The organism is Mesorhizobium sp. B2-3-15 (assembly GCF_006442875.1).
Lineage (GTDB): Bacteria > Pseudomonadota > Alphaproteobacteria > Rhizobiales > Rhizobiaceae > Mesorhizobium > Mesorhizobium australicum.
Map to the genome: position 1 here is coordinate 1 of NZ_VFVO01000006.1, position 55,774 is coordinate 55,774.

Here is a 55,774-nt window from a genome sequence, read left to right on the forward strand (position 1 = left end):
TTCAAATCCTGTCCCCGCAACCAAACAAAAACGGCCCGCCTGGCTCAATGCCGGCGGGCCGTTCGCGTTCCGATCTCATATTGCTGCGGACGACTTGTTTCGGGTACCGACCTTCTGCCGCGGTTGCATTCACGCCACGACACTGCCGCGCGATCGCTTTCTCTCGGCGGCGACGAGCAGGTCCACAAACACGCGCACCTTGGCGGGCCTGAACCTTGCCGGCGGAAAGACAGCGTGGATACCGCCGTTGGGCAAGGCCCAGTCGGCAAAGACAGGAACCAGCCGCCCCTCGGCGATGTCGTCGCTGACGCTGTAGTCGGGAAACACACCCAGCCCTATGCCGGCAAGCACGCAGGCATGGGCAGCCGGGCTCTTGTCGCATGTGATGACCGGGTTGAGTTCAGTCAGCACCTTGTCGCCATCCCTGGAAAACAGCCATTGGCCGACGCCGCGAAGCTGGGCGTTTCCGACCCAGGCCAACGACCGCGCCTGCCGCGGGCTCACGTCCTGCGGCAGGCTTGCGGCGAACGCAGGGCTTGCCACCACGATCTGCCGGATCGTGCCCAAGCGCCGCGCCTGGTTGGAGGAATCAGCAAGCCAGCCGACGCGGATGCCGAGGTCGATCTGCTCGTCGACCAGATTGCTTACCGCGTCGTCGAAGATCACCTCGACGCGCATATGCGGATAAGTTCTCAGATAGGCGGCGATGACCGGTGCAACCACCTTCGTGCCGTAGTCGAGCGGCGCCGTCAGTCTCAACATTCCAGCCGGTTCGACGGCCGCGCGCGAAATCTCGCCATAGGCGGCCTCCGCTTCCCGCAGGATTATCATCGCACGATCATAGAAGAGGCGTCCCTCTTCGGTCGGCGCGACACGCCGTGTCGTTCGTCGCATGAGTGTCGCGCCCAACTCCTCCTCGAGCTTGCCGATCTGATGGCTGACCACGGCTTTGGCGACGCCAAGCCGGTCGGCCGCCGATGTGAAGGAGCCGGTCTCCATCACGGTGGTGAAGTAGACCAGTCGATTGAGGTTCAGCAGGTCAGCCACGGCGATCGCTTTGTATGAATTGGTCAGACAATCTATATTATTGGATGGTGTTTATCGCAAGATCGTTGTCTGCCACATAGGAGCAACAGATTTTGGCAATCCAGACCGCTGCACGCCGCGCCAAGGGATATCAGGCAATCATGAGCAATTCGGATGTGATTTATCTTTTCGATCCGCTCTGCGGCTGGTGCTACGGCGCCGCCCCGATGCTGGACAAATTGGCTGCCAGCGGCGTGCGCGTCGAATTGCTGCCGACTGGTCTGTTTTCGGGAGCGGGCGCGAGGCCGATGGATGAAGGTTTTGCCGCTCACGCCTGGGCGAACGACCAGCGTATCGAGCGTCTGACCGGACAAGCGTTCACGCAGCCCTATCAGCACAATGTCCTCGGCATCCGTGGCACCTTGCTGGACTCGCATGCCGCGACCCTCGCCATCAGCGCCGCCGGCCTGGAAGACCCAAGCCGCCGGTTGACCGCGCTCAAGGCAATCCAACGTGCGCGCTATGTCGACGGTCGCGATATCGTGACTGTGGAAGGCGTGGCTGCCGTGCTCGCCGGCGTTGGCATGATGGATGCCGCCGCGATCCTGAAGAGCCCGACCGAAACCTTGCTGACGGCGCACCTCGACCTGGTCAATCGGGGCAGCGCGCTGTTCCAGCGCTTGCATGCCAAGGGCGTGCCTTCGCTAGCGGCCATCCGCAACGAAGCGCCTCGGCTCATCGGTTCGAACGCGCTGTTCGGCAGCTTTGACAATCTTGTCGCCCATATCGCGGCGGCGTGATCCTCAACCGACCTCCAACAAGGACTGGAAAAGAACATGGCAAACGTCGCTCTCATCGGTGCATCCGGCGCTGTCGGCTCGCGCATACTCAAGGAACTCTCCGATCGTGGCCACACGGTCACCGGTATCGCCCGCAGCCCTGAAAAAATTGCCGCGCTGCCCGGCGTGACCCCCAGGAAGGGCGATGTCTTCGATAAGGAAGGCCTTGCCGAGTTGATCCGCGACCATGATGCGGTGATCAGCGCGGTGCATTTCGTGGATAGCGACCCCGACACGCTGATCGCCGCGGTGCGTGCCTCGGGCGTGAAGCGCTATCTCGTCGTGGGCGGCGCGGGCAGTCTCGAAGTCGCGCCCGGCAAGCGTCTGGTCGATACCGCCGAATTTCCTGCGATCTACAAGGCCGAGGCACAGAAGGGCGCCGACTTCCTGGACAAGTTGAAGACAGTCAGCGACCTCGACTGGACGTTCCTGTCGCCGTCCGCGATGTTCGTCCCAGGTGAGCGCACCGGCAAGTTCCGCGTCGGCAAGGACACGCTTCTCGCCTCGGATAAGGGTAGCAGCATCTCGTTCGAGGACTATGCCATCGCCATGGTCGACGAAATCGAGAAGCCGACGCATGTCAGGCAGCGCTTCACCGTCGGTTATTGATTGAAAGGACCGACGCGTCGCCGGCCAGGGTCGCGCGGAGCCATGCGGCGATGGCCTCGAAGTCGATCGGCTGCGTCGTATCGACGTCGAACAGCGGCCCGCGCCGCAGCGGTTCGGCGCGCTTGGCCAGCTCGATCAATTCGGGGATATAGGCAGCGCCGGGATGACCCGGGAGGCGCTGACCTAGCCGGGCGCCGTAGCGTTCGGCCAGAACTTCGCCCGGCGCGTGGCACCAGATTTCGACCGTGTGTTCGACGCCGGCGTTGCGCAGATGATCCTCGAGCACTTGCCGCGGCTGGAAGCCGAACCAGGCATCGACGATGAAGGTGCTGCCGACCGGGGCGTCGCCGATGAGCGACCAGATTGCCTGGTAGCTGGCGCGGCCCAGCGTGCGGTTGAATTCGCGGTCGCCGCCGCCGAGCACTTCGAGGAACGGGTTCTTGACCGTATCGAGCGCGAGCAGCGGCCATCCCATGCGATCTGCGATGCCGCGTGACACCGTGCTCTTGCCGCTGGCCGGGATGCCGTTGACGAGCACGGCGCGTCTGGCGCGGCCGTGCTGAACGGAAAGCGATGTCGATGTCGGTGCCGAAAGCGCCTGGAGACCGGCGCCGATCACTCCGGCGTCGTCGCTGAGCCGCGCCGGCGCCACCGGGCATTGGTACCACGGCGCCAGCGCCGGCGCGTGGCCAAGCGCTCTGTGTGCCGCCCGGCCAAGACCGCCGCCAAGCAGGACGAGGTCGGGGTCGAACACGGCAACGGTGGTATCGATGGCCGCGCGCAGTGGCCTCGCCCAGGCTTCCAATATGCCTCGCGCCTGGATGTCGCCGGCGGAATCGCGGGCAAAGAGTTGGTCGACCGAAACCTCGGGACCAAGGCCAGCCAGCGCTATGTAACGGCCGAGCGCCGTACCCGAACTGGTGGTTTCGACACAGCCGCGCCGCCCGCAAGCGCAGAGTTCGCCGTTGACATCGACGGTGATGTGCCCCAGTTGCCCCGCTGTTGCCCGGCCGCGCATGATCCGTCGGTTCTGGACGACGGCGCCGCCAATGCCGGTGCCGATGGTGAACATGGCGATGTTGTCGTGGCCTTGGCCGGCGCCAAGCGCCATCTCGGCGGCCAGCGCCATGTTGCAGTCATTGTCGACGATGACAGGCTTGCCGGTCATGCTTTCCAGCCGCTGCGCGAGCGCGACCGAAGCGAGGTTGACATAGCCGCCCGACAGGACCGCGCCGCGCCGTGCGTCGACGCGGCCGGGAACGCCGACGCCGATGGCCGCCACATCAGGCGTATCGAGAAGGCGCGCCATGACGGCGATGCGGCCAAGCACCAGCTCCGCGTCGGCCGCGCTCTTTTCGGAAAGGCGTTCGAGGATTTCACCGGTGCCCGAGATGCGGGCGGCACGCAAATTGGTGCCGCCGATATCGATTCCTATAGCCATCGACTTTTGTGGCATGACGTCCTGCACGTGCCGGCGCTCAAACGTGGATATCAGGCGGCAGCCTTCCGCCGATAGTGCCCGATCACCGCCTGGATCTCTCGCAGCCGCGGCACCGCGATGGTCTTAAGCCTTTCGCGCTGAATGTCACGATCGAGCGAGATGCAGTCCTTCCACAGCGATCGGCCGGCGATGACGCCGGAGGCGCCATTTTGCATGGCGACCTCGACCTGGCCAAGGAAAGTGGTGTGGTTGACGCCGGCCGAAAGCACGGCCCACGGCACTTCGCCGGCCATTTCAGTGATGTTGGCGCAGGCTTCCGGCGTTCCGGGATAGGGAAGCTTCAGCACCTTCGCGCCGCATTCCAGCGAAATCCTCGTACCCTCCTCGACCAGCCAGGGCGTCTTGGCCGCATAGTCCTCTGGGCTTTCCCCTTCGAGCTGATAGGTCAGGAATTCGACGACGAGCAGCAGGTCCTCTTTGCCGAAGTCGGCGATGCATTGGCGCAGGATGGCGATGTTGTGTTCGTTGGCTTCAGGCTTGTCGGCCCTGAGATACACCATGATCTTGCCGCCCGTGCCGCCGAGTTCGCGCACGCGCCGCGCATCGATGCCGGGGACCAGCCGCGACAGGCGATAGCCCTCCGGCGAAACGTCGAAACCGGACGCGTCGAGGCCGATGAGGAGTGCGGTATCCCGGTTCAGTACGCCGTCGTCGACAACTCTCGGCACCGCGCAGAGCGGGTCGAGCAGCACGCAGGACGCCGCACTTGCGAGGTAGCGCGTGATGTCGGCCTTGGTGTCGCCGAGCATGTCGTTGGTGATTCTGGCCTGGTCCTCGGGGTCCGACGCCAACAAGGTGCGCATGCCGCCGCGCTGATCGCAAGCGATGGCCACCATGGCTCCGTCCTTGCCGCATATCTGCTGGTAGCCGCGCAGTTCCGCGGTGGTCATCCTGGTCATGGTTTTCTTCTGTCCGATGTTGGCGCGCCGAGGCGCTGATCCCGTGGAAACAAATGGTCAGTTTGCCCGCCTGCCGGCAGGATGAGTTTGCCGCCTGATACATCGCCGGCTGCTGGGATAAGCAGCCCAACCGGCGTTTGGCCTGGTATGCCTCAAGTTGCGAGTTCACCGGATTTGCGCGATAAGTCGCATCGGCGTATACGTGTGTAACACGTTTCTGAAAGGAATTGCAAGCTGTCTGTTCCCTCCGCCCAGGACGCGACCGCATCGCGCACCATGCTGCACACGGTTGCCAAGTTGCACTATGTGGAGGAGATGTCGCAGGTCGATATAGCGCGGCAGCTCGGTGTCTCCACCGCGACGATTTCGCGCCTGCTGCAGCGGGCGCGGGCCGAAGGGATCGTGCGCATCGAGGTGATCGACCTGGCGACGCCGGAGGATATTACCAGGCAACTTGTCGACGGATTGAAATTGCGGGACGCCGCCGTTGTCGAAACGCCGGCAGCGGGTGCGCTGACGGCGCTTTCCGCCCCGCTTGGCGCTTTGCTCAGGCAGGCGCAACTGGTGGCCGGCTCCGTGGTCGCCATCGGCTGGGGACGCGCCGTGCGCGAGGTCATTCGAGCCGGCCTGCCGCGCATGCCGGGCGTGCTGACTGTGGCCGCGACTGGCGGCATGCAGCAGCACGCGGCGCATTTCCAGGTCAATGAATTCGTGCGGCTCGCCGCCGAAGAGTTTGGCGGGACACCGCACTTTATCCATGCGCCCTATCTGCCGTCCAGCGAGCTGCGTGACGTCTTCCTTGGAGACGCCACCATCCGCGATGCCGTCGCGCTGTGGGACAGGACCGACGTTGCGATCGTCGGCATTGGCCTGCCGCACGCCATCAACCCACCCGAGGCGAGTGCCGCCACGCCGACCGAGCAGGCGCTGGTCCATGCGGCTGGCGACGTCCTTCGCCATTATTTCGATGCGGAAGGCGCCCTGATCGCCTGGGAAGGGGAGAGCCGGATGATCGCCATGTCGCCGGCGCAGCTTCGCGCCGTGCCCCTGGTGATCGGCGTCGCAGCCTCGCCGGAGAAGGCGACGGCCATCATCGGCGCCGTTCGTTCCGGGCTCATCAACACGCTGGTGACGGATACCAAGACGGCTCAGGCCATCCTCGCGGTTCTTGCAACGCGATAGCGGCAGATATGCGGACTGATGCGGCGCTGTCGGTGCGGAGAGAAGCCGCTGCGAAATCGATTGTGTCGCCGGGGAGTCGGGACGATAGTTCGCCCGGGGCTCGGAGGAGCAGTCAGAAGGCGTCTGGAAAGCCGGCGTTACAGTCGCGGAAAAACCGAGTTGCAATTTATTTCTGCAAAGTGTTACAAATTGCCGATCCGTCGTGCAGGATGCCGGGCGCGATGGTTCCCTGACCTCGCGGAGGCGAGGAAAGTGAGCACGGGATTGTGCGGTCGGCTCGGCCGGCTGATATTTAGACTGGAGGGCGCTTGGGAGGAGCTGCCCGCGAAAGGCAAACAGGCGTTCCGGCCGTCGGCATCCTGCCTCTGAGCGGATAACGGCCATTCCAATGTCACCGAAAACGGCAGAACTGCCAACAATGAGGAGGATGTCATGAAGAAGATCGTTGCCGCGCTCGCGGCGCTTGCCGTCAGCGCAACGGTGCTGATGGCGCCCGCGCAGGCGCAGGACAAAAAATACACCATTGCGCTCATTCCGGGCCTCACGACCGATGGCTTTTACATCACCATGCGCAAGGGTGCCCAAGCGGCCGCCGACGCGCTCGGCGTGAACCTGGTCTTCCAGGGCGCTCCGGACTTCAACCCGGTCACCCAGGTGCCGGTGCTCGACGCGGTCATCGCCAAGAAGCCGGATGCGATCCTGATCGCGCCGACCGACAAGGTCCAGCTGGTCGAGCCGCTGCGCAAGGCCAACGACGCCGGCATTCCGGTCATAACAGTCGATACTTTCATCGGCAGCGGCGTCTACCAGACGGGTGCTGGCGATGCCGATTTCCCGCTGGCCTACATTGCTTCTGACAATGTTCTGGGCGGCGAGATCGCCGCGCGTGCGCTTGCCACCGCCGTCGGCGACAAGGGCAAGGTCTATGTGTCGAACGTCAAGCCCGGCATCTCGACCACCGACCAGCGCGAAGAAGGCTTCAAGAAGGAAATGGCCAAGCATACGGGCATCACCGTGCTGGAGACCCAATTCAATGACGACGACGCCAACAAGGCGGCCTCGCAGCTGCAGGCCGTCTTCGCGCGCAATCCCGATCTGGTCGGCGTGTTCGGCGCCAATCTGTTCTCCGCGCTGGGTGCGGCCAACGGCGTCAAGCAGGCCGGGCAGAGCGGCACCGTCAAGGTCGTTGCCTTCGATGCACCGACCAGCATCGTCGACAACATCAACACCGGCCTGGTGGACGTGGCGATCGCCCAGCATCCCGCCGAGATCGGCTACTTCGGCGTCGTCTCGGCCTATGCCCACCTGACCGGCCATTCCATCCCGGTCACGATCGGCACCGGCTTCACGATCATGGACAAGTCCAACATCGCCGACCCGAACATCTCGAAGTACCTCTACTCCGAGTAGGTCAAGACGAGCTTGGCTCCTCCCGGTCCGCCGGGGGGAGCTCGTGCCGGCTCCCAAAGGCGGGGCCTGTTTGAACGCAGCCGCGCCGCGGAGTATTCATGACCTCGACATCACCAGCCCAGTCGGCCGAGAAGCATGTCGCCCCCCAGGCCGATCATGGCGATCCGGCCAGGACCCTGATCGGACGCATCGCCGAAGGGCGCGCCTGGTTGTTCCTCGCCGGTCTGGTCATCTGTTTCGAGGTATGGTCGAGGTTCGCCTTCGGCGCGACGTTCGTGCTCAACCCGTTCAACCTGCAATCCATCGCAATCTTTGCCATAGCGCCGCTGCTGCTTGCGACCGGACAGACCTTCGTCATCATTTCGGGCGGCATCGATCTGTCGCTGGGGTTCATCATGGGGCTTGCCGCCGTCGTTGCCGCGCATGCCACCAATATGGCGGGCGCCGCCATTCCCTTGCCGCTGGCCATGCTGGCGGGCATCCTCGCCGCGGTGATCGTCGCCGGCTTGCCCGGCATCATCAACGGCCTGCTCATCTCGCGCCTCAGGGTGCCGCCGTTCATCGGCACGCTCGGCATGTTCGGCGTCGCGCGCGGCGTTGCCTTCCTGCTTGCCGGCGGCACGACGGTGCCGGTTCAGAATTCCTGGTTCGCGCTGCTCGGTAATGGCAAGTTCTACGGCGTGCCCTATCTGGTCATGATCGCTGCCGTGTTCGTCATCGTGATGCATTATCTGCTCAGCCAGACACGGTTCGGCCAGCACAATTATGCCATCGGCGCCAATGTGCAGGCGGCGCGGCGCGCCGGCATCGACATCAGGGGCCACATATTGCGGCTCTATGTGCTGTCGGCGATGTGCGCCGGCCTTGGCGGGGCGCTCTACGCGGCGCGCTTCACGGCCGGTGCGGCACAAGCCGGCGAGCCGCTGCTGCTCGACAGCGTCGCGGCGGTCGTCATCGGCGGCGCCAGCCTGTTCGGTGGCTCCGGCACCATCCTGGGCACGGTCGCCGGCGCGCTGGTGATCGCGGTCATCCAGTACGGGCTGGTCTTCGTCAATGTCGAGCCGTTCTGGCAGTTCATCGCCGTTGGCGTCGTCATCATCATTTCCGTGCTCATAGACCAGGCGCAGCGCCGGTTCAGTGGAGGCCGCCAGGATGAATAGCACCGACCAGAACACCCCCTTGCTCGAGGTCCGCAACCTGTCCAAGCATTTCGGCGCCGTGCGCGCGCTCAACGATTTCTCCATGGCCGTGCGGCCGGGCGAAGTGGTGGCGCTGGCCGGCGACAATGGTGCCGGCAAGACGACGCTGATCAAGGCGATCTCGGGCGTGTTCCAGCCGACAGGCGGCGAAATCCTGCTCAGGGGCCAGCCGGTGGCATTCGCGACGCCGCAAGAGGCGCGCGAAAAAGGCATCGAGACGATCTACCAGGATCTGGCTCTCGCCGACAATCTGTCGATCGGTGCCAACATTTTCCTTGGCCGCGAACCGATGCGCAAGGCGTTCGGCTTCCTGCCGGTGCTCGACCGCAAGGCCATGGCCGAGGCGGCCAGGGAGACGATGAAGCGGCTGGATTTCCACGTCAGCCGGATGAACGCCCCGGTCAGCAATTTCTCCGGCGGCCAACGCCAAGCCGTCGCCATCGGCCGCGCTGTCTACTGGGATGCGCAGATCCTCATCATGGACGAACCGACCGCGGCACTTGGCGTGCCGGAACAGCGCAAGGTGATCTCGCTCATCCACCAGCTCAAGGCGCAAGGACGCGGCGTGATCTTCATCTCGCACAATCTGCAGGATATCTTCGCGGTCTCGGACCGCATCGTCGTGCTGCGCCGCGGCGTCCAGGCCGGCGAGCGCAAGATTTCCGAGACCAACCATGACGAGGTCGTCAGGTTGATGGTTGGAGGGTAGGCCGTCCTGTCGGTGTGATCTTGTTCGAAGAGCGGATCATGGTCTGTTTCTGTTCAATTTAGGCGCAGCCGCCACCAGTGCCTTGCCGATGGCCGATCGCGGCGCGTCGATGACGGTTCGGGCATCGCCGCTCTCGGCAATCCGCCCGGCATCGAGAAGGATGACGCGGTGGGCGACCGCCCGGACGACGCCAAGATCATGCGAAATGAAGAGACAGGCGATCCGTTCCTCGCGCTGCAGGTCGAGCAGGAGATCGAGGATCTGGCCGCGCACCGAGACATCGAGCGCCGACACCGCTTCGTCAAGCACGATCAGCGACGGCTTGGTGGCGATGGCGCGGGCAATCGCCACACGCTGCCGCTGACCGCCGGAGATTTCATGGATTGCGCGGGGCGCGAGATCGGCCGCAAGGCCGACCCGCTCCAGCAAGGCGGCGATGCGGCGCGGGCGCTCCGAGCGCGGGGCGACGCCATGAATGCGCAAGGGGTCATCGAGGACGCGCGCCACCGTGGCGCGCGGGTTGAAGGCGGCCAGTGGATCCTGGAACACCATTTGCAGTCGCGCGCGACGGGCTCGAAGTGCCGAGCCGCCCAGAGCCAGGAAATCATCGCCTTCGAATTCAATGCGTCCGCCATCCGGCTCGATCAGGCGCAGCACCAACCGCGCGATGGTCGACTTGCCGCTGCCGGAAGGGCCTGCCAGCGCCAGCGTTTCGCCGGGCTCGATATGAAAGGAGACATCGCTCACCGCAGCAAGGGTCTTGCCGCCGCGACTGTAGCGTTTGGTGAGATTGGACACTGTCAGCAGGCTCATGCATTCAGCCTGCTTCGGTGCAGCAGCGGCTCGGCGTCGAGGTCGACATGGGCGTCGAGCAGCGCGCGGGTATAGGCTTGCGTCGGGGCTTCGACAATCTGCTCGGTCTTGCCAAACTCCACCAACTGGCCGTGGCGGAACACGGCGATGCGTTCGGCAAGCTCGGCGGCGAGCGCAATGTCATGGCTGATGAACAGCAGCGTCATGCCGTCCTCGGCCACAAGCCGTCGAATCAAAGCGACGATCTCGGCCTGCACGATGGTGTCGAGCGCACTGGTCGCCTCGTCGGCGACCAGCAGTTTCGGCCCGGCGGCAATCGCGGCGGCAATCGCCACGCGCTGCTTCTGGCCGCCGGAAAGCTGATGCGGGAAGGCGTGCAGGGCGGAGTCGGGGTCAGGCAAGCGGACGCGTTCGAGAAGGGTTTTGGCTTTGGCATATGCTTGGGCCCATGTGAGGCCGAGATGCGTGCGCGCGACTTCGGCGATTTGTTTGCCGACTGCCATTACCGGATCGAGGCTGGCGGACGGATCCTGGAAGACGAAGCCGATGTCGCGGCCGCCAAGGGAGGCTTGATTGTGACGGTTGAGAGATAGGCGATCCTTCCCACCCCCCTCTGTCCTGCCGGAGGGGGGTGCCTTGGCCCCCAACGTTGGCGGTGATCGCATGAACCAGTCGATACTCCCCTCAATCTTGGCGCTCGCCGGCAACAATCCCGCGATCGCCAGCGCCAGCGTGCTCTTGCCCGAACCGCTTTCACCGATAATGGCCAGCCGTTCGCCTGGCTGGATATCGAGAATAATATTCTTCAGCGCGGCGACCTCGCTGCCATCACGGCGGTAGGTCACCGTCAGATCTCGGATCGACGCCAGTACCGTCACGACAGGCCCCTCCGCACGGCCGTCGTCTCGACGATGCCTTCGCCGGCGAGATAGACGCCGAGCACCGTCAGCACCAGCGCAATGCCCGGGACGATCGAGAGGAACGGCGCGGTGCGCAAGACAGCGCGACCTTCCGCGATCATGCCACCCCAGGTGACCCGGTTGGGGTCGCCAAGACCAAGGAAAGACAGGGCTGCTTCGGTGAGGATCGCGGCGGCGACGATCACCGACGACATCGCCAAGATCGGCGGCAAGGCATTGGGCAGCACCTCGCGAAAGGCGATTTCCAGGGGATGCATGCCAATGACACGGGCACTGGCGACATAGTCGCGTTCGCGAATGGAGAGGACTTCCGCGCGGGCGACCCGCGCCGGCCCCGTCCAGGTGCCGAGCGCTATTGCGACGACGACGACGCCGAGCGAGGGCCCAACCACGCTGACAAAGGCCAGTGCCAGCAGGAAGCCCGGCACGGTCTGGAAAGCATCGGTGACGCGCATCAGCACCTCGTCGATCAGGCCGCCGGCGAAGCCGGCCAGCGTGCCGATCACCGCGCCGAAAGCGAGTGCCGCGGCCGCCGCGGCCAGACCGACGGCCAGCGAGGTACGGGCGCCATGAAACAGCTCGGCCAACACGTCCCGGCCGAGCCGGTCGGTGCCGAGCGGCAGCGACCAGTCCTGGAAAGGCGGCAGCAACGCCGCGCCAGCAATGGCTTGCGGGTCGCCGGGAAACAGCAGCGAGGCCGACAGCGCCATCGCGAAAAGCGCCGCCAGGATGATGGCACCGGCGGCCGCCTCGGGCGTGCGCAGAAAGCGGCGCAGACGGCTCATGCACCGGCCCCGCTGGCGCCGACGCGCGGGTCAAGGAACGCGTAGGCGATGTCGACGACAAGATTGATGACGATGACCAGGACGGCGCTGGTAAGAATGATGCCGAGCAGCAGCGGCGTGTCGCGCGCGGCCACCGCCTCCTGCGCCAGCCGACCAAGGCCGGGCACGGCAAAGACGCTCTCGATGACGACGCTGCCGCCGAGCATCTGCGCCGACTGCAGGCCGAGCATGGTGACCAGCGGCAGCAATGCGTTGCGGGCGACATGAGCGAGCACGATGCGGCGGCGCGACAAGCCCCTGGCGCGGGCGGCCAGCACAAAATCCTGGCGCCAGGCGTCGGCCATGCCGGCGCGCATCATGCGCAGATAGAGCGCCAGATAGATGAAACCGAGCGCGCAAACCGGCAGCACCAGATGGGTGGCGATATCCGCGGCGCGGTCGAGACCGGTCTTGTCCGAGGCCAGCGTCTCGACGCCGCCGATCGGCAGCCAGCGCAGGTCGACGGCGAAGATCACGATCAGCACCAGGCCGAGCCAGAAGCCGGGCACCGCGTAGAGAGCCAGCGACGTGACGGAGAGAAAACGGTCGCGGAAGCTGCCTGGCCGGGCGCCGGCATAGATGCCGAGCGCCGAGCCGAGGCCGAAGGAGAGCGTAGTGGCGCTGACCATCAGGATGAGCGTGGTCGGCACGCGCTCGAGGATGACGTCGCGGATCGGTCGGGAAAAAGTGACGGACTGGCCGAGATCGAGATGCAGCAGTGCCCAGAGGTAGTTGGCGAGCCGCGTCAGCTCCGACTGGTCGAGACCCCAGCGGTGGCGCAGCAGCTCGATCATGCCGGCGTCGCCGCCGGTCGAGACGATGTACGCGTCGACCGCATCGCCGGGCGCTGCTTCGAGCAAAAGGAAAGTGCCGATGACGACGATCAAAAGCACGAAGATGCTGCCGACGAGGCGACGGCGCAGGAGGACGAGGGCGCGATTCATGCGGACCTCGAATGCGCGATAAGGGACATAACGAAATGTCGAGCCCAGGCGCGCCCCTCTGTCCTGCCGGACATCTCCCCCTCAAGGAGGGGGATTGGCTGCTGCCGAAGGCTTTCCTCGCGAATTCTCATCCGCGTGAGTGTGTCATGATTCCAAATATGTGTCCGCCCAGTTCGAGACCGCCCAGCGCGGGTTGTTGGCGATGTTGCCGACCTTGTCACTGGCGACGCTGATAAAACTCCATTCGGCGACGTTGATCAGCGGCAGGTCGGCCGCGACCTGTTTCTGGAACTCCTTGTAGAGGTCGGTGCGCGCCGTGGTGTCGAGCGTTTCGGAGGCCTTGGTGATCAGGGCGTCGAGCGCGTCATTCTTGTAGCCGCCCTGATTGGAAAACGGCACGCCATCGGGAATGCCGCTCTGCACCAGGATGGTGGTCGAGATCGCCGGGTCGCCGCGGAAAACCGGCGGACCGACCGCAAGGTCGAAGGCGTGGTCGGTATAGACCGCCGTGATGTGGGCGGCCGAGTCGTTGTTGACCAGCTGCGCGTCGATGCCTATTGCCGCGAGCGCCTGGCGCAGGTAGTCGCCGAACTGTTTCGTCTCATTGAAATAGGGGGCAGGCAAGAGCCTGAGCGAGAAGCGGTTGCCGTCGGCGCCTTTCTTATAACCAGCTTCGTCGAGCAGCGCGTTGGCCTTGGCGACGTCGAAGGCATAGATCGGCACGTCGGCGGTGTAGAATTGCGGATCGTTCTTCGGCACCGGGCCGGTGGCCGTGGCGGCGTAGCCGAGGAACACTGTCTTGACGACGAAGTCCTTGTCGATGGCGTGCGCGATGGCCTGGCGCACCTTGAGGTCGGCCAATTCCTTGCGGCGATGGTTGATCTCGACCACGAGCTGGTAGGTTAGGCCCTCATAGCCCTTGGTGATGACCTTCAGGCCGGGAACCTTGGAGATGCGGTCGAGATCGGCCAGCGGCACGGCCGAGAAAGCCGCGAGTTGGATTTCCTCGGCCTCCAGCGCGGCGGCGGCCGAGGTACGGTCGGGCAGAACCTGATAGATGATCTCGTCAAGATAGGGCTCGTCCTTGCCCCAGTAGTCGGCGTTCTTCGTCAGCCGGTAGTACTGGCCGGCCTTATACTCGCCGAACTTGAACGGACCCGTACCGATCGGTGCGTTGTTGGCGGGGTTGTCCTCGATCTTGCCGACTTCGTAGATGTGCTTCGGCACCACGCTCGACAGCGCCGGCAAGGCGTTGCGGATCAGCTGGAACGGCGTCGGCTTGGCGAATTTGAACACGGCGGTCAGATCGTCTGGCGTGTCGACCGTGCTGAGATCCTTGAACACGGTGCGGCCGAGATTCTGCAGCGGCTTCCATATCTGCAGCGCCGAGAAGGCGACGTCGGCCGAGGTGAACGGCTTGCCGTCATGCCATTTGACTCCTTCGCGCAGCTTGAAGGTCGCCGAGAGACCGTCGGCGGCACCTTCCCAGCTCACCGCCAGCCGAGGCGCGAGCCCGTCCTTGCCGTCGAAGGAGGCTTCGGCCAGCGTCTCGACGATCTTGCTGGAGATGAAGAAAACGCCGTTGGAGGCGACGATCGCCGGGTTGAGATTGCGCGGCTCGGAATCGGCGGCAAGCACGAGCCGTCCGCCCTTCTTTGGCGTCTGCGCCCGGCCCAGTGCCGGCATGGCGGTGGAGGCCAGTAGCATTGCCGACCCGGTAAGTATGGTGCGTCTGGAAATAATGAAACCTGACATGATCGAACTCCGTCCTCTCCTCCACCCGACCGGCCGCGGCCTCGAACGCCGGCGCGCATCGGCATCCTTGCGGCGGGGATTATGGGCCTTGCCGAGGGTTTCGCCAGAGACGGAATTGGCGCATCCTTGCTTGGCTTTGAAATTTCCGTCCGCTGGACCAGTTTAGCACAAGTCCAGTCAATTCGGCTGACTGGTAGGACCAGATTAGCGGATACGCGCACAAATGACGCTTTGGTGACCATCCCGGCGCTGTGTTCGTATACATTCTGGCTAGACCAGAGTGAGAAAAATGGTGCAGATTTGATCGCGAGCCGGCGGATCGGGTGCGAAACAGCGCCGATCCCGGCAATTCAGGGAGAGAGTGATGAACATTGCGCCGGGCAAGAGTGCCGTGAGCAATATCCCGTTCGACCAGGCCAGGGTCGACCGGCTTATGGAGGAGGCTGGCATCGAGGTGCTGCTCGTGACCTCCAAGCACAACACGCAATATCTGCTGGGTGGCTACAAGTTCATCTTCTTTGCCGCCATGGATGCGATCGGCCACAGCCGCTATTTGCCGATCGTGGTCTACGAGAAGGGCGGGCCGGATCATGCTGCCTATATCGGCAACCGCATGGAAGGCGGCGAGCACCAGAACCACCCGTTCTGGACGCCGACGCTGCATGCCGCCTGCTGGGGCACCCTCGATGCCGCCAATCTGGCCGTCGAGCATGTCAGGAGGATCGGCAAGGGCGATGCTCGCATTGGTATCGAGCCCGGTTTCCTGCCGTCAGACGCCTATGCGCTGATCCGCAAGGCATTGCCCGATGCGAAGCTGATCGACGCGACCGACATGCTGGAACGCATGCGTGCCATCAAGACGGACGCGGAGTTGGAGAAGCTTCGCACGGCCTCCGAGCTGATCACCGATTCCATGCTGGCGACCATCGCCTGGGCGCGCGACGGCACGACCAAGGCCGAGATGATCGAGCAGATCAGGCGCGAAGAGACCAATCGCGGTGCGCATTTCGAATATTGCCTGCTCACGCTGGGCTCCAGCCACAATCGCGCCACCTCCCCGCAAGCGTGGAAGAAGGGCGAGGTGCTGTCGATCGATTCCGGCGGCAATTATCACGGTTATATTGGCGATCTCTGCAGGATGGGCATTCTGGGCGAACCCGATGCCGAGCTCGAGGATCTGCTGGCCGAGGTCGAGACGGTGCAGCAGGCGGCCTTCTCGAAGGTGAAGGCGGGCACGCTTGGCGGCGACATGATTTCTCATGCGGAGAGTGTGCTGAAGACATCCAAGGTCGCGCCCTATACGGATTTCTTCGCCCACGGCATGGGCCTGATCACGCACGAGGCGCCGTTCCTGATGACCAACCACCCAGTGACTTATGAAGGCACCTATGCGGCCAAGCCGCTGGAGAAAAACATGGTGCTGTCGGTGGAGACCACCATGCTTCACCCGACGCGCGGCTTCATCAAGCTGGAGGATACGCTGGCGGTGACCGAGAGCGGGTACGTGATGTTTGGCGATCGGGGCCGGGGATGGAATAGGGGTGGGACGGCCTAATTTTGGAGGCAGGCGCTGCCCCTCATCCGCCCTTCGGGGCGGCGCTGCCTCTAGTAGAATAGATTGATCAACTGCCTGGCGGGATCAGCCTGAAATCCGGCAGTTCGCGCAGGCCCAGTTCCGGCCCGGCCGGCGAATAGACGACGAACAGCTGCATGGGCCCGTCGCCGGTGTTGAGCGTCGAATGGAAGCGGCTCTCCGGCACGTAGATGGTGCAGCCGGGGCCGACTTTCTCCACCACCGGATTGCCCTTCTCATCCTCGACCATCTGCTCGCCATGGCCCGAGATGACGAAGATAATCTCTTCCGCGCCCGGATGGTTGTGGCGGGTATGGCCCTTGCCTGAGGGCAGGTCGACGACGCCGCCGGAAAAGCGGGTCGCGCCGTTCACTTCAGGTGCCACCGTCAAAGACAGTTTTCCCCAGTCGAAGCCGAAGGCGCTGACGTCCTTCGGGTAGACAAACACCTTGCTCCTGTCGGTCATCTCTCTCATCCCTTCTTGTTCTTTGCGGCGGCGCCGAGCGTCACCGCCTTGAAATCCACCGTCTGCCTGGCGATCGCGGCTTCCGCCGGTAGCCGTTCCATCGAGCTCGCGCCATAAAAGCCGTGCAGGCCCTTGGCGTGGGAGAGGATGTAGCGGGCGTCATCGGGCATCGAGATCGGGCCGCCATGGCAAAGCAGGATGACATCCTTGCGCACCGAGCGCGCCGCCTCGGCAATGGCGTCGATGGCAATGACGCAGTCGTCGAGCGACTTGGCCGAGGTGGCGCCGATCGAGCCGCCGGTGGTCACGCCCATATGGGCGACGACGACATCGGCGCCCGCCTTGGTCATGGCGCGTGCTTCTTCGGGGTTGAAGACATAGGGCGTGGTCAGGAGGTCGAGCTTGTGTGCCTCGGCGATCATGTCCACCTCTAGGCCGAAGCCCATGCCGGTCTCTTCGAAACTCTGCCGCATCTGGCCGTCGAACAGGCCGATGGTGGGAAAGTTCTGAACGCCGGAAAAGCCCATCGTCTTCAGTTCCGCGAGCAGCAGCGGCATGATGACGAAGGGATCGGTGCCGTTGACGCCGGCCAGTACCGGCGTCTTCTTGACCACCGGCAGCACCTCATAGGCCATCTCCTTGACGATCTCGTTGGCGTTGCCATAGGCGAGCAGGCCAGCGGCCGAGCCGCGGCCAGCCATGCGGTAGCGGCCGGAATTGTAGATGATGATGAGGTCGATGCCGCCGGCCTCCTCGGCCTTGGCCGACAGGCCGGTGCCGGCGCCGCCACCGACGATCGGCACGCCTTTGTCGATCATTCCCCGGAACTTTTTCAGTATGTCCTTGCGCGGTATGGCTGGCATGTCTGGGTCTCACTGTCTGGCGATGTCGAGAAAGGCCGCGACCGCCGCCTTGGCAAAGTCCGGATCGTTGATGTGCAGCGGCAGGCGGGTGACGCGGCGCGTCGCACCCGGCCTGATGGTGCGCTCGACGGCTTCGAACAGAGCTGCGTCGGCTTCCGGATCGAAGAAGGCGCCGCCTTCGATGTCGAGCGCGGAAACGCCTTTTTCCGGGATCAGGAAATGCACCGGGCCTTCGCAATGGGCGAGCCTTGTGCCGATCCATTCGCCGATCGCGCGGCATTCCCGCGCGGTCGTGCGCATCAGCGTGACGTTCGGATTGTGCTCGTAGAACAGCCGGCCACGATAATGCTCCGGAATGGTCGATGGCGCCCAGAAATTGACCATGTCGAGCGCGCCGACCGAGCCGACATAGGGTAGCTTGGTGCGGGCAATGGCACCGAAACGATCCTGCGTCGCCGGCAGCACGCCGCCGAACAGCAGGTCGCAGACCTCCGTCGTGGTGATGTCGATGACACCCGACAGCAGGCCGCTGTCGGCCAGCTTCTCCATGCTGCGGCCGCCGGTGCCGGTGGCATGGAAGACCATGCAATCATAAGTCGAGCGGAGGTGTTCGGCGATTGCCGTCACGCAAGGCGTGGTGACGCCGAACATGGTGAGGCCGATCGAGGCCTTGCCGTCCGCCGCAGGCGCCGGATTGACCGCCATGCCCGCTATCGCCTGGGCGGCGTTGTGCAGCACGACACGAGACAGCCGGTTGAGGCCGGCCATGTCGGTCACCGATGGCATCATGATGATGTCGGACACGTCCACATAGGGGGCGGTGTCGCCCGAGGCCAGCGTGGAGACCATGAGCTTGGGCAGACCGAGCGGCAGCGCGCGCATGCCCGCTGTGATGATCGAGGTGCCCCCGCCGCCGCCAATGCCGATGATGCCCGATATGTCGTCGCGGGACTGGACAAAGCGCGTGAAGGCCCCAGCCATTGCCGCAACCGATCTGCCGCGGTCGTCGATGCCGAGCACCGCACCGCGGCCGTCGGGATGATGGGCGGCGACCTCTTCAGCCGAGACGTCGACCGGCACGGTCGCGCCTCGCGTGCCGACATCGACACGGCAGACGACGGCACCCGTCGCGGCGATCGCATCGGCCAGGAATGCGAGTTCCTCGCCCTTGGTGTCGGCGGTGCCCACCACATGGATGCGCTTCATCCGTGCGTCCCTCTGCTGGTTGGTTCGAAGGTGGTGATGCTCATCAGATGAAAGCTTTGTGCGCCGTAGAGCGTCAACGTGGCCACTCCAGGAAAAGGGCTGCCATTGCAAATTTTTGAGACGCGCGTATCGTATTGGCATGGATGTCTCACGTCAACAACCCGCAACGGACGACAATGCCGGGGAGAGAGCCGAGCGCGGACCGCGGGCGCGGACAAAGCGGCTGATGCTGGAGACGGCCACGCGGCTGATGCAGGCGGGGGCGACGCCTTCGGTCAGCGAGGTGGCGGAGGCAGCCGAGGTCTCCCGGGCCACGGCCTACCGTTACTTCCCCAGCCAGGCAGCCCTGGTGCAGGCCGTCGTCGACGAGGGGCTGGGGCCAATCTTGACCTGGAAGTCCACCGCCGCCGATGCCGAGCGCCGCGTCGCCCAACTGTTCGATACGGCCATGCCGCGCATCGAGGCCTTCGAGGCGACATTCAAGGCTGCTTTGAAGCTGTCGCTCGATCAATGGGCGCGGCGCCAGGCGGGCACGCTGGGCGGAGAGCCGGCCTTCACGCGCGGCCATCGCGTCGAATTGCTGAAGGAGGCGCTGACGCCGCTCAAGGGCCGCTTGCCGCCGCGCGACTTCAAGCGGCTGGCGCAGGCGCTGTCGCTGATCTTCGGCGTGGAGGTGCTGATCGTGCTCAAGGATATATGGGGGCTGGACAGCCGCCGGATGATGTCGGTGGCGCAATGGGCGGCGAGTGCGCTGGTGCGCACAGCAATCGCGGAGTCGGCTTATGGTGGTGATGAGTCCGCTTCAGGAGCGGCGAAATAGCCCCAATCTGGTTCGACCAGATTTGCCTGCATACCGCTGATCCTAGCCCAAAATGCGATCATGGGGCAAGGTCAGTGTATATCATTGAGTAGGAAAATCATGGGAAAACAGGCAGATAAAGCTTTAATTCGACAGTAACGGCCCATGCCGGCTTTCAAGAAAGGGCTTGACGTCGCCGCAGGATTGGTAATACCAGATCAAGGAAGATAAGCGGATCGAAAGTGAGGGCTGCGATCCATTTCCGGACAGAGCGAGGAGGCTCCGAATTCGGAAAAGCGCGACCACGGGAGGAACTACCAGGGCCGGCTCCGTCGCTGGCTCGTACGACAAGGTAGAATGCGCACAAGGGAGGAAATCATTATGCGCAAGTTAGTGACCAGCATGCTTGCTGGTATCGGCTTAACGCTTGCCTGCGGAACGTCCGTCTACGCGCAGGAAAAGTCGCTCACCATCTTCTGGGCGGAATGGGATCCGGCCAATTACCTGCAGGAACTCGGCAACGAGTACGAGAAGGAAACCGGCGTCAAGATCACGGTGGAGACCACGCCCTGGTCCGACTTCCAGACCAAGGCCTTTACCGAGTTCAACGCCCATGGCGACGCCTATGACCTGGTCGTCGGCGACTCGCAGTGGCTCGGCGCCGGCTCGACCGGCGGCCACTACGTCGACCTGACCGACTTCTTCAAGAAGCATGATCTCGGCAACGTCATGGCACCGGCGACGGTGAAATATTATGCCGAGTATCCCGGCAACAGCGGCAAATACTGGGCGATCCCGCTTGAGGGCGACGCCGTCGGCTGGTCCTATCGCAAGGATTGGTTCGAGGATCCCAAGGAAAAGGAAGCCTTCAAAGCCAAATACGGCTACGACCTCGACGTGCCGAAGGATTTCAAGGCGCTGCGCGACATCGCCGAGTTCTTCCACCGGCCGGATCAGAAGAGATACGGCATCGCCATCTACACCGACAATTCCTACGACGCGATGGCGATGGGCTTTGAGAACGCGCTGTTCTCCTATGGCGGTGAGCTGGGCGATTACACGACCTACAAGGTCGACGGTCACATCAACTCCGACAAGGCGGTGGCCGCGCTCGATGCTTACAAGGAGCTCTACAAGTTCACGCCTCCGGGCTGGGCCAAATCGTTCTTCGTCGAGGACAACCAGGCAATCACGGAAAACCTGGCCGCGATGAGCATGAACTTCTTCGCGTTCTTCCCCTCGCTGATCAACGAAGCGTCGAACCCGAATGCCAAGAACACCGGCTTCTTCGCCAACCCTCCCGGCCCAAATGGCGACCAGTTCGCCGCACTCGGCGGGCAAGGCATCTCCGTCATCTCGTACTCGAAGAAGCAGGACGAGGCGATGAAGTTCCTCGAATGGTTCATCAAGGACGAGACCCAGAAGAAGTGGGCGGCCCTTGGCGGCTATACCTGCAGCCAGGCGGTGCTCAAGTCGCCTGAGTTCCAGAACGCCACGCCCTACAACAAGGCCTTCTACGAGACCATGTTCAAGGTGAAGGATTTCTGGGCAGTGCCGGAATACGCAGAACTGCTGCAGCAGCTCAACCAGCGCGTCTACCCCTACATGATCGGCGGCAGCGGCACCGCCAAGGAAACGCTGGACGCATTGGCTGGAGACTGGAACGCGACCTTCAAGAAATACGGCCGCGTCCAATAATCCTTCATGTCCCGCGGAGGGGGCGGTGTCGCCTCCTCCGTTTCTTTTTCTTGAACCGGGAGCAGGGTCTTGGCGACCACGATGATCACCACCCTCGACAGATCCTCGCGCGCCGCGGCACGCGGCCTAAGCGATATCTCCATCCGCAATCTCTTCATCGTCCCGACGGTTCTGTTCCTGATCGTCTTCAACATTTTTCCGCTGATCTATTCGCTCGGCTATTCCTTCACCGACTTCCGCGCGTCGACCAATGCGCCGGCGAATTTCGTCGGGCTGCAGAATTATCGCGACCTGCTCAACGACCCCTATGTCTGGTCGAACTTCGCCATCACGGCGAAATACGTGATTGTCTCGGTCGTCGGACAGCTGCTTGTCGGCTTCGGCGTGGCGATGCTGCTCAACCGGGACATTCCGCTCAAGGGTCTTATCACCACGCTGCTGCTGCTGCCGATGATGCTGTCGATGGCGGTGGTCGGGCTGTTCTGGAAACTGCTTTACGATCCGTCATGGGGGGTTATCAACTATGCGCTCGGGCTCGGCAATTTCGAGTGGCTGGCCGACCCCAAGATGGCGCTCTACGCCGTTGCGTTGACCGACATCTGGATGTGGTCGCCCTTCGTCATGCTGCTGTCGCTGGCCGGGCTGTCGGCGGTGCCGAAGCATCTCTATGAGGCCGCCGCGATCGACCGCGCCGGGCCGTTCTACACCTTCTTCCGCATCACCCTGCCGCTGGTCGCGCCGATCCTGATGATCGCCGTCATCTTCCGCACCATGGAAGCCTTCAAGACCTTCGATCTCGCCTACATCCTGACCAGCCAACCGACGGCGGAGCTGATCTCGATCCGGCTCTACAAGATGGCGTTCCAGGAATGGCAGACCGGGCGCTCCTGTGCGATGGCCTACATCGTGCTGATCATGGTGCTGGCGATCACCAACATCTACGTCAAATATCTCAACAAGGTGAAGGAGCGCTGAGATGGCCGCCGTCCGCACTTCTTCCGAAATCACCTTCAACCGCGTCGCCATAGTCGCCGTGCTGCTGGTGACGATCATCTTCCTGGCGCCGATCTACTGGATCGCCTCGACAGCGTTCAAGCCGCGCAATCTTGCCACTACGATTCCGCCGACCGTTGTCTTCCAGCCGGAGATATCGCCGTTCGTGAAGCTGTTCACCAAGCGCTCTCAATTGCGCAGTCCGCCGTCGCCGGAAGAGTACGCGGCGGCCCCATGGTGGGAGCGCGTCGTCTTCGACGGTGGCGAAAAGATCGTGCGCGACGGCAAGGGCCAGGTGCAGTGGTCGGGCTATCCGAGCCGCTTCCTGAACTCGCTGATCATCGCCATCACCTCGACGGTGCTGGCCGTCGGCATGGGCACGTTCACCGCCTATGGCTTCTCGCGCTTCAGGGTGAAGGGGGAGGCGGACCTGCTCTTTTTCATCCTGTCGACACGCATGCTGCCACCGGTGGTGGTCGCGATCCCGATGTTCCTGATGTACCGCGCGGTCGGCCTCAACGATACCCACGTCGGGCTGATCATTCTCTACACCGCCTTCAACCTGTCCTTCTCGGTGTGGCTGATGAAGGGTTTCATGGATGAAATCCCGAAGGAATATGAGGAGGCGGCACTGGTCGACGGCTACACACGCATGGAAGCCTTCTTCAAGATCGTGCTGCCGGAGGCCGCCACCGGCATCGCCGCCACCGCTGTCTTCTGCTTCATCACGGCGTGGAACGAATACGCCTTCGCGCTGATCATGACCAACCGCCGCGCCCAGACGGCGCCGCCCTTCATCCCGAGCCAGGTCGGCTCGGGCCTGCCGGACTGGACTGTGATCGCCGCCGGCACCTTCCTGTTCCTGCTGCCGGTCGCCATCTTCACCTTCCTGCTCCGCAACCATCTGTTGCGCGGCATGTCCTTCGGAGCGATCCGCAAATGAGCTTTCGCGCCATCAATCAGAAATATCTGGAACCGGGTTCGCAGATCCTCATGGTGCTCGGCATCGTGGCCCTCTGCCAGCCCTGGAACATGACCCTGCACACCTACGGCCTGACCATCATCCTGATCGGGCTGATCGGCTTCAACATCACCTCGAAGATCGCACCCGAGGAACAGGCCGGCACCGGTCATGCCGGGGACGCGCGAAATCCGGGAGCACAGCATTGACCCAGATCGAGCTTCGCGGCGTCCAGAAATTCTTTGGTGCCGTCCAGGTCATCAAGGATCTCAACCTCAAGATCGCGGACAATGAGTTCATCGTCCTGCTCGGCCAGTCCGGTTGCGGCAAGACGACGACGTTGCGCGCCATCGCCGGACTGGAAACCATCGACGAGGGCGACATCCTCATCGACGGCAAGCCGGTCCAGCATCTGAAGGCAGCCGACCGCGACATCGCCATGGTGTTCCAGTCATTCTCGCTCTACCCGCATATGAGCGTCTACGAGAACATCGCCTTTCCGTTGCGCGCCACGCGCAAGAGCAAAAGCGAGATCGACCAGGAAGTGCGCTCGGTCGCCAAGACGCTGCAGATAACGGATCTGCTGGCGAAGAAGCCGTCGGCGCTTTCGGGCGGCGACATGCAGCGCGTTGCGATCGGCCGGGCGCTGGTGCGGCGGCCGAAGGCGATGCTGATGGATGAGCCGATCGGCGCGCTCGACGCCAAATTGCGCGAGGAGATGCGGGCCGAGATCAAGCGGCTGCATATCAAGCAGGGCTCGACCACCATCTATGTCACGCACGACCAGATCGAGGCGATGAGCCTCGCCGACCGTATCGTCATCATGCATGAGGGCGTGCTGCAGCAGGTGGGAACGCCCGACGAGGTCTATTCGCGGCCGGCCAATCTGTTCGTGGCCCAATTCGTCGGCAGTCCGGTGATGAATGTCGCCGACGCGGCGGTTGCCGAAACAACGTCATCGGCCTCGGTCACCGTTGGTGGCGCGGCTTCCGGCTTCGAGTTTCCGCGGGCGCTGCTGTCGAAACTCAACGGCCACGCTAGCGGCCAACTCGCACTTGGCATCCGGCCGGAAGGCGTCCTCATTCGTCGTGACGCGGCCGATGGCTTCATGGCCGTCGAGACGCAGATCGTCGAACCGCTCGGCTCCTTCGACATCGTCGACCTCAAGGTTGGCTCGAAAATGCTGCGGGCCCGCACCAAGAGCGGCTTCGTTGCCGGACCGGGCGAGAAGGTGTTTGCCCGAATCGATCCGACCCAGGCGCATTTCTTCGACAAGGCAAGCGGCAAGTCGCTTGAGGTGAGGCTCTGATGGCCCATATCCAGCTCAAGAACATCTCCAAGACTTTCGGCAACCACACGGCCTTGACCGGGCTCGACCTCGACATCGCCGATGGCGAATTCTTTGTCCTGCTCGGCGAGACGGGCGCCGGCAAGACGACGACGCTGCGGCTGATCGCCGGCCTGGAGAAGCCGAGCGAGGGGCAGGTCTTCATCGACGGCGTCGACGTCGCCGACTGGGGTGCGGCCGAGCGCGACGTGGCGCTGGTGCTGCAGCAATATTCGCTCTACCCGCGCTACACGGTGCGCGAAAACCTCGAATTTCCGCTGAAGCCGAAGATCCGCCGGCTGCCGGATGCCGAGATCAAGGACCGCGTCGACCGCGCCGCCCGCACGCTGCGGATCGAGCATCTGCTCGATCGCAAGACCGACCGCCTGTCCGGCGGCGAGATGCAGCGCGTCTCCATCGGCCGTGCCATCGTGCGCAAGCCGCGCGTGTTCCTGATGGACGAGCCGCTGTCGGCGCTCGACGCCAAATTGCGCGAGGCGCTCCGCACCGAATTGAAGAACCTGCAGATACAGCTTGGCGCCACCTTCCTGTTCGTGACCCACGACCAGATCGAGGCGATGTCGATGGGCGACAAGGTCGGCGTGCTCAACCATGGCCGCATCATCCAGACCGGCACGCCGCACGAGATCTACAACAATCCGCGCGACACCTATGTGGCGAGCTTCGTCGGCTCGCCGCCGATGAACCTCATCGACGGCAGGCTGGTTAACGGCCGCGCGGTGATGGCGCCATTGAATTTCGAACTGCCCTTCGCGGGGGCGGCCAAGATTTTTACGGGGGCTGGGGCGAGTGCGGCGACCGACGGTCGCCCGCTCGTCTTCGGCATTCGTCCGGAGGATGTCTATCTGGAAAGCGGCGCACCGGTCGAGGCGCGTGTCCACGACGTCGAGAACCATGGCGTGGAAAAGATCCTGACGCTGCGGGTCGGCGATACAACGCTTCGCGCCACGGTGCCGGCCAGGACCGATGTCGCGATCGAGCAACCGGTGCGCTTTGCCTGGAATCCTGACAAGGTGGTGCTGTTCGACAAGGGCAGTGGTGTCAGCCTGCGGCACGCGTCATAGGGCGCGGCTATTTCGGCAGGTAGGTCTCGTAAGGCGTGTCGTTGATCAGCAGGATCACGCATTCCGTCTCCGAGAGGCAGGCGTCGTCATGCATCTCATTGGCTTTCTGGGTCCAGTAGGATCAAGGTGGCAGTTCGCCCTTGGTCGCTTCACCGCCAGTTGCCGGGACTTTCAGCAAGGTTCCGGCAGCGCCTTTGGCCCTTTCGCCCCACAGTGATCCCAAGCGTGCCGCTAGAGCTGCAGAGCTGGCTGGTGCGGGCAGCGCCCGACCAGGCTGAAAGCGCCGGTGGCCTGATGGTGGCGACCTTCCAGGTAGCGATTGCGATGGGCGCCGTCTTCGGCGGGCTGCTGGTCGACCATGCCGGTGTCGGCAGCGCGTTTGCCTATTGCGGCGCCGCGACGCTGCTGGCGGCCATCGTGGTATTCCTGCGCGGCCCAAAGGCCGAATAGTCTCTCGCAACGGCCACCGATAGGGGATGATGGGAAGCTTAGACGGCCCGCCCGTCGAACGCGAAGACCGACAAGGTGGACGGGTCGAGACCGGTGACGCAATTGATGTTGATGTAGGCGCTGCGTTCGCCGCCTTCGCTGGTGTCCTCGGCAAAAGGATGGATGCCGCAGGTTCGACAGAAGCGGTGCGCTATCTTCGTTTCGCCGAATGTGTAGCGGCCGAGGTCATCGCCCCAGGCGACGAGCGTAAGCTTGTCGTGTGGCACGGCCCATAGCAGCGCACCCTTGCGGGCGCAGATCGAGCAATTGCAGCGCACGACGCTCTCAAGTTCCCCCTCCACCTCGAACGCAACCTTGCCGCAATGGCAGCTGCCTTTGTACAGCATCAGTATCTTCCTGTCGCTGGCAGGTGCAAAGGCACGCTGGCCGGGTTATCCCTTCGGCAGTCCCCACGGCTGCTTGCCTTCAAGACGTTCCATCCTGGCGGAGTCCGACACCAACATGCAACCAATCCGCGACCGCCTCGAAATCATCCTGTCACGTCTTGCCAATCGTGTGGCCGACGAGAAGGTCTTCACGAAGCTCTATGCCGAAGCGGCGCGGGTCGCGGCTGACGCCAGCGATGCCCGCAAAAGAGTGGGCGTGACACTCGGCCCGCTCGACGGCACCATTGTCTCGATCAAGGACCTGTTCGATGTCGCCGGCGAGCCGACCACGGCCGGGTCGCTGATGCGCGAGGCCGCCGCGCCGGCACAGCGCGACGCCGCCATCGTCAGCCGGCTTCGGCAAGCCGGTGCGGTCGTCATCGGCAAGACCAACATGACCGAGTTCGCCTTCACCGCGATCGGCGACAACATGCATTACGGCACGCCAGGCAACGCCGTTGATGCCAGCCGCATTCCAGGCGGGTCGTCCTCGGGCGCCGGCGTGTCCGTGGGCGAGGGGACGAGCGACATCTCGATCGGCTCCGACACCGGCGGCTCGATCCGCATTCCGGCGGCGCTCAACGGCGTCGTCGGTTTCAAGCCGACTGCACGGCGCGTCCCGCTCTCTGGCGCCTTTCCGCTTTCGGGCACTTTGGACTCGGTCGGACCGCTTGCCCGAACCGTCTCGATATGCGCCGCCGCCGACGCGGTGATGGCCGGCGAAGCGCCGAAGGAGTTGGTGGCCATTCCACTCGCCGGGCTTCGCATCGGCATTCCGCGCGGCGTTCTTTTCGGCGACACGGAAGGCGAGGTTGGATCCGCCTTCGAGTATTGTCTTGGCAAGATCGAACAGGCTGGCGCACACATTACGGATCTGTCGATCGACGACATGATCGCGGATCTGCGCGCGGCCACCAAGCGCGGTTCGATCGCGGCGATGGAGGGCGCGGAAGTGCATGCCGACTGGCTGGCGACAGGCGCATCCGTGCCGGTCGACCCGCATGTCAGCGGGCCATTGTCGCGGGCGGCGCTGCTGCCGACGCCGGTCTATATCAGGGCGCTCCGCCGCCGTACCGCGCTGGCCGCCGCCATGGATGAGCGGCTGGCATCGGTTGACGTGCTGGCGTTGCCAGCCACACCGGTGACGGCGCCGGCCATCGCTTCCATGGCCGAGGATGCCGAGTTGCGTGACCGCACCGAAGGCCTGCTGCTGCGCAACACCCAGGTCGCCAACCAGTTCGACCTTTGTGCGATCTCGTTGCCGATGCCGGGGCCATCGCTGCCAATGGGGCTGATGCTCGTGGCGCGCAATGGCCATGACCGGCATCTGCTGCGGATCGCCGTGTCGGTGGAGAGGCTGCTGGGGCGGCAGTGAGTCGCGGATGACGGATCAGTGCGATGAACAGTGCTTGCGTTCGCCGTCCTTGGCGGTGCGCACGATGCGGGTCGCGACCAGCCAAGGCAGGCTGTATTCCTTGCCGGTGAAGGTCTGGATGCGGTGCTCGATCGAGCCCCTGAGCACGATCTTTCCGCTATAAAGCACGTCGGACTGGGCCGTTATCGCCTCGTCGGCCTGCGGCAATCCGCTGGTGTCGATCGACACGCCCTTGGTGATGGTGCCGGTGGCAAGGTCGAGCGCGCTGTTCGACGGGCAGGGCGCCTTGAAGCAGCGTAGTCCGTTGTCGCAATAGACATAGCTGCTGTCGGCCGCTGCGAATGCCGGCAAGGTGCAGATGGACGAAGTTGCGACAATCAGAACTGCAAGGCGAAGACCGGACATGGCTCGCAACGTCGCGGAGAATTGGGGGCGAAACCGCGATGCTATATCTGCGCCGGAAAGCGACGCCGGTAGTGATCGACCACTTCGGGATTGCGCAGATTGATCGGCAGTTTGCCCGCCAGCACCAGCAAGGCTTCACCAGCCGCGCCGACACCCATGCGCATCATCGATTCCTCGGTAATCCCCGCCATATGCGGGGTGACGATGACGTTGTCGAAGCCGAAATAGGGATGGTTTGGCGGCAGCGGCTGCGTCGAGAACACGTCGAGCGCGGCGCCGCCGATGCGACGCTCCCGCAAGGCCTCGATCAGCGCGTCGTCATCGACGACCGGCCCGCGCGACACGTTGATCAGCAGTGCGTTGGGTTTCATGCGGGCGATGCGTTCGCGGCTGATCAGGCCTCGCGTTTCCGGCGTCAGCGGACAGCAGAGCACGATGATGTCGCTCTGCTCGACCAGCGCGTCGATCGACAGGAAGCCGACCTTTTCCGGCGCCGGCTGCATGCTGCGTGTCGTTGCCACCACTTTGAGGTCGAAGCCGTGTGCGGCGATGTGGCCGACCGCCTGCCCGACGGCGCCGAGACCAACGATGCCGATGGTCTTGCCGGCGAGTTCGATATTGGCATTGGCATGCTCGCGTCCGGCCAGCCAGCCCTTGGCGCGCAGGTCGCGGTCGACCCGGCGGAACTGCCGCAGCAGTGCAAGCGCGGTGAACATGACATGCTCGGCCACCGAGCGGGCATTGGCCGCCGGCACGTTGGCCACGAGCACGCCGGCCGCCGCGGCCGCTTCCATCGGGATCATGTCGAGACCGGCGCCATGGCGGATCGCGGCCCTCAGCTTCCATGCACCCTCGAACAGCGCCGGCGGCAGCGGCGCCCGCACGATGACGACGTCGGCATCCTTGGCCTCCCCCGCCAATGTGCCGGGGTCGAGCGCCGAAGCGATGACCAGCTGGCCGGCGCCGGCCAGCTTGGCCGTGGCGCGCGGGTGCAGCGGATGCGTCGACAGGATCTTTGGCACGGTCTGGGTCACGGTCAGGCCTTTTCGAGTGCCGCGCCCGCGGGCGAAGCCGCCATGCCGCCCTCGATCAGGCCCTTCCAGTAGCTTTCCGCGCCCTGCAGATGGGCGCTCATGAGCGCCTGGGCGAGATTGCCGTCGCGGCGCAGCAGCGCCTCGTAGATCTGCACGTGCTCGGCATGCGAGCGCACGCTGCGTTCAGGATCGTTGAAATAGATCGGCAGGCGCTGCTCGCCCATCAGATAGTAGACGCTGCAGATGTTGTGGAAGACGCTGTTCTTGGTGGCGCGCACGATCTCGAGGTGAAACTCGCGGTCTTCCTTGGCCAGACCTTCGCCAGCGGCGATGCGGTCTTCCGAGGCTTTGAGGATTTCGCGCAGGCGCTCGAAATTCTCCTCGGTGGCGCGCGAGCAGGCAAGCTCGGCGGCCTTGATCTCATGGATCTTGCGCAACTCGACCGTTTCATAGATCTGCAAGGGATCGAGCGGCAGGCCGGCACGTGCGAACAGCGCCAGCGCCTCGACGCTGGCCTGCTTGGTGTCGATGTAGATGCCGGACTTGGCGCGGCGCTCGACGATGCGCATGGCCTCGAGGATGGCGAGCGCTTCGCGGATCTGGCCACGGCTGACGCCGAAATGCTCGGCCAGCTCGCGTTCCGACGGCGTGCGGCCGCTCTCCTTGTCCGAGTGGGAGAACAGATAGGCGGCGAGTTCCGCGAGAAGGTTCTTTTCTTTCATCGTCAATTGCGTTGCGCGTGCGCCTCCAGGAATCGCTCCGAAACGGTGAATCCCAGTCCGGGCTTTTCCGGGATCGCTATCATACCGTCCTGGGCTTCGACAGTCTCTTCGACCAGATCGTGGATCATCGGGTTGGCGCCGAGCGAATACTCGACGGTGAAACTCGAAGGCGACGCGGCGCAGACATGCAGCCCGGCGAAGAAGCAGGGCGCGCCGGCCCACAGATGCGGCGCAAAGCGCAAATTGAAGGCGCTGGCGATGGTGCCGATCTTCATCGCCTCGCTGATACCGCCACAGAAGGCAGGATCGGGCTGGAAGATGTCGGCGGCCTTGAGAACGGCGAGATCGCGGAAGGCATAGCGTGTCGCCTCGCTTTCGCCGGTGGCGATCGGAACGGCGCCGGAGGCGCGCACTTCGGCCATGCCTAGCTTATCGTCGGCGATAACAGGCTCCTCGAACCAGGCGAGATCGAGGTCGTTGACGAGATGGATGAAGCGTTTGGCTTCCGCTACCGTATAGGTGCCATGGGCGTCGACCATCAGCTCGATGTCGGGGCCGAGGGCCTGGCGCGCGGCGCGCACGCGGGCGGCGGAAACATGTGCCGCGCCGTCCATGGCGCCGACCCGCATCTTCAACGCCTTGAAGCCGCCTTTGGCGATATAGGATTTCAATTGCTCGCCGATGGAATCGGCGGAGGCCCAGCCGCCCGAGGCATAGGCCTGCATGCGATCGACCTTGCGGCCGCCGAGGAGCCGCCAGACCGGCTGGCCCAGCGACTTGCCCAGGATGTCCCAGAGCGCGATGTCGACCGCGCTGATGGCGGCGACGCTCATGCCACGCCGCGCCAGTTGTGGCATGGCGTGGCCGGCGCGGGCGGCGCTCTCATGGCGCACGCCGTTGTAGAGCATCTCCCAGATGACTCCGATGTCGGCCGGATCGCGGCCGATCAACTGCGGCCCGACCTCGTGATTCAGCATGTGAACGAGTGCGCCGTAGCTGCCGGCACTGCCGGCCGCGTTCTTGCCTTCGCCCCAGCCGACCAGCCCGTCATCGGTTTCGACGCGCAGGATGGCGGCGTCGAAGGTCGTCACCTGGCCGAAGTCGCTGCGATGCTGCTTCGCGGCTTCGATCGGCACGCGGACCCACCAGGCCTGGACTGTCTTGATGCGCATATTTTTCCCCAGCCCTGCCGCCGGTCGGGGCGGAAGGACAAATTTCCCAGCGGCAGTCGACTATTTGATCAGCGGCAGCAGTGTTTCGGCGGTGATGCGCATCTGGTCGGTGTAGAATTTCTCGGTCAGCACGCTGGAGCCATGGTCCTGGATGAACTTCAGCTGCTCGGGCGAGATATCGACCGGATGGCGCTCGACCATGTCGGGATAGGGTGCTGCCGGCGTGCGGTCGACCGGGGCGACGAACTCGTTGGTCAGTGCGCCGTCGTAGCCGACTTCCTTCAAGGTGGCGACGATCCTTGGCCAGTCGATCTGGCCGAGGCCGGCGGCAAAGCGGTTGTTGTCGGCGACATGGAAGTCGAACAGGCGCTTTCCGACCTGGCGGATAGCGTCATGCACGTTAAATTCCTCCATGTGGATGTGGTAGGCGTCGAGGCAGACGCCGCATTCGGGGCTGACCGCGTCAGCCAGCGCCAGCGCCTGGGCGCCGCGGTTGAACAGATAGGTTTCGAAGCGGTTGAGCGGTTCGACGGCGATCTTGACCCCGACCTTCTTAGCGTGGGTGAAACATTCGCGGGTCGCGTCGACCACCCACTTCCATTCCTCTTCCTCGGTACCGTCCGGGACCACCTTGCCGACGGTTGCCGGAACCAGCGTGATGATCTCGCCATCGAGTTCGCCGACCATCGTCAGCACGTCCTTGACGTATTGCACGGAGCGCTCGCGCTGGCCCTGGTCCCTGGCGGCGAGGTTGCGTTCACCCAGCATCAAGGTCACCGCGCCCCAGCAGCGGATGCCATGCTCCTTCAGCAGCGCCCGTGTCTCCTTGGTCTTGTACTGCGCGGGCTCGCCGGAAATCTCGATCGACTCATAGCCGAATTTCTTGATGCGCTTCAGCGTCGTCTCAAGCGGTTCCGCGCGCATCCAGTTGTGCGTCGAAAGATGCATGGTCTGTCCTTCCCAGATTCGTCCGTATGGTTTGCCTGCGACATGCATCGCCGGAAGACGACGCAAGGGTTCCTCCCCAAGGCATCCCCAGCCTTTTACTGCAAACTGGTTAGACCAATTGGGTCTGAAATGAGGTCTACAGCAAATTCCTTGAGACGGCAACAACTGTGGCGACGCAACTTTCAGGGTGAATTAGTTTGTTGATTACATTGCAATATGTGCCGTTATTTTGGGCTTTCGGAGTGCCTTTTCGGCGCATTCCAAGGCTTGACCAGATTGCCTTATTTGGTCATACCAGAATGGCGGTGTCGGCAGAGCGTCCGACGCGATAAAGACCAAAGTGACTGGCCCTGCTTTCATCAGGCGCTATGCTTGGTCGTGACAAACGAGGAGGATGCCGATGCCGACGACAATGAAGGGCCCTGGACTGTTTCTGGCGCAGTTCGCGGGTGATGCCGCACCGTTCAATTCGCTGACGTCGATCACCAAATGGGCCGCCGGCCTCGGCTACAAGGGCGTGCAGATCCCGACCTGGGACGCGCGCCTGTTCGACCTCAAGAAGGCGGCGTCTTCCAAGGCCTATTGCGATGAGGTGAAGGGCATCTGCACTGACGCCGGGGTCGAGATCACCGAACTGTCGACGCATCTGCAGGGGCAATTGGTGGCGGTGCATCCGGCCTATGACGCGCAGATGGATGGGTTCGCGCCGCCGTCGGTGCACAACAACCCGAAGGCGAGACAGGAATGGGCTGTCGAACAGATGAAGTTCGGTGCCAAGGCATCGCGCAATCTCGGGCTGAATGTGTCGGTGTCGTTCACCGGCTCGCTGGCTTTCCCTTACCTCTATCCCTTTCCGCAGCGCCCCGCCGGACTGATCGAGGAAGCCTTCGGCGAACTCGGCAAACGCTGGAAGCCGATCCTCGACGTCTATGAAGACAATGGTGTCGATGTCGGCTACGAAATCCATCCTTCGGAGGACGTGTTCGACGGGGCGACCTTCGAGATGTTCCTCGACGCAGTCGGTGGCCACAAGCGCTGCAACATCAATTACGACCCTTCGCATTTCCTGCTGCAGCAACTCGATTATCTCGAATTCATCGACATCTATCACGAGCGGATCAAGGCTTTCCACGTCAAGGACGCCGAGTTCAATCCGACTGGACGGCAGGGCGTGTACTCTGGTTACCAGAGCTGGACGAACCGCGCCGGCCGCTTCCGTTCGCTCGGCGACGGGCAAGTGGATTTCGGCGGCATCTTCTCCAAGCTGACGCAGTACAATTACGATTCCTGGGCGGTGCTGGAGTGGGAATGCTGCCTGAAGCATCCGGAGGATGGTGCGGCCGAAGGGGCGCCCTTCATCCAGCACCACATCATCCGGGTGACGGAGAAGGCATTCGACGATTTCGCCGCCGGCACCACGGACAAGAAGCTGCTGCGCGCCATGATGGGATTTTGACACGGCTTTCCCTCTCCCTCGGGGGAGGGGTATCTCACACGAGGGAGAAAGACATGGTTGGTGCATCGAAGTCGGAAACGGGAGGCGGCCCGATCCGCTACGGCATGGTCGGCGGCGGGCAGGGCGCATTCATCGGCGCGGTGCACCGGATCGCGGCGCGCATGGACAATGATTTCGTGCTGGTCGCCGGCGCCCTGTCGGCCGATCCGGGGCGTGCGAAAGCCTCGGCCGCCGAACTGGGGCTCGATCCCTCGCGCAGCTATGCGTCCTACGCCGAAATGGCCAAGGCCGAGGCGAAGCGCTCGGATGGCATCGAGGCGGTGGCCATCGTCACTCCCAACAACGTGCATGTGCCGGCGGCCAAGGCCTTCCTGGAAGCAGGCATCCACGTGATCTGCGACAAGCCGCTGGCAACGACCCTGGCCGAGGCGAAAAAGCTTGCGGCGATCGTCGAAAAGACCGGCAAGGTGTTCGTGCTCACCCACAACTACACCGCCTATCCGATGGTACGGCAGGCGCGCGAAATGGTCGCCAAGGGTGTGCTCGGCGACATCCGCATCGTGCAGTCGGAATATCCGCAGGACTGGCTGACCGAGGACCTCGCCGCCACCGGCCAGAAGCAGGCTGCTTGGCGTTCAGACCCCAAGCAGGCGGGCGCCGGCGGCGCGCTCGGCGATATCGGCACCCATGCCTACAATCTCGCCCGCTTCGTCTCCGGGCTCGAACTCGACTCCCTGTCGGCCGATCTCGACGCCTTCGTGCCCGGCAGGCTGCTCGACGACAATGTCAACGTCATGCTGCGTTTCAAATCGACGGGGAAAACGCATCCGGCCAAGGGCATGATCTGGGCGAGCCAGGTGGCGCCCGGTCATGAGAACGGCCTGAAGCTGCGCATCTACGGTTCGAAGGGCGGGCTGGAATGGGTGCAGGCCGATCCCAACTATCTCTGGTACACGCCCTTCGGCCAGCCGAAACAGCTGATCACCCGCAACGGCGCCGGTGCGCTGCCGGTGGCGGGCCGCGTCAGCCGCGTCCCGTCGGGCCATCCCGAGGGTTACCTCGAAGGCTTCGCCAACATCTACCAGGAGGCCGCACGGGCCATCCGCGCGGCACGCAAGAAGGGTGGAAAGCCGGCAAAGGATGTCGTCTTCCCGACCATCCAGGACGGCGTCGAGGGCATGGCCTTCATCGAGGCCTGCGTGAAGTCGTCGAAGAAGAACGGGGCCTGGACCAAGCTTTAAGAGGCGCCGAGTAACGAGGTCCCCTCACCCGGATAGCCAACCGAGTTGCCTAGGGCAATTCGGGGCAATCCGGCCTTTCCTCGAGGGGGAGAGGAGGCGTTGGCGCTATCTCTTCTCCCTCTCGGGGAGAAGGTGGCCGCGAAGCGGCCGGATGAGGGGGAGTGGCGAAAACCGGCGGTGCAATCAGCCGGTCGCCAACAAGGGGAGGGCGTCGATGAAGATCGGCATGTGCATGTTCTTGTGGACGACGGCGGTATCGAAGAAGCACGAGCCGCTGCTTCGAGACATCAAGGCAACCGGCTTCGACGGTGTCGAAATCCCGATCTTCGCCGGCACGCCGGACGACTACAGGAAACTGGGCGAATTGCTCGACCGTATCGGGCTGGAGCGGACCGCTGTGTCAGCCATGGGCGATCCGGCGATGAACCTGATTTCGGCCGATGCTGCAACACGCAAGGCCGGTGTCGACTACATGAAATGGGCCATCGATTGCGCCGATGCGCTTGGCGCCCGCACGCTGAGTGGACCGCTGCATTCGACGCTCGGCGCCTTTTCCGGGTCCGGACCGACCGCCGCCGAAAAGAAGCGCTCGATCGCCTCGCAGCGTGCCATCGGCGACCATGCCGGCAAGCGCAACGTCACCGTCGGGCTCGAGGCGCTGAACCGCTTCGAATGCTACCTCCTCAACACCATGGCCGACCTGTCGGAGCATATCGATGCCATTGACCGGCCGCACATCAGGGCAATGTACGACACGTTCCACGCCAATATCGAGGAAGCCGACCCGATCGGCGCCTACACGAAGCACCGGGGCAATGTCGTGCATATCCATATATCGGAGAACGATCGCGGCGTGCCGGGGCGTGGCAACATTCCGTGGAAGGAAACTTTTTCCGCCATTCGCAAGAGCGGCTATGACGACTGGCTGACGATCGAAGCGTTCGGTCGCTCGCTGAAGGATCTGGCGGCGGCGACCAAGGTGTGGCGGGATTTTTCCGAGACGCCGGAAGCCGTCTATCGCGATGGGTACAGGCATATCAGGGACGGGTGGAGGAAGGCGGCTTAGGCGCCTACGTCTGGTCCATTTTCTATTTGTGTTCGCGTCGCTTGCCAGGTAGTTCCTCCACTCCGTCTCGGCTTCGCCGAGCCACCTCTCCCCCCTTCGGAGGGAGAGGAAGGGGCTTGGTGGCGCCGGGACAGGAAGAGAGCCTCGGCCTTCGGGGACAAGCGCGGATCGGACAGTCTGGTGCCTTTCCTCTACCCCGTCGATCGGGGGAGAGGTGTCGAGCGAAGCTCGACGGAGTGAGGGTCGACCCCTCGGCGCCGGGCGAGACGATGCTTGCGCTTCTGCGTCACAACACTAACCCTGCCTGGCCTGGATCCTGTTGTAGTCGTGGATGGTCCGGCTCAGCCGGCGGCGCAGGAAGTTGGATATGTTGTCGAAAACGAAGACGACGAGGAGGATTAGCAGCACCATGTAGAACACGTTGGCCCAGTTGGAATTGGTGCGCATCGCTTCCCACAGTTTCAGGCCGATGCCGCCGGCGCCGACGGCGCCGATGATGGTGGCGCCGCGGGTGTTGGATTCCCACTGGTAGAGTGTCTGGCTGATGAAGACCGGGATCACTTCGGGCATCACGCCGTAGCGCTGCACCAGGATGCCGTTGGCGCCGGTCGAGAGCACGCCTTCGCGCGGCTTGTCGTCGATGTTCTCCAGGCCTTCCGAATAGACTTTGCCGAGGGTGCCGATCTCGGTGAAGAAAATCGCTGCACTTCCCGCCAGCGGGCCGGGGCCGAAGGCGCGGGTGAAGAACAGCGCCCAGATCAGCATGTCGACCGAGCGCATGAAGTCGAAGAAGCGCTTGAGCACTTGGCCGAGCATGCCACTCGGCGTGATGTTGCGCGCCGCGAAGAAGGCAAGGGGGAAGGCGACGATGCCGCCGAGCAGCGTGCCGAGGAAGGCCATAACAATGGTCTGCAGGAGCTTCGTCCAGACATCGCCGTGCTGCCACTGGGCGTTGTTCCAGACGTTGTCGCCGGCAAGAGCAAGGTTGGTGGTACCTGGTTTCAGCTCTGGTCCCGAGACGATCAGCGAGATCACTTCCCGCGCTGATTTGCCGAAGAAGGGCGAGCGCGTGTCGAAAATGAAGTTCGCCCAGCCGAGGAAGCGCTTGCGCACCTTGACGCGGTCGACAGTGACGCGCACCTCGCCGACGAAGCCCATCTTGGCCACCACCTCGTCGTCATGGGCGGTGATCCAGTCCGGTACGGCACCCGTGACCACCGGCTTGCCGCTGGTCAGCGAAACAGGCACGGTCTGGCCGTTGGCGACGATCGTCGCCTGCGTCTTGTCGAAGGTGACGGATTTTGCCGGCCCGTCGATCAGCACGGTGAAGGTGCCGTCCGGATTCCTGACCACCCAGTCGGGATTCGGGTTGTCGCCCAGCGCGGAAAAGCGCGGGTATTTGGGCGTGATCTCCGGCTGGTCGAGACGGAATTCCGGCTGCAGATCGTAGCTGATCCATTGTGTCAGGAAGAGCGGCAGGCGCTCCCAGTGCGATTCCCGCAGCACCTGCGGCAGGCTGAAGAACCACAAGGCATAGATCAGATACAGGAGAGTCCCGACGAACAGGAGCAGCGGACCAAAGCGCTTGTATGCCGGGCGCCGGAACACCTGCGGGTGGCGCGCCTCGATCGACAGAATCTCCTCGGCGGTCATGGTCGCCATGATTTACGCCCCCATCATAAAGGCTTGTTCGCCGACCAGCTTGCGACGAAGCCAGGCGGAAAACTGGTCGATGATGAAGATGGTTGTGAACAGCAGCAGCACCAGCGCCAGCGTCTTGGCGCCGAAGCCGCGCGAGATGGAGAGCTTCAGTTCCTCGCCGATGCCACCCCCGCCGACGGCGCCGATGATGGTCGAGGCCCGCACGTTGATCTCGACGCGCAGCAGCGTATAAGAGACGAAATTGGGCAACACCTGAGGCAGGTCGGCGAAGCGCACCCGTTCGAACCAGTTGGCGCCGACCGCCGTCAGGCCTTCCTCGGCACGCATGTCGATGTTCTCGTTGATCTCGTAGAACAGCTTGCCGAGTGCGCCGATCGAATGCAGGCCGATGGCGATTATAGCGGCGATCGGACCGGTCGAGACGATTGCAGCGAACAGGCCGGCGATGACGATTTCGGGAAAGGCACGCAGCAATTCCATGAAGCGCTTGACCACTAGCCTCAGTGCCGGATGAGGCGTCAGGTTGCGCGCCGCGATGAAGGAAAAGGGCACCGCGAAGACAAAGCCGATGAAGGTCGAGACCAGCGCCACGTTCACGGTGGTCAGCATCAGCTCGAAATATTCGGGGATGTAGAAACCGCCCCAGACGTAGACGCGGCCAAGCGGGAAGTTGAATTCCTGAGTGCCGGCGTCATGCGGCGAGGCGATATCGAACAGCGCCCGCCAGACGTCGTTCCAGTCCCTGGGGACCAGCCAGCTCAGGAAATCCAGAATATGCGGCAGCCGGTCGAAGAAGTGCCCGGCATTGGCTTCGTCGGCGAACCACATGCTGGCGAACATGGCGGCGAGCAGCAGGCCGACGCCCAGCACGGTATAGAACCGGCGCAGCGACGTCTGGCGTCGCCAGGCATCGGCCATCTGGTGGGTGGCGCCGGAGGGGGCTGTCATGGAAAGGGTCATGATCGGAGATGCAAAAAGGGCGGTACTTGATGAGGTACCGCCCTTTTGCAATTTCGCCGTTAGCCGCCGATGGCTGCCTTACGGGCTTCGACGATGACGCTGTAGAAGTCCGGCTTCACCGGAACGTAGCCGGTGAAATCGCCGCCTTCGACGCCTTCGAAGCAAGCCTTGTCCTTCTTGGGCAGGTCAGTGAAGAAGGCGGCCAGCTTGGCGGTCATGTCGTCGCCGATCGCGGTGCGAACGACCAGCGGGCCATTCGGGATCAGGCCCGAGCGCCAGACTTCGACGAAGTCGTTGGGGTCGACGGCGCCCTTGGCGACTTCCTTGTGGAAGGTGCCGGAGGTGTAGCCGTTCTTGAAGTCGCCGATGCCCGAGGAATCGTCGACCGCGACATCTACCTTACCGTCACGCACGGCCAGAACGTTGTTTTCGTGGCCGCCATTGAACTGGGTCGACGCGAAGTAGGTCTCGTTCGAGGCGCCGGTGGTCTTCGGAATCTGGGTCAGCGGGATCAGATAGCCGGAGGTCGAATCCGGATCGGCATAGCCGAGCTTCTTGCCCTTGGCCGACTTGATGTCGGTGATCCCCGACGTCTTCAGCGCCAGGCCGATCGAATAATAGCCGGTGGAGCCGTCGGTCTGCTTGGTGGTGAGGATCGGGGTAACCGCCTTCGGATCCTTGAGATAGACGCTGGCGTAGCCGGAAGCGCCGAGTTCGGCGAAGTCGAGCGTGCCGCCGAGCAGGCCCTGGATGACGCCGTCATAGTCAGCGGCGGGGAACAGCGAAACCTTCTCGAAGCCAAACTCTGCCTTCAGGTGATCGGCCAGGCACTGGTAGTTGCGCAGCCGGTCGGTTTCGTTTTCACCGCCGAGAATGCCGACGCGAAATTCCTTCATGTCGGCGGCATGGGCCATGCTGGTGGCCATGGCGAGCACCGAAACGGCACCGAAAACCATCTTCCTGAACATTGATATCTCTCCTGTAAGTTCCGGCCCCGCGCCGGCAGCGTTCTTGATCTTGACAAGTGCCCTTGACGCGGACGGACGATCCAGGCTGCTCGCTATTGGCCCTTACTGGGCTCAGTATCCCGGGAATGCGGGTTCGAGCGGTCCGGCGGATGCGGCGATCTTCTGCTTGAAGGCAACACTGGTGGAGGTGATGACCTCCGATATCTCGCCGCCATTGCTGTCGGCGCCATAGACAAGACGCACGGCTTGGCGGTCGAGCTCTTCGGGCGGCCCGTCGAAGACGACCTTGCCGGCGGCCATGCCGATGATGCGGTTGCAATAGGTGCGGGCGGTATCGAGCGTATGCAGATTGGTGACAACGGTGATGCCTTCGCGCAGATTGATGTCCTGCAGAGAATCCATCACCACCTTGGCGTTAAGCGGGTCGAGCGAGGCGATCGGCTCGTCGGCGAGGATCACCCTGGGCTGCTGCATCATGGCGCGGGCGATGGCGACGCGCTGCTGCTGGCCGCCCGACAGCGTGCCGGCGGGCTGAAGTGCGGTGCGGGCGATGTCGAGCCGCTCGAGCGCGGCGACCGCCTCCGCGCACTCGGCGCGCGAAAACATGCCCAGAAGATTGGACAGGGTCGAACGGTGGTTCAATTTGCCGAGCAGCACGTTGGTCAGCACGTCGAGGCGCGGCACCAGGTTGAACTGCTGGAAGATCATGGCGCAGTCGCGCTGCCAGCGCCGCAGCGGCGAGCCGCGCAGCCGGGAGACCTCGGCGCCGTCAAAAAAAATCGACCCCTGGCTGGGGTCGACAAGACGGTTGATCATGCGAAGAAGAGTGGATTTGCCGGCGCCCGAACGACCGATGACGCCGACCATCTGCCCTTGCGGGATCGAGATGTTGACGTCGCTGACGGCGGTGTTCTTGCCAAATCGTCGGCTGACGCCGCGGATTTCGAGCGTGGCAGAGTTTGCTGACATGGGCTGGTTCCAGTCCGGTCCATATTGATCGTCAGGCATTCGCCTAACGCAGCCACATGAACCTGCCGTGTCGCGATGATGTCAGTTTTGTTACGCTCCACAGGCGCGGCGACTGGCGCCTTGCGGGCGATCAGCCGAGCACCAGCAATTCCTCGAAATGCTTCATGTCGCGGAACGCGCAGAAGGCGGGAGCCTTGATCTCGATCACCGGCGCCTGGCGCGCGAAAAGCGCCAGGCAACCGTCAAACAGCGCCTGCCACGCGGCGGCCCTATCATCATCAAAGCGCTGGATCTGATAGGCGAAGGTGATGTGGAAGACGTAGGTGTCGTGATCGGGATGCCGGCAGCCGAACGGCACCGCGAGCGCATCGCGCCATGCACGCATGATGCGCGCATCCTCGTCGGTCGCGCCGGCAACGGTGAGGCCGGTCGGCAGGACCTCGGCCACCTTGATGTTGAAAGGGCCGAAGCCCTGGAACCCCTTCAGGCGCTCCAGATAGAGGCGGGTCATGGCGTCGATGCTGGTGTCGAGCGGCACGTCCCGCGGCCAGAAGGGCAGGCGACGGCGATATTCGATTATGCCCTGGAAAAGGGTCATGTGCAGGCTGGAAACGGGCGTGAAGGCGAGGCGGTCGGCATCAGGCATTGCCAGCATCTTCTCGCGGACGGCCAACACCACCGCCTCCGACGGCGAGCCCTCGACAAGATGGCTGACCACCGTGTTGCCGGGCTCGAAGAGGAAGTTGCCTGACGTGTCATAGCGGGTGCCGAGATGCACCGGCGGCGTCGGACTGGAACCTTCGAAAAATCCGGTAAGCGAGGGTCTGACGGTCATGGAAATCTCCTTTGGGAGAGATGCCTCCTGTCCGAGTCACATGTCAGGGATGTGAACGGTGCCCTGTATGAGCATCGTGCCGAACAGATGAGTAGGAACCAGCGCGCTTAGGATAGACGCAATCCCAAGATCATCAACATGGCAGCGGAAACGGCGTCCGACCATCGCCTGCGCCCAACTGACGTTCCACGACCCCGGTGACCATCGCCAGCCCGCAAAATATGATGGAAACGGTCTCCGGTTTACAGGAAGGCTGTTAGCCTGGCTTTCCGGTAAGGTTGGCGAGGAACCATAAAATATAGAGTGGTACTAATCCTGTCGCCGATAACCCCAGCCCTACCACTATCATAATGATTGAGGAGACTACGTCAGACTGGCCCCAGCGATTAATCTCACGCTTCACTGCCAAATTTCCCAGTACCAACAGGGCCATTCCAACACAAAAAAGTATTAAGACGATAAAGCCCATTCCTGCCCTGTGCCGCTGAGTTTTCCAAACAATACTTTGGCAAAAACATCAATGGCGTCAACCGTATTTCTCCAGGAACGCCTCCGCCGACAACTCTCGGAAATCGTCCAGTGCCGCGCGCAGCCTCGCGTGATCCCAATCCCACCAGGCAAGCGCCTGGTAGCGCTCGGCGGTGCGGCGGTCGAAGCGCTCGCGGATCGGTTTTGCCGGTACGCCGGCGACGATCGTGTAGGGCGCGACGTCCTTCGAGACGACCGCGCCGGCGCCAACGGCGGCGCCGTCGCCGACGGTGACGCCGGGCAGGACGGTCGAGCCGTGGCCGAGCCAGGTGTCGTGGCCGATGATGACGCGCTTGGCGCGGCGCTCGGCGAAGAATTCGCTCTCATGCTCGGCGTCGTCCCAATAGTCGGAGGCGCGGTAGGTGAAGTGGTGCAGCGTCGGCCGCCAGGTCGGGTGGTTGGTGGCGTTGAGGCGCACGCTGGCGGCGATGTTGGCAAATTTGCCGATCGTCGCGCACCAGACCGCGCAGTCCTGCATCATGTAGGAATAGTCCCCGATCTCGCTTTCCGAAACCCGGCTGCGGTCGGCGATCTCGGTCCAGCGGCCGAGTGTCGAGTTGTGCACCTCCGCCGTCGGGTGGACCAGCGGCGTCTCCGATAGCTTCCTGGTCATGCGGCGATTTTTCCCGGAGCGAAGGCGGTGACGTCGATGATGCGGTCGGCCACCGCCTCGCGCACATCGTGATCGTGGAAGATGCCGAGCAGGGCGACGCCCGCCGCCTTTTTGGCGGCGATGAGTTCGATCACCACGTCGCGGTTCGTCGCATCGAGCGATGCGGTCGGCTCGTCGAGCAGCAGGATGGGGTGCTCGGTGATGAAGCCTCGCGCGATGTTGACACGCTGCTGCTCGCCGCCCGAGAAGGTTGCCGGTGGCAGCATCCAGAGTTTTTCCGGCAGGTTGAGCTGGGCCAGCAACGCGCGTGCCTTGGCTAGGGCTGCCTCGCGCTCCTCACCGCGTTCAACCAGTGGCTCAGCGACGACGTCGAGAGCCGAGACGCGCGGCACGGTGCGCAGGAACTGGCTGACATAGCCGATCGTTTGCCGGCGTACGGCAAGCACGGTGCGCGGGCTGGCATGGGCGAGGTCGATCAGTCCGTCCTCGTGCCTGACGATGATCTGGCCTTCGTCGACGGCGTAGTTGCCGTAGAGCATCTTCAGTATCGAGCTTTTGCCGGCGCCGGACGGACCACCGAGCACGGTGCATTCGCCGGCCTTGATCGAGAACGAGACACCCGCGACGACAGGGAGTTTGATGCCGTCGCGCAGATGCATGGTGAAGCTTTTGGCAACGTCGGAAACAACGAGTGGGGTCGGCATCAGAAGGTTCTCCGATTGTCGTCGGTCGGCGGGAGGATACGGCTCTTTCTCCCCGCCACTATACGGGGAGAAATGTCCGGCAGGACAATGAGGGGCAGCGCCGAGGTCCGGCTGAGCAGTTGCTTTGCGCAGGGCGAAGGTGCCGGGACGACAGATGCGTCCGCAACGCACGTTCCCGCCACGTCAGCGCCGCCCCTCATCGCCCTGCCGGGCACTTCTCCCCGTATAGTGACGGGGAGAAGGGGCTGTGTCGGGCGGTTTCGCCAATCGCCAACGTTGAAAAATTCGCTTGGCAGCGGGTGGTGGCCTGGCGCCATCATCACACCTGCAAAATCGAGGAAACGAGCAATTGCGTGTAGGGCGCGCGCGGGTCGTCGAGGACGCGGTCGGTGAGGCCGCTTTCGACGACGCGGCCGTCCTTCATCACCATCATGCGCTGCGACAGCAGCCGCGCCACGGCGAGGTCGTGGGTGACGACGATCGCGGCAAGGCCGAGGTCCGTGACCAGGCCGCGCAAGAGATCAAGCAGGCGGGCCTGCACCGAGACGTCGAGGCCACCTGTAGGCTCATCCATGAACACCAGCCTTGGCCCGGTGACGAGATTGCGGGCGATCTGAAGCCGCTGACGCATGCCGCCGGAAAAGGCGCGCGGTTCGTCGTCGATGCGGTCTTCCTCGATCTCGACGCGCGACAGCCAGTCGACCGCGGTAGCGCGGATCTTGCCGTAGTGGCGGTCGCCGACCGCCATCAGCCGTTCGCCGACATTGGCGCCGGCCGAGACCGTCATGCGCAGGCCGTCGGCCGGGTTCTGATGGACAAAGCCCCAGTCGGTGCGCATCAGGAAGCGGCGCTCGGCCTCGCTCATGCGGTAGAGTTCGCGGAACTGGCCGTCGCGCATGCGGTAGCTGGCGGTGCCGGAGGAAGGCAGCAGCCGCGTCGACAGGCAGTTGAGCAGCGTCGTCTTGCCGGAGCCGGACTCGCCGACGACAGCCAGAACCTCGCCCGGCCACAGGTCGAAGGAGACATTGTCGCAGCCGACCCGGGAGCCGTAGAACTTGGAGAGCGCCGAGACGCGCAGCAGCGGTTCGTCGGTCATTGCGCCGGCTCCATGTTTCCTGCGGCAAGATCGGTTTCGGGGGCAAGGTGGCCGCGATGGCCGTCGGCGCGCCGCTTCTCGCAATAATCGGTGTCGGAGCAGACGAACATGTGGCCGCCATGGTCGTCTAGGATGACCTCGTCGAGATAGACATTCTCGGCCGCGCATAGCGCGCAGGGCTGATCGAAAGTCTGCACCTCGAACGGATGATCCTCGAAGTCGAGGCTCACCACTTGGGTGAAGGGCGGCACAGCGTAGATGCGCTTTTCGCGGCCGGCGCCGAACAGCTGCAGGGCCGGCGAGCGGTGCATCTTGGGATTGTCGAATTTCGGTGTCGGCGACGGGTCCATCACATAACGGCCCTCGACCTTGACCGGATAGGCATAGGTGGTGGCGATGCGGCCGTGCTTGGCGATGTCCTCATAGAGCTTCACATGCATGAGGCCGTATTCTTCCAGCGCATGCATTTTCCGCGTTTCGGTCTCGCGCGGCTCGAGGAAGCGCAACGGTTCGGGGATCGGCACCTGGTAGACCAGCACCTGGCCCGCCGTGAGTGGATGTTCGGGGATGCGGTGACGGGTCTGGATGATGGTGGCGGTGGCGGTATCGGTGGTGACCGCGACGTTAGCGACTTTCTTGAAGAAGGCGCGGATCGACACGGCATTGGTGGTGTCGTCGGCGCCCTGGTCGATGACCTTGAGCACATCGTCGGGGCCGATAACCGACGCGGTGACCTGCACGCCGCCAGTGCCCCAGCCATAGGGCATCGGCATTTCGCGCGAGGCGAACGGCACCTGGTAGCCCGGAATGGCGATGCCCTTGAGGATCGCGCGGCGTATCATCCGCTTAGTCTGCTCGTCGAGATAGGCGAAGTTGTAGGTGGCGATGTCTGTCGGTTGCGCAGTCATTCCGCTGCCTCCTTTTTTTCTTCCGCCTTCGATGGATTTTCGCGTGCTTCGTACTCGGCGCGCATGCGACGTACGAGATCGAGTTCGGCCTGGAAGTCGACGTAGTGCGGCAGCTTCAGGTGCTCGACGAAGCCGGTGGCCTGGACATTGTCGGAGTGCGAGATGACGAACTCCTCGTCCTGGGCGGCGGCGACGATATCCTCGCCGAGCTCCGCGGCGCGCAGGGCCCGGTCGCAGAGTGCCATGGCCATCGCCTTGCGTTCGCTCTGGCCGAAGACTAGGCCGTAGCCGCGGGTGAATTGCGGCGGCGCCTTGGCCGAGCCCTTGAACTGGTTGACCATCTGGCATTCGGTGACGCGCACCGTGCCGAGCGGCACGGCGAAGGGCAGTTCGGGAACGTCGAGTTCCAGTTCGACCTCGCCGATGCGGATTTCGCCGACGAAGGGATGGTTGCGGGCATAGCCGCGCTGGGTGGAATAGCCGAGCGCCAGCAGAAAACCCTCGTCGCCGCGCGACAGTGCCTGCAGGCGGATGTCGCGCGCCATCGGGAATTCCAGCGGCTCGCGGGTGATGTCGCCGGGCACATGGTCCTGCGGCATCTGGCCATCGGGCTCGATCAGGCCTTCACGGGCGAGGATCGCCGAGACGCGCGGCATTGCCTGCGCTTCCGTCTCGCGCTGCAAGGGCTCGGCGACATCGACACCGGCGGCGAGCTCGGGGTCGAGCAGGCGGTGGGTGTAGTCGAAGGTCGGGCCGAGCAACTGGCCACCGGGCAGATCCTTGTAGGTCGCCGACACACGCCGCTCGACCAGCATGGTGCTGGTGTCGATCGGTCTGGAATAGCCGAAGCGCGGCAGCGTGGTGCGGTAGGCGCGCACCAGGAAGATCGCCTCGATCATGTCGCCGCGCGCCTGAACGATGGCTAGCGCGGCCAGTTCCCTGTCATAGAGCGAGCCTTCGCTCATCACCCGGTCGACGCCGAGCGCCAGCTGTTCCACGATCTGGTCGAGGCGAAGTGCGGGCACCGAGCGGTCGCCGCGCCGGCGGTCGGCAAGCAGGCTGTGGGCGTTGGCAATGGCGGCTTCGCCACCTTTTACCGCGACATACATCTTACGCCTCCATCGTCTTGATACGCGTCGTGCGCGGCAGGCAGGCTATGCGGTCCGATGTGGCGAGGATGATGTCGACGCCGCGCGGAAAGCGCCTGATATTCTGCTTCCACTGCTCGACGAAATGGCGCGGCATCTGTGCCGGCGCGATCGTGGCGCTGGTTTCGATGCCCGGGCCTTCCAGCAGTAACGGAGTGCCTGAAACGAGGTCGCCGACCTGCAGGATCAGCGTCGTCGATCGGTCGGGATAATCCTGCGTGCCCTGCGAAAAACCGTCGAGCGCCATCATCTCGGCCGGCGTGGCAACAAACGCTAAATGCGCGTCGGCCGGCGTGTTGGCCAGCGGCGCGCCTGTGTGGAAACCAAGCCAGGACCCGATCGCGGCGGAGGCATGCAGGGGAGGGTCGAGCCAGAGCGGCGTGTCGTTGTCGCATAGCGCCAGTGCTACGGCGCCCGACGTCGCCGAGAGCGGAGCCGGTGGGCGGGCCAGGGGTGGCAAGGGGTGGACACTGCCCGGCCGCGCCATGGCATCCATGACGGCCCGAAACACGGTCTGAGCGTTGAAGACCGGATCGGCGAAACCGCCCTCGATCGATTGCGCAGCGATATCCATCAATCTTCTCCGCGAACCATGGTGAAGAAATCCACCTTAGTTGCCGCCGTCTCGGCGCGGCGTTTTTCCTGGGCAGCGGCAAGCGCCGACCGCAAAGGCGCGATCAGCCTGGTCTCGACCTCGGTGCGGCGGGCAGGGTCCTGCCAGAGCGCGTCGGCTATTGCTCCCAGCTTCGCCTTCTGCTTGTCGCGGCCAAGCGCGTAACAATGGCCGACCTGCCCGGATGACAGCCGGACAGTGGCACGCGTGACGGTCGCCTCGCCGACATTGAAGGGCGCGCCGCCGCCGCCGATGCGGCCACGCAGCGTGACAAGGCCCGTCTCGGGACCGCGCAGAAGTTCGGCTTGCGAAGGCAGGCCAGACTCGTTCCAGAGCCGGACGATGTCGTCGCCGCTCGATTGCGCCAGCGTCGCCATGGCGGCCTTGCGCTCGGCCTGGTCGCGGCCTTCCTGTCCTCGCATCGCCAACTTCCTCTCAGCTAAATTTGTCTATTGATATAGACAACTATACAAATTATACATATTACCTAACGCGAGTCCATGACGGGTGCGTGACAGGCCGGGGGGCAAAACATGATCGGGCATGATGTGGCCGACAGCATCGAGCGGCGCAGCGGCGTCTCACTGTGGCGCCAGATCGCCGACAGGATCCTGCAATCCATCGCCGCCGGCGATTTCGCCGAAAACGCCGCGCTGCCGCCCGAAGTCGCGCTGGCCGAGCGCTACGGCGTCAACCGTCACACCGTACGCAGCGCCATATCGGCCCTCGTGCAGGAGGGCGTGCTGCGGGCCGAGCAGGGACGCGGCACCTTCGTCCTGTCACGCAAGCGGCTGTCCTATCCGATTGGCGCGCGGACACGCTTTTCGACTGGCCTGCAGGGGCAGACGTCGGAACGGCACATCGTGCTGCTCGCTTCGTCGGTCGAGCCCGCCAGCCAGCGCGTGGCCGAAGGCCTTGGCCTTGCCAGGGGTGCCGAGGTGATCCGGTTGGAGACACGCGGCGAGGCTGACGGACGGCCAGTGTCGCGCGCCGCTGGATGGTTCGATGCCCGGCGCTTTGCCGGCATCGACAAGGCGATGGCGCAAACCGGTTCTATCACCGCCTCGCTCGCACGTTTCGGTATCGACGATTATCTCAGGCAATCGACCGTGCTCTCGGCGCGCCATGCCGACGCCGCCGATCTCGCCGATCTCGATCTGCAGCCGGGCGCCATCGTGCTGGTCACGGTTGCGGTCAACGTCACACCTGACGGCCAGCCAATCCAGTTTTCGGAGTCGCGTTTTCCGGCCGAGCGGGTGGAGTTGAAGCTGTCGGCGCTGTAGGGCTATCCGATCTCGATCACGGCCTTGATCAGGCCCGACTTTTCATGCGCCCAGCGTGCGAGATCTCCTGGCGTATCGGCCAGCGTGGTGCGGTGGGTGACAAGCTTGGCCAACGGCACGGCACCATTGCGGATCGAGGCCGCGACATGGTCGAAGTCGGCGCGCAACGCATTGCGGCTGCCGATCAATGTCATTTCTCGCTTGTGGAACTCGGGATCGGAAAAAACAATATCGTCCTTGACGACGCTGACCAGCACCAGCGCTCCGCCATGCGCGACGTGGGCAAAGGCAGATTGAACCGATCGCGTGTTGCCGGTGGCGTCGAAGACCACGTCGAAGCCTTCGCCGTCGGTCGCATCACGCACCAGATCGGACACGGGTCCTTGCGAGCCGTCGAGAATCGAAAAGCCGAGTTCACTCGCCGCGAAGACCAGTCTTTCGGTGCTCATATCGAGAAGTGTCACATCCAACCCGGCAATGCGGGCGAAGATGGCGGTGCCGAGCCCGATCGGGCCGGCGCCGATGACCAGGGTGCGGGCGCCAGGCTCGGCCCGGGCGCGCCGGACGGCATGCGCCCCGATGGCCAGGAATTCGACGGCGGCGGCGTCGGCGAGCGACAGGCCGTTGGTGGGATAGAGATTCTCAGCCGGCACCAGGATCTGTTCGCACATGGCGCCGTCGCGGTGCACGCCGAGCACTTCGATCCTGACACAGCAATTGGGCTTGCCGTGCCGGCAGGCGATGCATTTGCCGCAGGAAAGGTAGGGGTTGATGATCACCGGTTCGCCAAGGGGGAGGTCGACGCCTTCGCCCCGCTCGGTCACTGTGCCGGAGACTTCATGGCCCATGATGCGGGGATAGGCGAGGAAAGGGTGCTTACCCTCGAAGATATGGTAGTCGGTGCCGCAGATGCCGACATGACTGACCGCCACCAGGGCCCAGCCGGGAGGCGGGGCGCCGGGAGCCGGGTGGTCTTCGACAGCAAGGTCGCCGGGCGAGCGGCAGACGACGGCTTTCATGCTTTGATCCAGTCTGTTCAAGAAATCGCCGGCCCGCGCCAGGCCGGCGATCGATTGGAATGCGTCATTCGCCGCGGCGGCGCAGTCCGTCGAAGTAGACGATGATGATGATCAGCGCGCCGGTGATGATGCGCTGCCAGAACGAGTTGACGTTGAGCAGGTTGGCGCCGTTGTTGATGGTGGCCAGGATGAAGGCGCCAAGCAGCGGCCCGTGCACCGAGCCGACCGCGCCGAACAGCGAGGTGCCGCCGATGACCGAAGAGGCGATCGCCTGCAGTTCCCAGCCCTCGGCCTGGGTCGGGTTGCCGATGCCGATGCGGGCGGCGAGCAGCACGCCGACGAAGGCCGCGCACAGGCCGGACAGCGTGTAAGCCATGTAGATGGTGCGCTGGACATTGACGCCGGACAGGCGCGAGGCCTCGGCGTTGGAGCCGACCGAAAAGAGGTAGCGGCCCCAACGGCTGTGATGCAGGAAGACATAGGCGGGCACACCCACCAGGATCACCATCCAGAACAAATTGGGGATGCCGATAAAAGAATTGCGCGAGAAGGCGGTAAAGCTGTCGCTGTTGATGTTGATCGAGTTGCCGTTGGTCATCAAAAGGCCGATGCCGCGCAGCGAGGTCAGCGTCGCCAGCGTGATGATGAAGGGCGGCAAGCCCATCTTGACGATGCCGAAGCCATGGAAAAGGCCGATGGCGACACCGACGAGCAAGGTGATCAGGATGGCGACCGCGATCGGAACGCCGGCATTGATCAGCATGGCGACTACGACGGTGGCGAAGCCGACCACCGCGCCGACCGACAGATCGATGCCGCCGGTGATGATGACGAAGGTCTGGCCGACCGCCATGATGGCGATCATCGAGCCCTGCCGCAGAAGATTGGCGATGTTGTTGCCCGAGGCGAAGCTTGGCGTCGCCAGGGACAGGACGATCCAGAGCAGCACCAGCAGCGCCAGCAGCGTCAGCCCGAACAGGACGTTGTAGTTACGCTTCGGTTTTTCGGCGGGGATCGCCTCGATGCTCATGTCTGTCCTCCCAGTTTTTCTTGTTTCTCGGCGAGCGCCTGCGTGAGAATGTCCTCGTGACTGGCGGTGTGGAACCCGTGCGTGGCCACCAGCTTGCCGCGCCGGAACACGTGCAGCGTGTCGGCCAGTTCGTAGACCTCCGGCAAATAGGACGAGATCAGGATGATGCCGGCGCCCTTCGACAACAGCTCGCCGAACAGGCGATAGATCTCCGCCTTGGTGCCGACATCGACGCCGACCGTCGGTTCGTCGAAGATGAACAGCTTGGCGCCGTGCGCCAGCCATTTGCCGATGACCATCTTCTGCTGGTTGCCGCCCGAAAGGCTCGACGCCAGCGCCCCGCGCGTCGGCGTCTTGATCCTCAGGCCGGCGATCTGACGGTCGGCCTCGGCCTTCTCTTTCGCATTCGAGATCAACAGATTGCTGGAGATGCGCTTGTAGATCGGCAAATTGAGGTTGAGGCCGACCGGCAAATTGAGGCAAAGGCCTTGGTCGCGGCGGCTTTCCGGCGCCAGTGCCATGCCGAGCTTGATCGCGTCGTGCTCGGAGTTGATCTGGACGTCCTTGCCTTCCCACAGGATCTGGCCGGCCGACTTCTTGTGACGTCCATAGAGCGAGGTGACGAACTCGCTGCGGCCGGCGCCGATCAGTCCGTAGAGGCCGACGATCTCACCGGCACGCACCGTCATCGAGATGTTCTCGAAGCCTTTGCCCGACAGGTTCCTTGTTTCGACGATCGGAGCGCCCGGCGTGAAATGCTCCTTGTGGTAGACCTGTTCGATAGAGCGGTTGATCATCATCTTGACCAGCTCGGCATCATTGGTCTCGGCGATATTGCGTGTGCCGACCAGCGTGCCGTCGCGCAGCACGGAAACCCGGTCGGCGAGTTCGAAGACCTCCTCCATGCGATGGCTGATGTAGATGATCGTCACGCCTTCACCCTTCAGGCGCCGGATCAGCGTGAAAAGCTGGTCGGCCTCCTTGCGGGTGAGGTAGGCCGTGGGTTCGTCGAAGATCAGGAATTTGGTGCCGCGCACCGTGGCGCGGGCAGCGGCGATCAGCTGTTGCTGGCCGATGGTGAGATCACCCAGCACGACATGCGCCGGCAGGTCGAAGCCGAGATCGTCGATGATCATCTGCGCTTCCCTGACCATGGCGCGCTGCTGCAGGATGCCGAAACGGGAATTTTCCTCGCCAAGGAACATGTTGGCGGCGACCGTCAGGTGACGGCACAGCACGACTTCCTGGTGCACGGCATTGATGCCGAGCGCCATCGCTTCATGCGGCGTCGCCAGGGCTGCCGGCTGGCCTTCCCAGAGGACCTCGCCAGAGGTGCGCGGCATGACGCCGGTCAGGAGTTTGATGAGGGTCGATTTGCCGGCGCCGTTCTCGCCGACGATGGCGTGGATTTCGCCTGACTTGAAGGCGAGATTGACCGGCTTCAGCGCATGGGTGCCGGGGTAGCGTTTTTCCAGCCCGCGCAGTTCGAGGATGGTCCTGCCGGGTTCCAGCACGGGGGCCGGATGCAGTTCCTGCGCCGTCGGCGTCATGACAATCCTCCCAGATTGGCCTCGCGGTTGGCATTCGGCGAGGCTGCGGTCGTCTTTCAGGCGAAGGCCAAACGGGCTGATCGCCAAGCCGCTTTGGCGGCGGATGCTTCCGGGGCCTCTGGCCCCGGAAGCGGTTTTGAACGCCGGCTGCTTAGAGCTTGGGATTGAGCAGCGCGTCGATCTTGGGGTCCTTCATATTGGCCTTGGTCACCAGATTGGCGCCGGTGTCGACATTGGCCTCGACCTTTTCGCCCTTCGAGGCGGCGAGCGCGGTCTTGATGCCGTCATAGCCCATCCGGTAGGGATCCTGGACGACGAGGGCGGAAATGACGCCGTCGTTGAGGAACTTGATCAGCTTCTCGTCGCTGTCGAAGCCGACCAGCGCCAGCTTGCCGCCAAGGTTGTTCTCGGCGACGGCCTGGCCGACGCCCTGCGCCATGATCAGGTTGGAGGCGAAGATGCCCTTGAGGTTCGGATTGGCGGTGATCAGGTCGGTGGCGATGTTGAGGCCGGTGGTGGCCTGGCCGTCGGCGTATTTGTCGGCGACCAGCTTCAGGCCGGGATATTTTGCCTTGAGCTGCTCGGTGAAGCCCTGCTTGCGCTGTTCGAGCGAGCCGGCGCCGGGAGCGTTGGTGATCAGGGCGACGTCGCCCTCGATTTTGCCGCCATTGGCGGCGCCGATGGCGGCGGCAAGGCCGTCCGCGGCGACGCGTCCGCCCTGCACGTTGTCGGTGGTCAGGAACGAGGTGAAGGCCTTGGAGTCGGCGCCGGAGTCGATGCCGATGACCTTGACCTTGGCGGCTGCTTCATCGATCGGCTTGCCCAACGCCTTGAACTCGGTGGGCGCGATCACGATCGCGGCCGGGTTGCTGGCGACGGCGTTCTCGAGGATCGAGACCTGGCCATTGACGTCGGTCTCGGCTTGGGCGCCGAGTTCCGGCACGTTGATGCCGAGATCCTTGCCGGCCTTGCGGGCGCCGGCCAGAACGATCTGCCAGTAGAAGGACGTGGTGTCCTTGACGATGATCGGGATGGTCACATCCGCCGCCGAAACCGGTGCGGTATGCATGACGCCGGTGAGCATCGATGCTGCCGCCAGGGCCATGACGGCGCGGCGGTTGAGAATGCTGGTCACGAATTTCATAGGATCCTCCCTAAGTCGCCCGGTGAACGTTAACGGAAGCTCCGTCCGGATAGGCGTGGCCCAAACAGAACTTTATCAATAAAAAACAGTTGCACCGTTTTGATAGTGCATCGATCCAGCCGATGCAAGCGGTGTTTCAGCCAGTTCTTCCAGACAATGACTCCCCTAGCGGCGGCTTCTCCCTTGTCGCGGTCAGGCGCTCCCGTTTCCGTTCTGTAAAGCTATGGAATATTAATTCCATATCTCAGTCAATATGGAATGTTCATTCTTCTTTGGATCGCGACATCGCGAAGGCGGGTCGCGCGCCCGTGCACATCGCGACGATGCGCTTCAATGCAGTTCCTGCACCACCGTGTAGGGACGATACCTGGCATAGTCCGTCTCCGGCACGTCGATATCGAGCAGGTCGAGGTTGCGCGTCAGGTTTGCCAATTTTGCGGTACCGGTCAGCACAGTGGCGACCGCGGGTTCGTGCAAAGGAAACTGAAACGCGGCGGCGGGCAGCGGGTAGCCACCTTCAGCGGCGATCTTCTCCATGGCGTCGACACGGTCGAGAACATCGCGGCTGGCGGGCTGGTAGTCGAAATGCGCCCCTTGCACCGGCCCGGTCGCCAATATGCCTGAGTTGAAAACCCCGCCAATGACAAGCGAGGTCCGTTGCGCCCGGCACAGCGGCAGCAATTCGGCTTCCGCGCTGCGGTCGAGCAAGGAATAGCGGCTGGCGAGCAGGATGCAGTCGAGCGGCGCGCGGCGCATCACGTCGAGGCAGATCTGGACTTCATTGACGCCGAGCCCGTAGGCGGAAATCGTGCCGGCCCGCTTCAGCTCCTCGAGCGCCTTGAGGCCGCCGTCCATCAACTGGCGAAAGTGCAATTTGGTTTTCTCGACACCGTGCGTGTAAACGCCGATATCGTGGACAAACAGGATGTCTATCCTGTTTAGCCCAAGGCGCGCATAGCTGAACTCGACCGAGCGCATGATGCCGTCATAGGAATAGTCGTAGTCCAGCGCGAAGGGCAGCGGATCGACATAGGAGTGGTCTGGCACCTGATCTTCGGGCACCGGGTGAAGCAGGCGGCCGACCTTGGTCGACAACACATAGGAATCACGTGGCTTGTAGCGCAGGAAATCGCCGAAGCGCCGTTCCGACAGGCCGAAACCGTAGAAGGGCGCGGTGTCGAAATAGCGCAGGCCCGCCTCCCAGGCACCCTGCAGCGTTTCCATTGCCGCTTCGCGCGAACACGCCCGGTAGAGGCCGCCGATCGCGGCGCCTCCGAAACTGACTTCGGTGACCTCCAACGCGGTCTGGCCGATGCGGCGTTTTTCCATGCGCAACCTCCCTATCCCGGCCACCTGTCCGGCCGGGCAGTCTATCAGACATCAATCGAAATCAGAGCGTCGCGCCGAGATGCCAGGGCACGAATTCGTTGTCCCCGTAGCCAAAATCCTCGCTCTTGGTCTTGCGGCCCGAAGCCGTCTCGACGATTAGTTCGAAGATCTCGCGGCCCATGCCGGCGATGGTCTTTTCGCCGGAGGCGATGACGCCGCAATTGACATCCATGTCCTCTTCCATCTGGTGATACATCGTCGAGTTGGTGGCGACCTTGATCGAGGGTGTCGGCCGGCAGCCGAAGCAGGAGCCGCGGCCAGTGGTGAAGACGATGACATTGGCGCCGCCCGCGACCTGACCGGTGGCAGAGACCGGGTCGTAGCCGGGCGTATCCATGAACACCAGCCCATTGCCGGTGACCTTCTCGGCGTAGCCGAAGACGCCGTTGAGCGGCGTCTGGCCGCCCTTGGCGACCGCGCCCAGCGACTTTTCCAGGATGGTGGTTAGGCCGCCGCGCTTGTTGCCAGGCGACGGATTGTTGTCGATCGAGGCGCCATGCTTGGCGACGTGATCCTCCCACCATTTCACGTAGCCATCGAGCTTCTTGGCGACCTCGGGGCTTGCGGCGCGATAGGCGAGCAGGTGCTCGGCGCCATAGATTTCCGTCGTCTCGGAGAGGATGCCGATGCCGCCGACGCCAGCGAGGATGTCGACGGCCGCACCCAGCGCCGGATTGGCGGTGATACCCGACATGCCATCGGAGCCGCCGCATTGCAGGCCGACGACGATCTCGCTGACGGGGATCGGCTCGCGCTTCAACTGACCGACTTCCTCGGCGATCTCGGCCAGCACGCCCATCGCCTTTTCGACCGATTTGCGCGACCCGCCGGCATCCTGGATGTTGAAGTGGCGCTTGCCGGCGGCGGCACCCTTCTGGCCGTAAAGCGTGAGCTGGTTGACCTCGCAGCCGAGCCCGACCATCAGCACGCCGCCGAAATTCGGGTGGCGGGCATAGCCGGCCAGCGTGCGGTGCAGCACCATCATGCCGTCGCCGGTGCCGCTCATGCCGCAGCCCTGGCCATGGACGATGGGCACGAAGCCATCGATCCCGGGATATTTCGGCAAAAGGGTCCGGTTGGCGGTGTCGGCGATCGAATGGCAGACGGTGGCCGAGCAATTGACGCTGGCGATGATGCCGATGAAGTTGCGCGTGCCGGCGCGGCCGTCGGCGCGGCGATAGCCCATGAATGTCCGGGCGCGGTCCGCTTCCGTCGCATGCTCGGCCTCGCTTGGCGGCACCACGGGGAGGCGGCCGGCCTCGAAGACCAGATTGTGCGAATGGACATGCTCGCCGGGCGCGATGTCCTGCGTGGCGCGACCGATGGCCTGAGCGTATTTGACCACGGCTTCACCCGCGGCAATCGGCTTGATCGCCACCTTGTGGCCGGGCTCGATGACGGTGACGGCGAGCGCACCGCCCGGCAGCGCGGTGCCGATCTCGATGCGCCCATTGGCAACG

54 protein-coding genes and 2 pseudogenes (1 of these 56 cut by a window edge) are annotated in these 55,774 nt (G+C 63.7%); 20 read left to right on the forward strand and 36 right to left on the reverse strand.

The window, feature by feature from the left end; all coding sequences use genetic code 11:
- Positions 1–129 precede the first annotated feature (129 nt).
- Positions 130–1,047 (reverse strand): LysR family transcriptional regulator, encoded by a 918-nt coding sequence (locus FJ954_RS13545; protein WP_140661647.1) that lies wholly within the window; start codon positions 1,045–1,047, stop codon positions 130–132.
- 140 nt (positions 1,048–1,187) lie between these two features.
- Here FJ954_RS13545 and FJ954_RS13550 point away from each other — a divergent pair, with 140 nt between their 5' ends.
- Together FJ954_RS13550 and FJ954_RS13555 are read left to right on the forward strand one after the other, a co-directional pair.
- Positions 1,188–1,826 carry a DsbA family protein gene (locus tag FJ954_RS13550; RefSeq protein WP_140661648.1) on the forward strand — a complete coding sequence of 213 codons (639 nt, stop codon included), beginning with the start codon at positions 1,188–1,190 and terminating at the stop codon, positions 1,824–1,826.
- A 36-nt stretch (positions 1,827–1,862) separates the two neighbouring features.
- Positions 1,863–2,474 carry an NAD(P)-dependent oxidoreductase gene (locus FJ954_RS13555; protein ID WP_140661649.1) on the forward strand — a complete coding sequence of 204 codons (612 nt, stop codon included), beginning with the start codon at positions 1,863–1,865 and terminating at the stop codon, positions 2,472–2,474.
- Here FJ954_RS13555 and FJ954_RS13560 read toward each other — a convergent pair.
- Both FJ954_RS13560 and FJ954_RS13565 read right to left on the reverse strand, forming a co-directional pair.
- Positions 2,458–3,930: an ROK family protein gene (locus FJ954_RS13560; RefSeq protein ID WP_140661650.1), complete on the reverse strand. Its 1,473-nt coding sequence runs from the start codon at positions 3,928–3,930 to the stop codon at positions 2,458–2,460. The genes FJ954_RS13555 and FJ954_RS13560 overlap by 17 nt on opposite strands.
- A 35-nt stretch (positions 3,931–3,965) precedes the next feature.
- Positions 3,966–4,874, reverse strand: a complete 909-nt coding sequence (locus FJ954_RS13565) for a tagatose-bisphosphate aldolase (protein WP_140661651.1) — start codon at positions 4,872–4,874, stop codon at positions 3,966–3,968.
- A gap of 276 nt (positions 4,875–5,150) precedes the next feature.
- On the opposite strand from FJ954_RS13565, the gene FJ954_RS13570 reads away from it, so the two are divergent.
- The 4 genes from FJ954_RS13570 to FJ954_RS13585 all read left to right on the forward strand — a co-directional run bounded on the left by FJ954_RS13570 (position 5,151) and on the right by FJ954_RS13585 (position 9,374).
- Positions 5,151–6,056, forward strand: coding sequence for a sugar-binding transcriptional regulator (locus FJ954_RS13570; RefSeq protein WP_140661652.1), 906 nt, complete (start codon positions 5,151–5,153; stop codon positions 6,054–6,056).
- Between the two features lie 432 nt (positions 6,057–6,488).
- The gene (locus tag FJ954_RS13575; protein ID WP_015315618.1) at positions 6,489–7,466 is read left to right on the forward strand and encodes an ABC transporter substrate-binding protein; all 978 of its coding nucleotides are present in this window, start codon (positions 6,489–6,491) and stop codon (positions 7,464–7,466) included.
- Between the two features lie 98 nt (positions 7,467–7,564).
- Entirely contained in the window at positions 7,565–8,626 is a 1,062-nt protein-coding gene (locus FJ954_RS13580; protein ID WP_140661653.1) for a ribose ABC transporter, read from the forward strand.
- Positions 8,619–9,374, forward strand: a complete 756-nt coding sequence (locus FJ954_RS13585; protein WP_140618990.1) for an ATP-binding cassette domain-containing protein — start codon at positions 8,619–8,621, stop codon at positions 9,372–9,374. The genes FJ954_RS13580 and FJ954_RS13585 overlap by 8 nt, the downstream gene beginning before the upstream one ends.
- Before the next feature lie 36 nt (positions 9,375–9,410).
- On the opposite strand, the gene FJ954_RS13590 is transcribed toward FJ954_RS13585, so the two are convergent.
- The 5 genes from FJ954_RS13590 to FJ954_RS13610 form a co-directional block, all read right to left on the reverse strand.
- On the reverse strand, positions 9,411–10,187 hold the full coding sequence (locus FJ954_RS13590) for an ATP-binding cassette domain-containing protein (RefSeq protein WP_140661654.1): 777 nt from the start codon (positions 10,185–10,187) through the stop codon (positions 9,411–9,413).
- On the reverse strand, positions 10,184–11,065 hold the full coding sequence (locus tag FJ954_RS13595) for an ABC transporter ATP-binding protein (RefSeq protein WP_140661655.1): 882 nt from the start codon (positions 11,063–11,065) through the stop codon (positions 10,184–10,186). Before FJ954_RS13595 ends, FJ954_RS13590 begins: the two co-directional genes overlap by 4 nt.
- On the reverse strand, positions 11,062–11,892 hold the full coding sequence (locus FJ954_RS13600; protein WP_015315623.1) for an ABC transporter permease: 831 nt from the start codon (positions 11,890–11,892) through the stop codon (positions 11,062–11,064). The genes FJ954_RS13595 and FJ954_RS13600 overlap by 4 nt, the downstream gene beginning before the upstream one ends.
- Positions 11,889–12,875, reverse strand: coding sequence for an ABC transporter permease (locus FJ954_RS13605; protein WP_140661656.1), 987 nt, complete (start codon positions 12,873–12,875; stop codon positions 11,889–11,891). The genes FJ954_RS13600 and FJ954_RS13605 overlap by 4 nt, the downstream gene beginning before the upstream one ends.
- 144 nt (positions 12,876–13,019) lie before the next feature.
- Positions 13,020–14,630: an ABC transporter substrate-binding protein gene (locus FJ954_RS13610; protein WP_140661657.1), complete on the reverse strand. Its 1,611-nt coding sequence runs from the start codon at positions 14,628–14,630 to the stop codon at positions 13,020–13,022.
- 364 nt (positions 14,631–14,994) lie between these two features.
- Here FJ954_RS13610 and FJ954_RS13615 point away from each other — a divergent pair, with 364 nt between their 5' ends.
- Complete coding sequence (locus tag FJ954_RS13615) at positions 14,995–16,185, forward strand: Xaa-Pro peptidase family protein (protein WP_140661658.1); 1,191 nt, start codon at positions 14,995–14,997, stop codon at positions 16,183–16,185.
- A gap of 67 nt (positions 16,186–16,252) precedes the next feature.
- On the opposite strand, the gene FJ954_RS13620 is transcribed toward FJ954_RS13615, so the two are convergent.
- Genes FJ954_RS13620 through FJ954_RS13630 form a run of 3 tightly spaced genes read right to left on the reverse strand, consistent with a single transcriptional unit; the run spans position 16,253 to position 18,738 of the window.
- Entirely contained in the window at positions 16,253–16,669 is a 417-nt protein-coding gene (locus FJ954_RS13620; RefSeq protein WP_140661659.1) for a cupin domain-containing protein, read from the reverse strand.
- A gap of 5 nt (positions 16,670–16,674) precedes the next feature.
- Positions 16,675–17,532, reverse strand: a complete 858-nt coding sequence (locus FJ954_RS13625; RefSeq protein WP_140661660.1) for a phosphoenolpyruvate hydrolase family protein — start codon at positions 17,530–17,532, stop codon at positions 16,675–16,677.
- Between the two features lie 9 nt (positions 17,533–17,541).
- Positions 17,542–18,738 (reverse strand): Tm-1-like ATP-binding domain-containing protein, encoded by a 1,197-nt coding sequence (locus tag FJ954_RS13630; RefSeq protein WP_015315629.1) that lies wholly within the window; start codon positions 18,736–18,738, stop codon positions 17,542–17,544.
- A 139-nt stretch (positions 18,739–18,877) separates the two neighbouring features.
- Between FJ954_RS13630 and FJ954_RS13635 the strand changes: the two genes are divergently transcribed.
- From FJ954_RS13635 to FJ954_RS13665, 7 genes are all read left to right on the forward strand, one after another.
- On the forward strand, positions 18,878–19,558 hold the full coding sequence (locus FJ954_RS13635; RefSeq protein WP_140661661.1) for a TetR/AcrR family transcriptional regulator: 681 nt from the start codon (positions 18,878–18,880) through the stop codon (positions 19,556–19,558).
- Between the two features lie 360 nt (positions 19,559–19,918).
- Positions 19,919–21,235, forward strand: coding sequence for an ABC transporter substrate-binding protein (locus FJ954_RS13640; RefSeq protein WP_015315631.1), 1,317 nt, complete (start codon positions 19,919–19,921; stop codon positions 21,233–21,235).
- A 69-nt stretch (positions 21,236–21,304) separates the two neighbouring features.
- Positions 21,305–22,210 carry a sugar ABC transporter permease gene (locus FJ954_RS13645; RefSeq protein WP_140661662.1) on the forward strand — a complete coding sequence of 302 codons (906 nt, stop codon included), beginning with the start codon at positions 21,305–21,307 and terminating at the stop codon, positions 22,208–22,210.
- A gap of 1 nt (position 22,211) precedes the next feature.
- Complete coding sequence (locus FJ954_RS13650) at positions 22,212–23,171, forward strand: carbohydrate ABC transporter permease (protein WP_140618971.1); 960 nt, start codon at positions 22,212–22,214, stop codon at positions 23,169–23,171.
- Positions 23,168–23,398 carry a hypothetical protein gene (locus FJ954_RS13655; RefSeq protein WP_015315634.1) on the forward strand — a complete coding sequence of 77 codons (231 nt, stop codon included), beginning with the start codon at positions 23,168–23,170 and terminating at the stop codon, positions 23,396–23,398. The genes FJ954_RS13650 and FJ954_RS13655 overlap by 4 nt, the downstream gene beginning before the upstream one ends.
- On the forward strand, positions 23,395–24,498 hold the full coding sequence (locus FJ954_RS13660) for an ABC transporter ATP-binding protein (RefSeq protein ID WP_140618969.1): 1,104 nt from the start codon (positions 23,395–23,397) through the stop codon (positions 24,496–24,498). Before FJ954_RS13655 ends, FJ954_RS13660 begins: the two co-directional genes overlap by 4 nt.
- Positions 24,498–25,601: an ABC transporter ATP-binding protein gene (locus tag FJ954_RS13665; RefSeq protein WP_015315636.1), complete on the forward strand. Its 1,104-nt coding sequence runs from the start codon at positions 24,498–24,500 to the stop codon at positions 25,599–25,601. Before FJ954_RS13660 ends, FJ954_RS13665 begins: the two co-directional genes overlap by 1 nt.
- Before the next feature lie 7 nt (positions 25,602–25,608).
- Here FJ954_RS13665 and FJ954_RS32000 read toward each other — a convergent pair.
- A pseudogene (locus FJ954_RS32000) lies at positions 25,609–25,827 on the reverse strand (hypothetical protein); the annotation flags it as partial.
- On the opposite strand from FJ954_RS32000, the pseudogene FJ954_RS13675 reads away from it, so the two are divergent.
- Positions 25,824–26,051 (forward strand): annotated as a pseudogene (locus FJ954_RS13675) (MFS transporter); the annotation flags it as partial. The pseudogenes FJ954_RS32000 and FJ954_RS13675 sit on opposite strands and share 4 nt — an antisense overlap.
- A gap of 38 nt (positions 26,052–26,089) precedes the next feature.
- On the opposite strand, the gene FJ954_RS13680 reads toward FJ954_RS13675, so the two are convergent.
- Positions 26,090–26,437, reverse strand: a complete 348-nt coding sequence (locus tag FJ954_RS13680) for a GFA family protein (RefSeq protein ID WP_140661663.1) — start codon at positions 26,435–26,437, stop codon at positions 26,090–26,092.
- A gap of 115 nt (positions 26,438–26,552) precedes the next feature.
- Here FJ954_RS13680 and FJ954_RS13685 point away from each other — a divergent pair, with 115 nt between their 5' ends.
- Positions 26,553–27,851, forward strand: coding sequence for an amidase (locus FJ954_RS13685; protein WP_140661849.1), 1,299 nt, complete (start codon positions 26,553–26,555; stop codon positions 27,849–27,851).
- A 15-nt stretch (positions 27,852–27,866) separates the two neighbouring features.
- Here FJ954_RS13685 and FJ954_RS13690 read toward each other — a convergent pair whose 3' ends face one another.
- From FJ954_RS13690 to FJ954_RS13710, 5 genes are read right to left on the reverse strand one after another with little or no spacing between them, the layout of a single operon-like run.
- The gene (locus FJ954_RS13690; RefSeq protein WP_140661664.1) at positions 27,867–28,256 is read right to left on the reverse strand and encodes a hypothetical protein; all 390 of its coding nucleotides are present in this window, start codon (positions 28,254–28,256) and stop codon (positions 27,867–27,869) included.
- Between the two features lie 41 nt (positions 28,257–28,297).
- On the reverse strand, positions 28,298–29,278 hold the full coding sequence (locus FJ954_RS13695; protein ID WP_140661850.1) for a hydroxyacid dehydrogenase: 981 nt from the start codon (positions 29,276–29,278) through the stop codon (positions 28,298–28,300).
- 14 nt (positions 29,279–29,292) lie between these two features.
- Positions 29,293–30,012: a FadR/GntR family transcriptional regulator gene (locus FJ954_RS13700; RefSeq protein WP_015315641.1), complete on the reverse strand. Its 720-nt coding sequence runs from the start codon at positions 30,010–30,012 to the stop codon at positions 29,293–29,295.
- 2 nt (positions 30,013–30,014) lie between these two features.
- Positions 30,015–31,184, reverse strand: coding sequence for a mandelate racemase/muconate lactonizing enzyme family protein (locus FJ954_RS13705; RefSeq protein WP_015315642.1), 1,170 nt, complete (start codon positions 31,182–31,184; stop codon positions 30,015–30,017).
- A 60-nt stretch (positions 31,185–31,244) separates the two neighbouring features.
- Positions 31,245–32,132 (reverse strand): sugar phosphate isomerase/epimerase, encoded by an 888-nt coding sequence (locus FJ954_RS13710; RefSeq protein WP_015315643.1) that lies wholly within the window; start codon positions 32,130–32,132, stop codon positions 31,245–31,247.
- A gap of 400 nt (positions 32,133–32,532) precedes the next feature.
- Here FJ954_RS13710 and FJ954_RS13715 point away from each other — a divergent pair, with 400 nt between their 5' ends.
- The 3 genes from FJ954_RS13715 (at position 32,533) to FJ954_RS13725 (ending at position 35,895) form a co-directional block, all read left to right on the forward strand.
- Entirely contained in the window at positions 32,533–33,588 is a 1,056-nt protein-coding gene (locus FJ954_RS13715) for a sugar phosphate isomerase/epimerase (protein ID WP_140661665.1), read from the forward strand.
- A gap of 53 nt (positions 33,589–33,641) precedes the next feature.
- Entirely contained in the window at positions 33,642–34,829 is a 1,188-nt protein-coding gene (locus tag FJ954_RS13720; protein ID WP_140661666.1) for a Gfo/Idh/MocA family oxidoreductase, read from the forward strand.
- Positions 34,830–35,043: 214 nt separating this feature from the next.
- Entirely contained in the window at positions 35,044–35,895 is an 852-nt protein-coding gene (locus tag FJ954_RS13725; protein ID WP_140661667.1) for a sugar phosphate isomerase/epimerase, read from the forward strand.
- 294 nt (positions 35,896–36,189) lie between these two features.
- On the opposite strand, the gene phnE (FJ954_RS13730) is transcribed toward FJ954_RS13725, so the two are convergent.
- The 12 genes from phnE (FJ954_RS13730) to phnG all read right to left on the reverse strand — a co-directional run bounded on the left by phnE (FJ954_RS13730) (position 36,190) and on the right by phnG (position 47,321).
- Positions 36,190–37,557, reverse strand: coding sequence for a phosphonate ABC transporter, permease protein PhnE (gene phnE, locus FJ954_RS13730; RefSeq protein WP_140661668.1), 1,368 nt, complete (start codon positions 37,555–37,557; stop codon positions 36,190–36,192).
- A 3-nt stretch (positions 37,558–37,560) separates the two neighbouring features.
- Positions 37,561–38,517, reverse strand: a complete 957-nt coding sequence (gene phnE / locus FJ954_RS13735) for a phosphonate ABC transporter, permease protein PhnE (RefSeq protein WP_140661669.1) — start codon at positions 38,515–38,517, stop codon at positions 37,561–37,563.
- A gap of 59 nt (positions 38,518–38,576) precedes the next feature.
- Positions 38,577–39,485, reverse strand: a complete 909-nt coding sequence (phnD, locus tag FJ954_RS13740; RefSeq protein WP_015315649.1) for a phosphonate ABC transporter substrate-binding protein — start codon at positions 39,483–39,485, stop codon at positions 38,577–38,579.
- Positions 39,486–39,596: 111 nt separating this feature from the next.
- A complete protein-coding gene (gene phnC, locus FJ954_RS13745) occupies positions 39,597–40,454 on the reverse strand; it encodes a phosphonate ABC transporter ATP-binding protein (protein WP_015315650.1) in 858 nt (285 codons plus the stop codon).
- Between the two features lie 130 nt (positions 40,455–40,584).
- Positions 40,585–41,295 carry a DUF1868 domain-containing protein gene (locus tag FJ954_RS13750; protein WP_140661670.1) on the reverse strand — a complete coding sequence of 237 codons (711 nt, stop codon included), beginning with the start codon at positions 41,293–41,295 and terminating at the stop codon, positions 40,585–40,587.
- Positions 41,296–41,815: 520 nt separating this feature from the next.
- Positions 41,816–42,430 carry a DapH/DapD/GlmU-related protein gene (locus tag FJ954_RS13755; protein ID WP_140661671.1) on the reverse strand — a complete coding sequence of 205 codons (615 nt, stop codon included), beginning with the start codon at positions 42,428–42,430 and terminating at the stop codon, positions 41,816–41,818.
- A complete protein-coding gene (gene phnL / locus FJ954_RS13760) occupies positions 42,427–43,134 on the reverse strand; it encodes a phosphonate C-P lyase system protein PhnL (protein WP_140618942.1) in 708 nt (235 codons plus the stop codon). Before phnL ends, FJ954_RS13755 begins: the two co-directional genes overlap by 4 nt.
- A gap of 319 nt (positions 43,135–43,453) precedes the next feature.
- Positions 43,454–44,230 carry a phosphonate C-P lyase system protein PhnK gene (gene phnK / locus FJ954_RS13765; protein ID WP_015315654.1) on the reverse strand — a complete coding sequence of 259 codons (777 nt, stop codon included), beginning with the start codon at positions 44,228–44,230 and terminating at the stop codon, positions 43,454–43,456.
- Positions 44,227–45,138: an alpha-D-ribose 1-methylphosphonate 5-phosphate C-P-lyase PhnJ gene (locus FJ954_RS13770; protein WP_140661672.1), complete on the reverse strand. Its 912-nt coding sequence runs from the start codon at positions 45,136–45,138 to the stop codon at positions 44,227–44,229. The genes phnK and FJ954_RS13770 overlap by 4 nt, the downstream gene beginning before the upstream one ends.
- Complete coding sequence (locus FJ954_RS13775; RefSeq protein WP_140661673.1) at positions 45,135–46,247, reverse strand: carbon-phosphorus lyase complex subunit PhnI; 1,113 nt, start codon at positions 46,245–46,247, stop codon at positions 45,135–45,137. The genes FJ954_RS13770 and FJ954_RS13775 overlap by 4 nt, the downstream gene beginning before the upstream one ends.
- A 1-nt stretch (position 46,248) precedes the next feature.
- Positions 46,249–46,860, reverse strand: a complete 612-nt coding sequence (phnH, locus tag FJ954_RS13780) for a phosphonate C-P lyase system protein PhnH (protein WP_140661674.1) — start codon at positions 46,858–46,860, stop codon at positions 46,249–46,251.
- The gene (gene phnG / locus FJ954_RS13785; protein ID WP_140661675.1) at positions 46,860–47,321 is read right to left on the reverse strand and encodes a phosphonate C-P lyase system protein PhnG; all 462 of its coding nucleotides are present in this window, start codon (positions 47,319–47,321) and stop codon (positions 46,860–46,862) included. Before phnG ends, phnH begins: the two co-directional genes overlap by 1 nt.
- A 111-nt stretch (positions 47,322–47,432) precedes the next feature.
- On the opposite strand from phnG, the gene phnF reads away from it, so the two are divergent.
- The gene (gene phnF / locus FJ954_RS13790; protein ID WP_140661676.1) at positions 47,433–48,182 is read left to right on the forward strand and encodes a phosphonate metabolism transcriptional regulator PhnF; all 750 of its coding nucleotides are present in this window, start codon (positions 47,433–47,435) and stop codon (positions 48,180–48,182) included.
- 2 nt (positions 48,183–48,184) lie between these two features.
- On the opposite strand, the gene FJ954_RS13795 is transcribed toward phnF, so the two are convergent.
- The 6 genes from FJ954_RS13795 to FJ954_RS13820 form a co-directional block, all read right to left on the reverse strand.
- Positions 48,185–49,201 carry a zinc-binding alcohol dehydrogenase family protein gene (locus FJ954_RS13795; protein WP_140661677.1) on the reverse strand — a complete coding sequence of 339 codons (1,017 nt, stop codon included), beginning with the start codon at positions 49,199–49,201 and terminating at the stop codon, positions 48,185–48,187.
- A gap of 64 nt (positions 49,202–49,265) precedes the next feature.
- On the reverse strand, positions 49,266–50,231 hold the full coding sequence (locus tag FJ954_RS13800; protein WP_140661678.1) for an ABC transporter permease: 966 nt from the start codon (positions 50,229–50,231) through the stop codon (positions 49,266–49,268).
- Positions 50,228–51,781 carry a sugar ABC transporter ATP-binding protein gene (locus FJ954_RS13805; RefSeq protein WP_140661679.1) on the reverse strand — a complete coding sequence of 518 codons (1,554 nt, stop codon included), beginning with the start codon at positions 51,779–51,781 and terminating at the stop codon, positions 50,228–50,230. Before FJ954_RS13805 ends, FJ954_RS13800 begins: the two co-directional genes overlap by 4 nt.
- A gap of 151 nt (positions 51,782–51,932) precedes the next feature.
- Positions 51,933–52,925: an ABC transporter substrate-binding protein gene (locus tag FJ954_RS13810; protein WP_015315663.1), complete on the reverse strand. Its 993-nt coding sequence runs from the start codon at positions 52,923–52,925 to the stop codon at positions 51,933–51,935.
- Positions 52,926–53,255: 330 nt separating this feature from the next.
- A complete protein-coding gene (locus FJ954_RS13815; RefSeq protein WP_140661680.1) occupies positions 53,256–54,254 on the reverse strand; it encodes an aldo/keto reductase in 999 nt (332 codons plus the stop codon).
- Positions 54,255–54,315: 61 nt separating this feature from the next.
- Positions 54,316–55,774: the 3' portion of an altronate dehydratase family protein gene (locus FJ954_RS13820; RefSeq protein WP_140618930.1), read on the reverse strand. It continues 47 nt past the right edge of the window; 1,459 of the gene's 1,506 nt are visible here — the last part of the coding sequence; its start codon lies off the right edge, out of view — the gene reads right to left on this strand; the stop codon is at positions 54,316–54,318.

Coding starts and splice junctions, on each gene's coding strand:
- FJ954_RS13655 (WP_015315634.1), top strand. CDS start 23,168: ATGAGCTTTCGCGCCATCAATCAGAAATATCTGGAACCGGGTTCGCAG.
- FJ954_RS13600 (WP_015315623.1), bottom strand. CDS start 11,892: ATGAGCCGTCTGCGCCGCTTTCTGCGCACGCCCGAGGCGGCCGCCGGT.
- FJ954_RS13710 (WP_015315643.1), bottom strand. CDS start 32,132: ATGCATCTTTCGACGCACAACTGGATGCGCGCGGAACCGCTTGAGACG.
- FJ954_RS13550 (WP_140661648.1), top strand. CDS start 1,188: ATGAGCAATTCGGATGTGATTTATCTTTTCGATCCGCTCTGCGGCTGG.
- FJ954_RS13770 (WP_140661672.1), bottom strand. CDS start 45,138: ATGACTGCGCAACCGACAGACATCGCCACCTACAACTTCGCCTATCTC.
- FJ954_RS13800 (WP_140661678.1), bottom strand. CDS start 50,231: ATGAGCATCGAGGCGATCCCCGCCGAAAAACCGAAGCGTAACTACAAC.
- FJ954_RS13555 (WP_140661649.1), top strand. CDS start 1,863: ATGGCAAACGTCGCTCTCATCGGTGCATCCGGCGCTGTCGGCTCGCGC.
- FJ954_RS13755 (WP_140661671.1), bottom strand. CDS start 42,430: ATGACCAGGAAGCTATCGGAGACGCCGCTGGTCCACCCGACGGCGGAG.
- FJ954_RS13620 (WP_140661659.1), bottom strand. CDS start 16,669: ATGACCGACAGGAGCAAGGTGTTTGTCTACCCGAAGGACGTCAGCGCC.
- FJ954_RS13635 (WP_140661661.1), top strand. CDS start 18,878: ATGGATGTCTCACGTCAACAACCCGCAACGGACGACAATGCCGGGGAG.
- FJ954_RS13815 (WP_140661680.1), bottom strand. CDS start 54,254: ATGGAAAAACGCCGCATCGGCCAGACCGCGTTGGAGGTCACCGAAGTC.
- FJ954_RS13590 (WP_140661654.1), bottom strand. CDS start 10,187: ATGAGCCTGCTGACAGTGTCCAATCTCACCAAACGCTACAGTCGCGGC.
- FJ954_RS13805 (WP_140661679.1), bottom strand. CDS start 51,781: ATGACGCCGACGGCGCAGGAACTGCATCCGGCCCCCGTGCTGGAACCC.
- phnE (WP_140661668.1), bottom strand. CDS start 37,557: ATGGCGACCATGACCGCCGAGGAGATTCTGTCGATCGAGGCGCGCCAC.
- phnL (WP_140618942.1), bottom strand. CDS start 43,134: ATGCCGACCCCACTCGTTGTTTCCGACGTTGCCAAAAGCTTCACCATG.
- FJ954_RS13775 (WP_140661673.1), bottom strand. CDS start 46,247: ATGTATGTCGCGGTAAAAGGTGGCGAAGCCGCCATTGCCAACGCCCAC.
- FJ954_RS13685 (WP_140661849.1), top strand. CDS start 26,553: ATGCAACCAATCCGCGACCGCCTCGAAATCATCCTGTCACGTCTTGCC.
- FJ954_RS13565 (WP_140661651.1), bottom strand. CDS start 4,874: ATGACCAGGATGACCACCGCGGAACTGCGCGGCTACCAGCAGATATGC.
- FJ954_RS13680 (WP_140661663.1), bottom strand. CDS start 26,437: ATGCTGTACAAAGGCAGCTGCCATTGCGGCAAGGTTGCGTTCGAGGTG.
- phnE (WP_140661669.1), bottom strand. CDS start 38,517: ATGACCCTTTCCATGACAGCCCCCTCCGGCGCCACCCACCAGATGGCC.
- FJ954_RS13615 (WP_140661658.1), top strand. CDS start 14,995: ATGAACATTGCGCCGGGCAAGAGTGCCGTGAGCAATATCCCGTTCGAC.
- FJ954_RS13575 (WP_015315618.1), top strand. CDS start 6,489: ATGAAGAAGATCGTTGCCGCGCTCGCGGCGCTTGCCGTCAGCGCAACG.
- FJ954_RS13580 (WP_140661653.1), top strand. CDS start 7,565: ATGACCTCGACATCACCAGCCCAGTCGGCCGAGAAGCATGTCGCCCCC.
- FJ954_RS13650 (WP_140618971.1), top strand. CDS start 22,212: ATGGCCGCCGTCCGCACTTCTTCCGAAATCACCTTCAACCGCGTCGCC.
- phnF (WP_140661676.1), top strand. CDS start 47,433: ATGATCGGGCATGATGTGGCCGACAGCATCGAGCGGCGCAGCGGCGTC.
- FJ954_RS13625 (WP_140661660.1), bottom strand. CDS start 17,532: ATGCCAGCCATACCGCGCAAGGACATACTGAAAAAGTTCCGGGGAATG.
- FJ954_RS13715 (WP_140661665.1), top strand. CDS start 32,533: ATGCCGACGACAATGAAGGGCCCTGGACTGTTTCTGGCGCAGTTCGCG.
- FJ954_RS13640 (WP_015315631.1), top strand. CDS start 19,919: ATGCGCAAGTTAGTGACCAGCATGCTTGCTGGTATCGGCTTAACGCTT.
- FJ954_RS13690 (WP_140661664.1), bottom strand. CDS start 28,256: ATGTCCGGTCTTCGCCTTGCAGTTCTGATTGTCGCAACTTCGTCCATC.
- FJ954_RS13725 (WP_140661667.1), top strand. CDS start 35,044: ATGAAGATCGGCATGTGCATGTTCTTGTGGACGACGGCGGTATCGAAG.
- phnD (WP_015315649.1), bottom strand. CDS start 39,485: ATGTTCAGGAAGATGGTTTTCGGTGCCGTTTCGGTGCTCGCCATGGCC.
- FJ954_RS13700 (WP_015315641.1), bottom strand. CDS start 30,012: ATGAAAGAAAAGAACCTTCTCGCGGAACTCGCCGCCTATCTGTTCTCC.
- phnK (WP_015315654.1), bottom strand. CDS start 44,230: ATGACCGACGAACCGCTGCTGCGCGTCTCGGCGCTCTCCAAGTTCTAC.
- FJ954_RS13665 (WP_015315636.1), top strand. CDS start 24,498: ATGGCCCATATCCAGCTCAAGAACATCTCCAAGACTTTCGGCAACCAC.
- FJ954_RS13570 (WP_140661652.1), top strand. CDS start 5,151: ATGCTGCACACGGTTGCCAAGTTGCACTATGTGGAGGAGATGTCGCAG.
- phnC (WP_015315650.1), bottom strand. CDS start 40,454: ATGTCAGCAAACTCTGCCACGCTCGAAATCCGCGGCGTCAGCCGACGA.
- FJ954_RS13630 (WP_015315629.1), bottom strand. CDS start 18,738: ATGAAGCGCATCCATGTGGTGGGCACCGCCGACACCAAGGGCGAGGAA.
- phnG (WP_140661675.1), bottom strand. CDS start 47,321: ATGCGAGGACAGGAAGGCCGCGACCAGGCCGAGCGCAAGGCCGCCATG.
- FJ954_RS13705 (WP_015315642.1), bottom strand. CDS start 31,184: ATGCGCATCAAGACAGTCCAGGCCTGGTGGGTCCGCGTGCCGATCGAA.
- FJ954_RS13560 (WP_140661650.1), bottom strand. CDS start 3,930: ATGCCACAAAAGTCGATGGCTATAGGAATCGATATCGGCGGCACCAAT.
- FJ954_RS13795 (WP_140661677.1), bottom strand. CDS start 49,201: ATGAAAGCCGTCGTCTGCCGCTCGCCCGGCGACCTTGCTGTCGAAGAC.
- phnH (WP_140661674.1), bottom strand. CDS start 46,860: ATGGATATCGCTGCGCAATCGATCGAGGGCGGTTTCGCCGATCCGGTC.
- FJ954_RS13720 (WP_140661666.1), top strand. CDS start 33,642: ATGGTTGGTGCATCGAAGTCGGAAACGGGAGGCGGCCCGATCCGCTAC.
- FJ954_RS13605 (WP_140661656.1), bottom strand. CDS start 12,875: ATGAATCGCGCCCTCGTCCTCCTGCGCCGTCGCCTCGTCGGCAGCATC.
- FJ954_RS13585 (WP_140618990.1), top strand. CDS start 8,619: ATGAATAGCACCGACCAGAACACCCCCTTGCTCGAGGTCCGCAACCTG.
- FJ954_RS13610 (WP_140661657.1), bottom strand. CDS start 14,630: ATGTCAGGTTTCATTATTTCCAGACGCACCATACTTACCGGGTCGGCA.
- FJ954_RS13810 (WP_015315663.1), bottom strand. CDS start 52,925: ATGAAATTCGTGACCAGCATTCTCAACCGCCGCGCCGTCATGGCCCTG.